This window comes from Flavobacterium esculini (genome assembly GCF_048284325.1).
Lineage (GTDB): Bacteria > Bacteroidota > Bacteroidia > Flavobacteriales > Flavobacteriaceae > Flavobacterium.
In genome coordinates this window covers 1-57671 of sequence record NZ_JBLVPI010000005.1, presented here as the reverse complement: position 1 = coordinate 57671, position 57671 = coordinate 1, and the positions used below count along the sequence as shown (strand labels likewise).

The 57671-nt window shown below is 33.6% G+C and carries 46 protein-coding genes, 2 tRNA genes and 1 rRNA gene (1 of these 49 running past the window's edge); 18 read left to right on the top strand and 31 right to left on the bottom strand.

Annotation, left to right across the window (positions count from 1 at the left end):
• The 3 genes from ACNQGG_RS06000 to ACNQGG_RS05990 all read left to right on the top strand — a co-directional run.
• Positions 1-670: the 3' portion of an endonuclease MutS2 gene (locus tag ACNQGG_RS06000; protein WP_417962129.1), read on the top strand. It extends 1496 nt beyond the left edge of the window; only the last 670 of its 2166 coding nucleotides appear in the window; the start codon falls outside the window, past its left edge; it ends in the stop codon at positions 668-670.
• Between the two features lie 119 nt (positions 671-789).
• Positions 790-1206, top strand: a complete 417-nt coding sequence (locus ACNQGG_RS05995) for a thiol-disulfide oxidoreductase DCC family protein (RefSeq protein WP_417962127.1) — start codon at positions 790-792, stop codon at positions 1204-1206.
• Between the two features lie 76 nt (positions 1207-1282).
• Positions 1283-1408, top strand: coding sequence for a hypothetical protein (locus tag ACNQGG_RS05990; protein ID WP_291247331.1), 126 nt, complete (start codon positions 1283-1285; stop codon positions 1406-1408).
• A 65-nt stretch (positions 1409-1473) separates the two neighbouring features.
• Here the strand turns inward: ACNQGG_RS05990 and ettA are convergent, their stop codons facing one another.
• The 3 genes from ettA to holA all read right to left on the bottom strand — a co-directional run bounded on the left by ettA (position 1474) and on the right by holA (position 4460).
• Positions 1474-3168 carry an energy-dependent translational throttle protein EttA gene (gene ettA / locus ACNQGG_RS05985; RefSeq protein ID WP_417962125.1) on the bottom strand — a complete coding sequence of 565 codons (1695 nt, stop codon included), beginning with the start codon at positions 3166-3168 and terminating at the stop codon, positions 1474-1476.
• Positions 3169-3211: 43 nt separating this feature from the next.
• The gene (locus ACNQGG_RS05980; RefSeq protein WP_416858481.1) at positions 3212-3394 is read right to left on the bottom strand and encodes a CAL67264 family membrane protein; all 183 of its coding nucleotides are present in this window, start codon (positions 3392-3394) and stop codon (positions 3212-3214) included.
• Positions 3395-3455: 61 nt separating this feature from the next.
• Positions 3456-4460 carry a DNA polymerase III subunit delta gene (gene holA / locus ACNQGG_RS05975; RefSeq protein WP_417962123.1) on the bottom strand — a complete coding sequence of 335 codons (1005 nt, stop codon included), beginning with the start codon at positions 4458-4460 and terminating at the stop codon, positions 3456-3458.
• Between the two features lie 91 nt (positions 4461-4551).
• Here holA and ACNQGG_RS05970 point away from each other — a divergent pair, with 91 nt between their 5' ends.
• From ACNQGG_RS05970 to ACNQGG_RS05960, 3 genes are all read left to right on the top strand, one after another.
• Positions 4552-5001 (top strand): type I restriction enzyme HsdR N-terminal domain-containing protein, encoded by a 450-nt coding sequence (locus ACNQGG_RS05970; RefSeq protein WP_416845502.1) that lies wholly within the window; start codon positions 4552-4554, stop codon positions 4999-5001.
• Positions 5002-5014: 13 nt separating this feature from the next.
• On the top strand, positions 5015-6001 hold the full coding sequence (locus ACNQGG_RS05965) for a glycosyltransferase family 2 protein (protein ID WP_417962120.1): 987 nt from the start codon (positions 5015-5017) through the stop codon (positions 5999-6001).
• Between the two features lie 73 nt (positions 6002-6074).
• On the top strand, positions 6075-6908 hold the full coding sequence (locus ACNQGG_RS05960; RefSeq protein WP_416858477.1) for an OmpA/MotB family protein: 834 nt from the start codon (positions 6075-6077) through the stop codon (positions 6906-6908).
• 236 nt (positions 6909-7144) lie between these two features.
• On the opposite strand, the gene ACNQGG_RS05955 is transcribed toward ACNQGG_RS05960, so the two are convergent.
• The 4 genes from ACNQGG_RS05955 to ACNQGG_RS05940 form a co-directional block, all read right to left on the bottom strand.
• Positions 7145-8182 carry a carboxypeptidase-like regulatory domain-containing protein gene (locus ACNQGG_RS05955; RefSeq protein ID WP_417962118.1) on the bottom strand — a complete coding sequence of 346 codons (1038 nt, stop codon included), beginning with the start codon at positions 8180-8182 and terminating at the stop codon, positions 7145-7147.
• Between the two features lie 81 nt (positions 8183-8263).
• Positions 8264-8884 carry an L-threonylcarbamoyladenylate synthase gene (locus ACNQGG_RS05950; RefSeq protein ID WP_417962116.1) on the bottom strand — a complete coding sequence of 207 codons (621 nt, stop codon included), beginning with the start codon at positions 8882-8884 and terminating at the stop codon, positions 8264-8266.
• Between the two features lie 113 nt (positions 8885-8997).
• The gene (locus tag ACNQGG_RS05945; RefSeq protein ID WP_417962114.1) at positions 8998-11334 is read right to left on the bottom strand and encodes an ATP-dependent helicase; all 2337 of its coding nucleotides are present in this window, start codon (positions 11332-11334) and stop codon (positions 8998-9000) included.
• A gap of 118 nt (positions 11335-11452) precedes the next feature.
• Positions 11453-12220: a sulfite exporter TauE/SafE family protein gene (locus ACNQGG_RS05940; RefSeq protein ID WP_417962112.1), complete on the bottom strand. Its 768-nt coding sequence runs from the start codon at positions 12218-12220 to the stop codon at positions 11453-11455.
• 133 nt (positions 12221-12353) lie between these two features.
• Here ACNQGG_RS05940 and ACNQGG_RS05935 point away from each other — a divergent pair, with 133 nt between their 5' ends.
• Positions 12354-12875 carry a DUF7935 family protein gene (locus ACNQGG_RS05935; protein WP_417962110.1) on the top strand — a complete coding sequence of 174 codons (522 nt, stop codon included), beginning with the start codon at positions 12354-12356 and terminating at the stop codon, positions 12873-12875.
• A gap of 119 nt (positions 12876-12994) precedes the next feature.
• Here the strand turns inward: ACNQGG_RS05935 and ACNQGG_RS05930 are convergent, their stop codons facing one another.
• On the bottom strand, positions 12995-15058 hold the full coding sequence (locus ACNQGG_RS05930; protein WP_417962108.1) for a M1 family metallopeptidase: 2064 nt from the start codon (positions 15056-15058) through the stop codon (positions 12995-12997).
• Positions 15055-15696 carry a transposase gene (locus tag ACNQGG_RS05925; RefSeq protein ID WP_417962106.1) on the bottom strand — a complete coding sequence of 214 codons (642 nt, stop codon included), beginning with the start codon at positions 15694-15696 and terminating at the stop codon, positions 15055-15057. Before ACNQGG_RS05925 ends, ACNQGG_RS05930 begins: the two co-directional genes overlap by 4 nt.
• Positions 15697-15794: 98 nt before the next feature.
• Between ACNQGG_RS05925 and ACNQGG_RS05920 the strand changes: the two genes are divergently transcribed.
• The gene (locus tag ACNQGG_RS05920; RefSeq protein WP_417962414.1) at positions 15795-16532 is read left to right on the top strand and encodes a Dph6-related ATP pyrophosphatase; all 738 of its coding nucleotides are present in this window, start codon (positions 15795-15797) and stop codon (positions 16530-16532) included.
• 61 nt (positions 16533-16593) lie between these two features.
• Here ACNQGG_RS05920 and ACNQGG_RS05915 read toward each other — a convergent pair whose 3' ends face one another.
• The 5 genes from ACNQGG_RS05915 to ACNQGG_RS05895 all read right to left on the bottom strand — a co-directional run bounded on the left by ACNQGG_RS05915 (position 16594) and on the right by ACNQGG_RS05895 (position 20679).
• Entirely contained in the window at positions 16594-18078 is a 1485-nt protein-coding gene (locus tag ACNQGG_RS05915; RefSeq protein WP_417962104.1) for an aminopeptidase P N-terminal domain-containing protein, read from the bottom strand.
• A 248-nt stretch (positions 18079-18326) separates the two neighbouring features.
• Positions 18327-18749: a hypothetical protein gene (locus tag ACNQGG_RS05910; protein WP_417962102.1), complete on the bottom strand. Its 423-nt coding sequence runs from the start codon at positions 18747-18749 to the stop codon at positions 18327-18329.
• 138 nt (positions 18750-18887) lie between these two features.
• A complete protein-coding gene (locus ACNQGG_RS05905) occupies positions 18888-19433 on the bottom strand; it encodes a DUF1697 domain-containing protein (RefSeq protein ID WP_417962100.1) in 546 nt (181 codons plus the stop codon).
• Between the two features lie 240 nt (positions 19434-19673).
• Positions 19674-20120: a NanQ anomerase/TabA/YiaL family protein gene (locus tag ACNQGG_RS05900; protein WP_417962098.1), complete on the bottom strand. Its 447-nt coding sequence runs from the start codon at positions 20118-20120 to the stop codon at positions 19674-19676.
• A 115-nt stretch (positions 20121-20235) separates the two neighbouring features.
• Positions 20236-20679 carry a DUF2059 domain-containing protein gene (locus ACNQGG_RS05895; protein ID WP_417962096.1) on the bottom strand — a complete coding sequence of 148 codons (444 nt, stop codon included), beginning with the start codon at positions 20677-20679 and terminating at the stop codon, positions 20236-20238.
• A 149-nt stretch (positions 20680-20828) separates the two neighbouring features.
• Here ACNQGG_RS05895 and recG point away from each other — a divergent pair, with 149 nt between their 5' ends.
• The 6 genes from recG (at position 20829) to ACNQGG_RS05865 (ending at position 31231) form a co-directional block, all read left to right on the top strand.
• The gene (gene recG / locus ACNQGG_RS05890) at positions 20829-22964 is read left to right on the top strand and encodes an ATP-dependent DNA helicase RecG (protein ID WP_417962095.1); all 2136 of its coding nucleotides are present in this window, start codon (positions 20829-20831) and stop codon (positions 22962-22964) included.
• Positions 22965-23449: 485 nt separating this feature from the next.
• Positions 23450-24508: an efflux RND transporter periplasmic adaptor subunit gene (locus tag ACNQGG_RS05885; RefSeq protein ID WP_417962093.1), complete on the top strand. Its 1059-nt coding sequence runs from the start codon at positions 23450-23452 to the stop codon at positions 24506-24508.
• Positions 24509-24764: 256 nt separating this feature from the next.
• Entirely contained in the window at positions 24765-27860 is a 3096-nt protein-coding gene (locus ACNQGG_RS05880) for an efflux RND transporter permease subunit (protein WP_417962091.1), read from the top strand.
• A 168-nt stretch (positions 27861-28028) separates the two neighbouring features.
• Complete coding sequence (locus tag ACNQGG_RS05875; protein ID WP_417962412.1) at positions 28029-29339, top strand: TolC family protein; 1311 nt, start codon at positions 28029-28031, stop codon at positions 29337-29339.
• Between the two features lie 28 nt (positions 29340-29367).
• A complete protein-coding gene (locus tag ACNQGG_RS05870) occupies positions 29368-30231 on the top strand; it encodes a bestrophin family protein (RefSeq protein WP_416858460.1) in 864 nt (287 codons plus the stop codon).
• Between the two features lie 73 nt (positions 30232-30304).
• On the top strand, positions 30305-31231 hold the full coding sequence (locus ACNQGG_RS05865) for an AraC family transcriptional regulator (protein WP_417962088.1): 927 nt from the start codon (positions 30305-30307) through the stop codon (positions 31229-31231).
• A gap of 2 nt (positions 31232-31233) precedes the next feature.
• Here ACNQGG_RS05865 and ACNQGG_RS05860 read toward each other — a convergent pair whose 3' ends face one another.
• Together ACNQGG_RS05860 and ACNQGG_RS05855 are read right to left on the bottom strand one after the other, a co-directional pair.
• The gene (locus ACNQGG_RS05860) at positions 31234-31608 is read right to left on the bottom strand and encodes a DUF779 domain-containing protein (RefSeq protein WP_417962087.1); all 375 of its coding nucleotides are present in this window, start codon (positions 31606-31608) and stop codon (positions 31234-31236) included.
• A gap of 76 nt (positions 31609-31684) precedes the next feature.
• Positions 31685-33190 carry an aldehyde dehydrogenase family protein gene (locus tag ACNQGG_RS05855; RefSeq protein ID WP_417962086.1) on the bottom strand — a complete coding sequence of 502 codons (1506 nt, stop codon included), beginning with the start codon at positions 33188-33190 and terminating at the stop codon, positions 31685-31687.
• Between the two features lie 294 nt (positions 33191-33484).
• On the opposite strand from ACNQGG_RS05855, the gene pheT reads away from it, so the two are divergent.
• Positions 33485-35905 (top strand): phenylalanine--tRNA ligase subunit beta, encoded by a 2421-nt coding sequence (gene pheT / locus ACNQGG_RS05850; RefSeq protein ID WP_417962085.1) that lies wholly within the window; start codon positions 33485-33487, stop codon positions 35903-35905.
• 125 nt (positions 35906-36030) lie between these two features.
• Here pheT and ACNQGG_RS05845 read toward each other — a convergent pair whose 3' ends face one another.
• From ACNQGG_RS05845 to ACNQGG_RS05790, 12 genes are all read right to left on the bottom strand, one after another.
• A complete protein-coding gene (locus tag ACNQGG_RS05845; RefSeq protein ID WP_417962084.1) occupies positions 36031-36585 on the bottom strand; it encodes a fasciclin domain-containing protein in 555 nt (184 codons plus the stop codon).
• A gap of 346 nt (positions 36586-36931) precedes the next feature.
• Positions 36932-38716, bottom strand: a complete 1785-nt coding sequence (gene rpsA / locus ACNQGG_RS05840) for a 30S ribosomal protein S1 (RefSeq protein WP_417962083.1) — start codon at positions 38714-38716, stop codon at positions 36932-36934.
• Between the two features lie 359 nt (positions 38717-39075).
• Positions 39076-40332, bottom strand: coding sequence for a nucleoside permease (locus tag ACNQGG_RS05835; protein WP_417962082.1), 1257 nt, complete (start codon positions 40330-40332; stop codon positions 39076-39078).
• A gap of 73 nt (positions 40333-40405) precedes the next feature.
• Positions 40406-41101 (bottom strand): (d)CMP kinase, encoded by a 696-nt coding sequence (cmk, locus tag ACNQGG_RS05830; RefSeq protein ID WP_417962081.1) that lies wholly within the window; start codon positions 41099-41101, stop codon positions 40406-40408.
• Positions 41102-41108: 7 nt separating this feature from the next.
• On the bottom strand, positions 41109-42128 hold the full coding sequence (gene porQ, locus ACNQGG_RS05825; protein WP_417962080.1) for a type IX secretion system protein PorQ: 1020 nt from the start codon (positions 42126-42128) through the stop codon (positions 41109-41111).
• Positions 42129-42295: 167 nt separating this feature from the next.
• Positions 42296-44749 carry an endopeptidase La gene (lon, locus tag ACNQGG_RS05820; protein ID WP_417962079.1) on the bottom strand — a complete coding sequence of 818 codons (2454 nt, stop codon included), beginning with the start codon at positions 44747-44749 and terminating at the stop codon, positions 42296-42298.
• A gap of 261 nt (positions 44750-45010) precedes the next feature.
• The gene (locus tag ACNQGG_RS05815; protein WP_417962078.1) at positions 45011-46336 is read right to left on the bottom strand and encodes an MFS transporter; all 1326 of its coding nucleotides are present in this window, start codon (positions 46334-46336) and stop codon (positions 45011-45013) included.
• A gap of 207 nt (positions 46337-46543) precedes the next feature.
• Positions 46544-47359, bottom strand: coding sequence for a M48 family metallopeptidase (locus ACNQGG_RS05810; RefSeq protein WP_417962077.1), 816 nt, complete (start codon positions 47357-47359; stop codon positions 46544-46546).
• A 90-nt stretch (positions 47360-47449) separates the two neighbouring features.
• Positions 47450-49846: a glycoside hydrolase family 31 protein gene (locus ACNQGG_RS05805; protein WP_417962076.1), complete on the bottom strand. Its 2397-nt coding sequence runs from the start codon at positions 49844-49846 to the stop codon at positions 47450-47452.
• Positions 49847-50046: 200 nt separating this feature from the next.
• On the bottom strand, positions 50047-51954 hold the full coding sequence (gene glgB / locus ACNQGG_RS05800) for a 1,4-alpha-glucan branching protein GlgB (RefSeq protein WP_417962075.1): 1908 nt from the start codon (positions 51952-51954) through the stop codon (positions 50047-50049).
• A gap of 70 nt (positions 51955-52024) precedes the next feature.
• Positions 52025-53305 carry a glucose-1-phosphate adenylyltransferase gene (locus ACNQGG_RS05795; protein WP_416858445.1) on the bottom strand — a complete coding sequence of 427 codons (1281 nt, stop codon included), beginning with the start codon at positions 53303-53305 and terminating at the stop codon, positions 52025-52027.
• Positions 53302-54723: a glycogen synthase gene (locus ACNQGG_RS05790; protein WP_417962074.1), complete on the bottom strand. Its 1422-nt coding sequence runs from the start codon at positions 54721-54723 to the stop codon at positions 53302-53304. Before ACNQGG_RS05790 ends, ACNQGG_RS05795 begins: the two co-directional genes overlap by 4 nt.
• A 189-nt stretch (positions 54724-54912) precedes the next feature.
• On the opposite strand from ACNQGG_RS05790, the gene ACNQGG_RS05785 reads away from it, so the two are divergent.
• Genes ACNQGG_RS05785 through ACNQGG_RS05775 form a run of 3 tightly spaced genes read left to right on the top strand, consistent with a single transcriptional unit; the run spans position 54913 to position 56860 of the window.
• Positions 54913-55779 (top strand): alpha/beta hydrolase, encoded by an 867-nt coding sequence (locus tag ACNQGG_RS05785; protein ID WP_417962073.1) that lies wholly within the window; start codon positions 54913-54915, stop codon positions 55777-55779.
• Positions 55780-55821: 42 nt separating this feature from the next.
• Positions 55822-56211, top strand: coding sequence for a peptide-methionine (R)-S-oxide reductase MsrB (msrB, locus tag ACNQGG_RS05780; protein WP_417962072.1), 390 nt, complete (start codon positions 55822-55824; stop codon positions 56209-56211).
• A 4-nt stretch (positions 56212-56215) separates the two neighbouring features.
• Positions 56216-56860 (top strand): endonuclease III domain-containing protein, encoded by a 645-nt coding sequence (locus ACNQGG_RS05775; RefSeq protein ID WP_417962071.1) that lies wholly within the window; start codon positions 56216-56218, stop codon positions 56858-56860.
• Positions 56861-57330: 470 nt separating this feature from the next.
• Here ACNQGG_RS05775 and ACNQGG_RS05770 read toward each other — a convergent pair.
• The 3 genes from ACNQGG_RS05770 to rrf form a co-directional block, all read right to left on the bottom strand.
• Positions 57331-57416: transfer RNA gene (locus ACNQGG_RS05770), tRNA-Leu, on the bottom strand.
• Between the two features lie 5 nt (positions 57417-57421).
• Positions 57422-57494, bottom strand: a tRNA-Phe gene (locus tag ACNQGG_RS05765).
• A gap of 65 nt (positions 57495-57559) precedes the next feature.
• Positions 57560-57669: ribosomal RNA gene (gene rrf / locus ACNQGG_RS05760) — 5S ribosomal RNA — on the bottom strand.
• Positions 57670-57671: the final 2 nt, after the last annotated feature.

Below are 57671 nucleotides of genomic sequence, written 5' to 3'. Positions count from 1 at the left end.
TGAAGTCGCTTTAAAAAACGGAATTCCATTTAGTTTAATAAATCGGGCGAAAAAGAAGATTGAAGTGGGGAAAGTGCGTTTTGATAAAACGATTGCTACACTTCAGAAAGAGCGCTCTAAGATGGAAAAAACGTCACAAACGCTAAAAGAAGAGGAAACGAAAGCGCGTGAAGAAGGCAAGAAAATGGAAACCATCAATGTGAAAATCAAGCAAAAACTGGAAAGCTATCAGGAATTGTATGACAGCAATCAGAAAACGATTTACATTGGTCAAAAAATAGAAGATATAGCCGAGAAATATTTCAATAATAAAAACAAAAAAGATCTTATTGGGGAGTTTTTGAAAATTATTGAAATAGAAAATTCAAAACGCAAGAAAGCCACACCTAAAGAGGCGAAAGCTATTATCGAAAAGAAAAAAGAAGTTATAGAAGAAATCACTGTTCATGTAGAAGAAATTCGCCAGGAAAAGAAAGAGAAGAAATTAAAACCCGTAATTGTAAAACCAAAAGCCATTCTTAAAGTAGGTGATCGTGTCCGAATGCTCGACGGAAAATCAGTGGGAAGTATTGATAAAATTGAAAAGAACAAAGCAGTGGTTAATTACGGCGTGTTTACTTCGAAAGTAAGTTTAGAGGAATTGGAATTGGTTGAGGCGGTTAAAAAATAACCCGTAATAGCTTTCAGAGGGTTTGTCAGTCGAGAACAGTCGAGATCCTTTACAGCATCTCGACTGCGCTCGAACTGACAAAAAAATTTCTAATATCCATATAATTACACTCCAAAAAAATGAAAAACCTTCCTAAAGATAAAAAAATAATCCTCTTTGATGGCGTTTGTAATCTTTGCGATTCAGCGGTACAATTCATCATTAAACATGATAAAAAAGATGTATTTCGGTTTGTGGCACTACAATCTGATTTAGGTCAGGAAATCATTAAACACATTGGAATCGATACTAAAAACATTGATAGTATAATTCTCTACCAGCCCGGAATCGCTTATTACTACAAATCAGAAGCTGCAGTAGAAATTTCTAAAAGTTTAGGCGGAATTTATTATTTTGGAACTTTATTTTCTATTTTGCCTATTTCCTTTACTAATTACATTTACGATTACATTGCTAAAAATCGGTATAAATGGTATGGGAAAAAGGAAAGTTGCATCATTCCCACAAAGGAACTTCAAGCTAAGTTTTTAGAATAAAATTATTAATTATGATAATTATCATGTATCACTTTTAACAGTAATTCTATATTTGACCAACCTTAAAATTTGAATTATGAAAGACACATCACTTTTTTCTTGGGATAACGGTTCATTTATAATGATTGTCGTATTCGGTTTGGTAATAATAGGATTAGTTGCCGCTGTTTTAATTATGATGAATTCTGATAAAAAGAAATAATAGCACAAAAAAAGAGGATGCCTTTATGGGACATCCTTTTGATGATATTAACGATATTCGGAAGTTTAGCTTCTGATTAATTTTCTGTATTTCAATCGTTTCGGAGTTAAATCACCTCCCAAACGTTTCTTCTTGTTCTCTTCGTATTCAGAGAAGCCTCCTTCAAAATAATATACTTCAGAGTTTCCTTCGAAAGCTAAAATATGTGTACAAATTCTGTCCAAGAACCATCTGTCGTGAGAAATCACTACCGCACAACCTGCAAAATTTTCCAAACCTTCTTCTAATGCACGAAGCGTATTAATGTCCAAATCATTCGTAGGCTCATCCAGTAAAAGGACATTACCTTCTTCTTTCAAAGTCATCGCAAGATGCAAACGGTTGCGTTCTCCTCCTGAAAGTGTTGATACTTTTTTGTTTTGATCGCTTCCTCCAAAATTAAATCGGCTTAAATAAGCTCTTGAATTCACCTGTCTTCCACCCATCATAATTAATTCCTGACCATCACAAAAGTTTTCCCAAATGGATTTATCAGGATTAATATTAGAATGCGCTTGATCGACATATGCGATTTTCACTGTTTCTCCAATGGCAAACTCCCCTGCATCAGGTTTTTCTTCACCCATAATCATTCTGAAAATCGTTGATTTACCAGCTCCGTTTGGCCCGATAATACCAACAATCCCAGCTTGAGGCAATGTAAAGTTCAAATTATCATATAATAATTTATCCTCATAGGCTTTTGCAACACCTTTCGCTTCAATTACATTGGTTCCTAAACGAGGTCCGTTTGGAATATAAATTTCTAGATTTTCATCTAATGCTTTTTGATCTTCATTTAGCAGTTTATCATAATTCTGTAAACGTGCTTTTTGTTTTGTTTGACGCCCTTTGGCTCCTTGACGAACCCAGTCCAACTCCCTTTCTAAGTTTTTTCTACGTTTAGAAGCTACTTTTTCTTCTAACGCCATTCTGCTTGATTTTTGATCTAACCAAGAAGAGTAGTTTCCTTTCCAAGGAATTCCTTCTCCTCTGTCTAACTCTAAGATCCAGCCTGCAACATTATCCAAGAAATATCTATCGTGAGTTACAGCGATTACTGTTCCAGCATATTGAGCTAAATGCTGTTCCAACCAAAGAACACTTTCGGCATCCAAGTGATTTGTAGGCTCATCCAAAAGCAAAACGTCAGGTTGTTGTAACAACAAACGGCACAAGGCCACACGGCGACGTTCACCACCGGAAAGATTTTTAATTGGAGTATCAGCATCCGGAGTACGTAACGCATCCATTGCTATTTCTAGTTTAGTATCGATTTCCCAAGCTCCAAGCGCATCAATTTTATCTTGCAATAACGCTTGACGGTCCATCAATTTTTCCATTTTATCGGCATCTTCGTAAACCTCCGGAAGACCAAAACTATCGTTGATTTTATTGAATTCGTCTAATACCGCCATTGTTTCAGCAACTCCTTCTCTTACAATTTCAATAACTGTTTTACTATCATCTAAAATAGGTTCTTGCTCTAAATAACCAACCGTATAACCCGGTGCAAACACTACATCACCTTGGTAGTTTTTATCTACACCTGCAATAATTTTTAATAAAGAAGATTTTCCTGAACCATTTAAACCCAAAATACCAATTTTAGCTCCATAAAAGAAACTCAAATAGATGTTTTTAAGTACTGGTTTATCTGCTCCTTGATAGGTTTTACTCAATTTTGACATTGAGAATATTACTTTCTTATCGTCTGCCATTTTTTTTAATTTAAAATTTAAAATTCAACATTTAAAATAACTATTAAAGTCTGCCCTTAAGCGAACTAAAAACCCATGCATTAGCCAAAAAGCCAACACCTACGGCTGCAAATCCCCAACCGGCTACATCATCATATCTGAAAGCGCCCAAAGCTATAAGCAACAAACCCATTATAATCATTATTAAAGTAGCCCAACCTAAGATAGTATTTTTATTCATTCCCATATTTAGGTAAATTATATTTTATCCCGAAGTTTCGGAGTGCAAATATCGGTAATTTTAGTCGCTAATTAAATATTTTATAAAGCATTTCTCTTAATAAATCCGATTGTGACAATGCATTAGCACCAACACCTTTACTTTTTACATCAATATCTCTTAAAGCCCCTACAATTTGACTCACTTTTTTCATGGGATAATTCTTCAAAGCCACATCATACTCTTTCAAAAAGAACGGATTTACGCCTAATACCGCAGCAACATTTTTAGGGTTTCTGTCTTTTAACCCATGGTATTTGAGTAATTGAATAAAAAAACCAAAAACCAAACTCGTAGTAACCACTATGGGATTATCTTTTGGATTTTGGGCAAAATTTTCGGCAATGGTATAGGCTTTTAGTTGGTTGCGTTCTCCAAGTGCTTTTCGCAATTCAAAAACATTAAAATCTTTACTGAAACCTATATTTTCCTCAATATCCTTTGGAGTAATTGTACTTCCAACGGGCAGGATAATCTGTAACTTTTCGAGTTCATTATTAATTTTGCTTAAATCCGTCCCTAAAAACTCCACTAGCATCGCATTTGCTTTAGGTTCAATCGAATATTTTTTCCCAGCCAAAACGCGTTTAATCCACTCGCCTACTTGGTTTTCATACAATTTTTTACTCTCATAAACGACACCATGCTTCGCTAATAGTTTTGTTAGTTTTTTTCGTTTATCCAACGTTTTATATTTGTAACAAAAAACCAAAACCGTTGATGACATTGGGTTTTCAGCATAACTTTCCAGTTTATCAATCGTCCGAATCAAATCTTGCGCTTCTTTTACAATCACAACTTGGCGCTCTGCCATCATTGGATAACGCTTTGCTGTCGAAACAATATCTTCAATTGAAACATCTCTTCCATACAAAACGGTTTGATTAAAGCCTTTTTCCTCTTCGGTTAATACTTTTTCTTCTATATAATCAGATAATTTGTCAATATAATAGGGCTCTTCTCCCATCAAAAAATAGATGGGTTTGATGTTGCCGCTTTTTATATCATTTACAATTTTTACAACCTCGTCCATTTCTTTTTGTTTAAAGTTTGAAGTTTAAAGTTTGTTGCTTCGAATGAAACTTTAAACTTTAAATTTTAAACTTATTTAATACTTTTGCTTTATGCAAAAACTAAATTTTCAACTTTATAACTTTCGGTTCAAAAATAGCGAAAATAAAGTCTCCATTTTTGATGAAATAAGGAAAAAGTTTATCATTCTTACTCCCGAAGAATGGGTTCGTCAGCATGTAGTTCAGTTTTTATTAGAAGAAAAAAAATACCCTAAATCATTGATAAATGTAGAAAAAGTTCTAAAAGTCAATGGCTTGCGCAAAAGATACGATGTCGTAGTTTTTAATCCTGATGGTTCTATTTTCATTTTAATCGAATGTAAAGCGCCTGAAATAAAAATTGCACAAGCGACTTTCGACCAAATTGCCCGTTATAATATGACGATGCAAGCCCAATTTTTGATGGTGACTAATGGATTGAATCATTACTTTTGCCAAATGGATTTTGAAAACGAGAAATATCAATTTTTACCTGAATTACCAATGTATGAAATCCAATAATCAAATAATTTAAATGGAAATAGCTGTTGTCATACTCAATTGGAACGGAGTACAATTATTAGAACAATTTTTACCTTCGATAGTACAATATTCACCCGAAGCTACTATATATATAGCCGATAATGCTTCAACAGATGATTCCATTTCATTTGTATTGGCTAATTTTCCTTCTGTCAAAATTGTAAAAAACGATAGTAATTTAGGTTTTGCAGGCGGTTATAATGAAGCATTGAAACATATTGATGCCGAAATTTACGCTTTAGTCAATTCCGACGTTGAAGTCACAGAAAATTGGCTGCAGCCTATTCTTAAAACTTTCGAAAACGAACCCGAAACGGTCATTATCCAACCTAAAATATTAGATTTCAAACGCAAAGAATACTTTGAGTATGCTGGTGCTGCAGGAGGTTTTATAGATCAGTATGGTTATCCTTATTGTCGAGGGCGCATTTTTGAAGCTTTAGAAAAAGATAACGGACAATACAATGATAACTCTGAAATATTCTGGGCTTCAGGAGCGTGCTTTTTTATACGAAGCTCAGTTTATAAGGAATTAAAAGGTTTTGATGCCGATTTTTTTGCCCATCAGGAAGAAATTGATTTATGTTGGCGTGCTATCAATAAAAAACACATCATAAAATACAATTCAGAATCTGTTGTTTTTCATGTTGGCGGAGCCACTTTGCAACAAGGAAATCCAAAGAAAACCTATTTAAATTTCAGAAATTCTTTATTAATGTTGACGAAAAATTTACCTAAAAATAAATTATACTGGATTCTGTTTTGTAGAATGATTTTGGACGGAGTTGCTGGATTGCATTTTCTTTCACAAGGCAAATTCAGTCATTTTATAGCGATTTTAAAGGCACATGGTTCATTTCACAGCTTGTTTTTGAGTAATTTACACAAAAGAGATAAATTCCAAACTGAAAAATACTATAATGCGAAAAGCATCGTTTTTTCGTATTACATCAACAATGGCAAGGTTTTTGCAAAATAATTTTAACATTAATTTATGTATAACTTCTAACATTTAAAAACTAAATTTACAATCAAATCTTAAAAAAAAAATTATGAGAAAAATAGTAATTGCTTTATCAGTATTGGCTGTTTTAACTTCTTGTGTTTCTAAAAAGAAATACGCCGACTTAGAAGCCCGAAACAAAGAAACCCAAGATTTATTGAATTCTGCTACTGTAAAATTGAATTCTTGTTTAGAAGAAAAAGCGGGACTTTCTGCAACTGTAGCCGGTTTAAAAGAACACAATCAAACACTGATCAGTACGTCTAAAGATATGACGGTATTGACCACTAAAGGGGCTGAAAATATTGAGAAAGCTTTAGAATCTATCAAAGAAAAAGATTTGAAAATCAGTAGAATGCAAGATGCATTAACTAAGAAAGACAGTGTTACACTTGCTGTTGTTACTAGTTTAAAAAGTGCTGTTGGAATTTCTGATCCAGATATCGAAATAAATGTTGAAAAAGGAGTTGTATTCATCTCTATTGCAGACAAATTGTTGTTTAAAACTGGAAGTTATGATGTAACTGATAAAGCAAAAGCAGTATTGGCTAAGGTAGCTAAGGTTGTTAATGACAAACCAGATTTTGAATGTATGGTTGAAGGACATACTGATAGCGTTCCTTATATTGGAAACGGTGTTTTACTTGACAACTGGGATTTAAGTGTAAAACGTTCTACTTCTATAATTCGTGTATTAACGAATCAATTAGGTGTTAAACCAGAGCAATTAATTGCTGCGGGAAGAAGTTCTTACGTTCCTTTAGTTGCTAATGATTCAGCTGAAAACAGAGCTCGTAACAGAAGAACTCGTATCGTTGTATTGCCTAAAATTGATCAATTCTATGAAATGATTGAAAAAGAAATGAAAAAACAACAAAAGTAATTTAAGGTTTTAAATACTTTATTAAATAGAAAAAGCAGGTCAATTGACCTGCTTTTTTATATCCCTAACTTTTTTTAATAACTAGTTAAATATAAATTAAGAACAGTATTATATTCAACTAACTAAATTATAACTAATTTAAAATTAGATATTTATGTTTAACTTTTATATGATTTAAGTTTTTTCACAAATAGTCCGTATTATCTGTTGCTCAATAGCATTATAAAATAAAAAAATTACTTTATACCATAATTAAGCGGCAACATATCACCTACTTTCTTTTCCGAAATTTTACCTGAAAATAATATACTTTCTATATTAGAATTATTTCCGTACTTATAAATATAAAAACTATCTGTCTGAAAAGTAATCTTAGATTCTTCGATTCTATTAAAAGCTATGTTGTAAGAAGCTACGATATCTTTAATATTTTCATTTTGAATTTCACCTTTTGGTTGTGGTAAAATTTCAACTTTTACAAAATCTTCTTTTTCAATAATTCTAAAACATTTAAGCGGATCCATATTGTTATCGCCATAAAACAATAAAAATTTATTTTTCCCCCAATCTTTTTTAGCAAAATTTCTAAAAAACTGAATTTGAGATCCCTGATACGTTTTTTCTCTTCTTTCCAGAACAGCGACTGAATTATCAATATCTTCAAATCTGCTTACACCTCCATAAAAGTTTTTTATAACGTGATTAGAATTAATGCTTAATTTATTAAAAGTAACTTCAAAAACTACTAATTCAAAATCAATTTTATATCCTAAAGAAGTATTTACGACCGTCAAAGGTTTATCTGATGAAGCTGTAAAAATTAGTTTCTCTTTATCATATTTAAAACGAAGATCCGATTCATTTTTTATAATAGTCGATTTTGTATTATTTGTTTTACCTAAAAAATATTCTCTAAATATTTTTAATTTATGCTTTCTGGTAAACAATTCATTTGTGGTGATTACAACTTCTTTAAGTTCGTTTTTCGAAACCGACATAGTAACATTTAATGGTTTAGCAGTGTCCAGACCTGTAAGATATTCGGTTTGATATCCCATCGAGCTTATTACTAAAATATTATTAGCATTAGGCTCATACTTAATAGTAAAATTTCCATTCGAATCAGAAATCGTGGAAATTGTAGTTCCATCAAAATAAATATTTACACCTTCTAGCGGAATATTATCTTTACACGAAATTTTTCCTTTTAAGGTGTTTTGTGAGAATGTAGCAATAGAAGAAAATAAGAATAATAAAAGAATATTTATTTTCATAAAATAAAAAATGGTTTGGTTAAATTATATACTAATTAACCAAACCATTTTCTATAATCCTAAATAATTTAAGATTTATTCTTACAAAATATCCAAACTTCCTTTTCCCTCCCTTACCACAATAGGTTCATCTCCGGACAAATCAATGATAGTAGAACCCATATTGTCACCATAACCGCCATCGATTACCAAGTCAACCAGGTTTTGCCATTTCTCGAAAATAAGCTCTGGATCTGTAGTGTATTCTATCACGTCATCATCATCGTGGATTGAAGTGGAAACAATTGGATTGCCTAATTGACGTACAATTTCCAATGCAATTGAATTATCAGGAACCCGAATTCCGACTGTCGTTTTCTTTTTAAATTCTTTAGGCAAGTTATTATTCCCCGGTAAAATAAAGGTATACGGTCCTGGTAAAGCTCTTTTTAATAGTTTAAAAGTAGCGGTATCAATTTGCTTCACATAATCCGATAAATTGCTTAAATCGTGACAAACGAAGGAAAAATTAGCTTTATCCAGTTTAATTCCTTTTATCTTAGCAATGCGTTCCAACGCTTTGGTATTCGTAATATCACATCCCAATCCGTAAACGGTATCCGTTGGATAAATCACTAATCCGCCATCTTTTAAAACCTTAACTACTTTGGCAATCGCCGCTTCATTTGGTTTGTCTGCGTATATTTTTATAAATTGAGCCATGAGATTGTAGATTTTTGATTAACGATTTTTGATTTCTTGATTTAAAATTTTAGACATCTAGTTCTAGATTTACTCCAACTGTCATTAAACACTGAAAAACTGACGACTGAATACTATCCTATAATATCCAATTTTGCAAATCGTAACAATAATTTCTTGATTCCGCCGATTTCAAACTTTATTTCGGCTTTTTTATCAGCGCCAACACCTTCTAAGTTGATGACTTGTCCTTTTCCAAAACGCTCGTGCATAACCACATTTCCTGCAACCAGTTTGTTATCAAATAGATTTGCACTTCCAGAAGAAGCGGCATTACTGGAAACAGGTTTTAGTTTCCTAACATTTATATCCAATTTAGGTTCGGTATCGGTAACCTGTTTTGGCGGTGTACTTCCTATTGGTTTTGCCAAACGCAATTTAGATTTATCTACATCACCAAAAATATCACTGTCAATCATTGGTTTATAACGGTAATTATTTTCGGGTGGCGTAATATATTCTAAATACTGACTGTCAATTTCCTCAATAAAACGAGATGGCTCGCTATCAGTTAATTTTCCCCAACGGTAACGAGATTGTGCGTAAGTCAAATAGGCTTGATGTTCCGCTCTTGTCAAAGCCACATAAAATAAGCGCCGTTCTTCTTCCAGTTCGCTTCTCGTACTCATACTCATCGCACTTGGAAACAAATCCTCTTCCATTCCTACCACAAAAACATGAGGAAATTCCAATCCTTTGGCTAAGTGAATCGTCATTAAAGCTACACGGTCTTCATCACTGGTATCTTTATCTAAATCCGTTGCCAAAGCCACATCCTCCATGAACTCAGATAATGCCCCTCTAGCTCCATCAACTTCTTTTTGACCTTCGGTAAAATCCTTGATACCGTTTAATAATTCCTCAATATTCTGGATTTTAGCCATTCCTTCCGGAGTCGCATCTTTCTTTAATTCTTGAACCAATCCCGTTTTTTTAGCAACATGATCAGCAAGATAAAAAGCATCCTGATTTTCATTTATGGCTTGAAAACTTTGAATCATAGTGACAAAATCAAGTAGTTTTTGTTTCGTTCCCGAATTCAGTTTTAAGTCAATTCGCTCAATATTTTGCATCACTTCAAAAATGGAACGCTTGTAATGATTGGCCGCAATAGTTAATTTTTCGATAGTTGTGTTCCCAATTCCACGAGCCGGATAATTGATTACTCGAACCAATGCTTCCTCATCTTTTGGATTGATAACCAATCGCAAATAACACAATACATCCTTCACTTCTTTCCTTTGATAAAAGGAAAGACCTCCATAAATTCGGTATGGAATATCTCTTTTTCTCAACGCATCTTCCATAGCACGTGATTGTGCATTGGTACGATACAAAATGGCGAAAGCTCCATTAGGCAATTGGTTTTGCATTTTTTGCTCCCAAATGGTACTGGCTACAAATCGGCCTTCCTCGTTATCGGTTAAACTGCGGTGCACTTTTATTTTTGGACCAAAATCATTGGCTGTCCAAACTATTTTATCCAGTTTGACTTTATTTTTATCGATGATGGTGTTGGCCGCTTCCACAATATTTTTTGTCGAACGGTAATTTTGTTCCAATCGAAAGGTTTTCACCCCTTCATAATCTTTCTGGAAATTCAGGATATTATTGATGTTTGCCCCACGAAAGGCATAGATACTTTGTGCATCGTCACCTACCACACAGATGTTTTGAAATTTATCAGATAATGCCCGAACAATCAAGTATTGAGAGTGATTCGTATCTTGGTACTCATCCACCAATATGTAACGGAAACGGTTTTGATATTTGGCCAAAACTTCTGGAAAACGAGTCAACAGCTCATTAGTTTTCAATAGTAAATCATCAAAATCCATTGCTCCTGCTTTGAAACATCGGTCTACATAATTCTGATAAATTTCCCCCATTCGAGGTTTTTTAGACATGGCATCGGCTTCTTGCAAATCAGGATCATTGAAATAGGCTTTTACCGTAATCAAACTATTTTTGAAATTGGAAATCCTGCTCAAAACCTGTTTTGGTTTGTATACGTCTCTGTCCAATTGCATTTCTTTGATAATTCCAGAAATGGCACGTAATGAATCTTGGGAATCATATATAGTAAAATTCGAAGGATAACCCAAATGTTCCGCTTCTGAACGAAGAATTCGAGCAAAAACAGAGTGAAAGGTTCCCATCCAAAGATTTTTGGCCTCACCAGCACCTACAATATCAGAGATACGTTTTTTCATTTCTCGAGCTGCTTTGTTGGTAAAAGTCAGAGATAGAATGCTAAACGCATCAACTCCCTGATTCATCAAATAAGCAATTCTTATGGTCAACACCCGCGTTTTACCAGAACCTGCTCCTGCAATAATTATCATAGGACCGTCTTTTTGTAAAACGGGTTCGCGTTGCGCTTCGTTAAGTTGATCGATATATTTATGCATGGAAATTTTTAAATTATATTATGCAAAAATAGCGATTTTGAATGAGGTTTTAAGTACCAAAAAACAACAATTGGCTAATTCATTTTGCTATTCATTTTAATAAGACATTCTGTATTTATTATTTGAAAAACACATCGTAGGCAAATCGAATTAATGTACCGATAACAACCACCAAAAAGAAAATTCGAATGAAACTATTTCCTTTATTTATGGCTAGTTTCGCTCCAATCCATCCGCCAAAAGCATTACTGGCAGCCATCGGTATGGCTATTGCCCAAATAATTTTACCTTTCAAAATGAACAAACAAATGGAACCAAAGTTAGTCGACAGATTCACCATTTTAGCATTTGCGGAAGCATGCAAAAAATCAAATCCCATGATAGCGATAAATGCCACGACCAGAAAACTACCTGTTCCAGGACCAATAAACCCATCATACAAACCCACTACAAAACTGATTGCAATAGCATTTAATATTTGTGTTCTGGGCGAATGCATTTTTTCAATATGTTGCCCAAAATTCTTCTTTGCATAAGTATAAACCACTAAAAATGAAAGAACAACCAATAATAATGGCTTCATAAAATCATTACTCACATACGTCAATAATGTAGAACCTAAAAATGCCGAAGGAAAAGCCAACAACATCATAATTCCAAGCAATTTCCAGTTCATGTCGACCTTTTTAAGATATTGATAGGCCGCAAAAGAGGTGCCGCTGAAAGCAGGAACTTTTAAGGTCCCAATAACTGTTGAAACGGGTAAACTAGGTAATAATATCAACCCCATAGGCGTTTGTATCAGTCCGCCACCGCCTACAATCGCATCTATAAATCCTGCGGCAAATGCAGCTAAACAAAGCAAAACCAATACGTACGTTTCCATGCTAATAATCGAGATTAAATATTCAGGGCAATAAATGGTAAAAATACTACTCGAAATGATTTATTGCTAATAAAATGAAGTTGATTTATAATGAAAAAAGTATATTTTTGCTTTTATAAACCGTACAAATAAAATGGAATCAATACCAATCATAGCATTATTAAGTTATACTTTACCGGCAGTTGTTACAGGACTTGTGGCCTATTATTTTTTTGATCTCCATACCAAAAACGAAGAAGGAAGACGCCGTTATTTGTTACACAAAGAAGCTCAGAAAAACGCTTTACCCTTACGCTTACAAGCATTTGAGCGCATGACGTTGTATTTGGAACGTATCAATCCTACAAAATTATTGATTCGAATTGCTCCTCTTTCGCAAGATAAAAATGATTATGAAAATTTTATAATTGCACAAATCGAACAGGAATTTGAACATAATTTGACACAACAAATTTATATGTCTGATGAATGTTGGACCATTATGGTGACAGCCAAAAATACTACCATTCAAATGATTCGAAAAGCCAACATGAGTGATCGTGTGGATAGTGCTGATAAATTGCGTGAAGTCCTTTTGAATGATTTAATGGAAAAACAATCTCCAAGTAATGCGGCTTTGGCGTATATCAAAAACGAAGTGGGACAATTGTGGTAGAATATTAACACCATTTCTTAAATGAACTTATATTCCTTACATGGTTATAAATGCTAACCATGTAAGGAATATAAGTTCATTTAAGTTAAAAAAAATCTATGCTTAATTGATATAAACCGTTATTCTTTCAATAACCGATTCAATTGAAACTGCTCCGTTTCATTTAAATTCGGTAGAATTCTTTCGAAAGAAACTCTTATTGTCGCATTCTTCAGTAATCTTCTAATATTGTCTCTTCCAAATTTCGAAAATTGCCACATGTGATGTGTTGTTGCTTTTACCAAATTTTTCAATACTTCATCATTGATTATATTAAAAGCAAGTAGCTTCTCTAAAGCATCTTGACGAATGGTTGCTTCATAATTAGACGATGAATAATTAATTAATTCATCTATCAATGGTTCTTTATTTGTTGAATAATTGTGTGTCGACAATGCTAATGACAACCATAAAGTTCGCAGATTATAATCACTAAAACCAATCCATTCTTTTGATTTATCCAAATATCGAGCGCGTTGTTCCGGAAAATTATTCCATAAATTATACAACACTATTTCTTGTGTTTGATAGGATTTATCATCGAGTAAAGTCTCATATTGCGCTCTAAAATTTTCAGGAATTTCATTTAATGTTGCCGCAATCGCTTGACGAACGTGTATGTTTTTAGTTTCCAAAGCCAAGCTTAAAAGCACGACTTTGTCTTCAAATTTCACTTCTTTTAATTGATTGACTATTGCTTCTTTAACCGTGAAATAAACATCAGATTGTAATGTTTCAGCAAAAAAATCTTCTTTCTCAAACAACGGTTTATTTCTTAATTTTTCTACTTCAAATAATATTTGAATTGCCTTATTTTTATTTAATAACGCATTAGCTTGTTGTGTATTAAAAACAGTTGTTTCAAGCCATACTTTACTAAAACTATTCAAGTCATAATGTGACAATTTTTTAATTTCAGCAAAGAAATCTTGTGTATTTACCGTTTGAAACGAATGTTTTTTCAAATAACATTTTACTGCTTTTTTAAAAGCCTTTTTGCCTATCGCTTCGTGCAAAACAAACAATGCCCAAGCGCCTTTTTGGTAGAAAGTCAATGAACTGGCTTTGGCATTCAAAACAGGAATTGTATCGGTTCTGGAAGCAAACTTTAATTGTTTTGCCGATTCATATAATTTGGAATAAAAATAATCTTCGCCGTAAATTTCCTTTTCAGCCAATAATGCATAATAGGTTGCGAAACCTTCCTGAAGCCAATGTTGCTTGCTACTTCCGGCAGTGACTAAATTACCAAACCATTGGTGCGCCAATTCATGTGCATTTACATTCGTATAGCTTCGGTCTTCAAAACCTGTAGCATCCACTACATAACGAGTGGAAAATAAAGTTGCCGCGGTATTTTCCATTCCGGCATACAAAAAATCACGAACGGGAGCTTGTTTGTATATTTCCCAAGGATACTTCACTCCTATTTCTTTTTCCAAAAAATCAAATAACTGCTTTGAATACCGATAGGTTGGTTCAAATTTAGATTTGTCTTTGGATTCATAGTACATTTCTAAAGGAATTCCCGAATTTGATCTTTGTGTTTGTTTTTCAAATTTTCCGATGGCGAGCATCAATAAATAAGAACTCATCGGTTTTTGCATATTGAATCTCCAATTCGTCATCGAATTGTTATTCACTTTGCTTTTTAAGATTCCGTTAGAAATCACTTGGTATTTAGAATCAACAACAACTTCTAAATTAAAAATCACTTTCTCTTTCACATCATCAAAACTTGGAAACCAATTACTGGTATTTTTTCCTTGTCCCTGCGTCCAAATTTGCACATTATCATTCTCTTCAGAACCAACGAAATACAAGGCTTGCTTTGGCTTGGCAACATAATTAAAACTAATATTATTTGTTCCTTTTTTGAAGGAGGAAATAAGTAAAATTTGCTTTCCATTAGTAGTAAATTGAATTTCTTTCTGATTCAATTCTACATCGGAAAAATCCATATTTTGGGCGTCAATTTTAATGGTATCCGTGGCTTTTAAAACATCAAACCAATAACTGACTGCTCCTCTAACAGATTTATCTTTAGGATTAATTGTTATTTGCCCATTAACCAGTTTAAAATCAACAAATTGGATTTGCTGAGCAAATATTAGTGTGGATTGTAAGAGGAAAAGGTATTTCATTCTAAATTTGAATTTATGGAATCTGTATTCCAATTTTTTGGATTATTTTTTATGTAATGATATATTGTATCGAATGAATTATAATTTCGGACAATATGATCGTGATAATTCGTTTGCCAAATTGTGTTTATGATTGGTTGTTCCGGTTCTTTGGTAGAGACGCACTGCAGTGCGTCTCTACATTGTGCGTCTCTACATTGCGTACCATAATTGTCAATTAATATATTAATTTGTTTGGTAGTAACCAATTTAAAAATCGCAACAAAGGACGAAATGGAATTCGGTTTTCGGGATAATTTAGGTGGTCCCGATTTCGATCGTAGAGACGCACCGCAGTGCGTCTCTACATCGTGCGTCTCTACGGATGACGAAACAATTTCAATCAACAAATGAATATGATTGGGCATAATAACCCAATTATGAAAAAACCAACGTTCTCTTATTGCTATTGATCTCAACAATTCCGTTTCAATCATTTTTCCGTTATCATTTAATACCATATTGTCATCATCAATGGTTCCAAAAATACATTTTCTATTTTGGGTAACTAACGTAATGAAATAGATTGCTTCACTTGAATAATCCCAATTTTTCAATCTATTCGATTCGGTTTGATATTTATTTTTAAATAATGGCATTTAAAATGATTGGTGCGATTTTCAAAGTTACAAAGGTTTACCAAACTAATAGTACAAATTTTGTAAGTTTACCCACAGAAAACCACAAGAAAATCCCATTGAAAAAGAAAGCCCTATTTAATTGGAGCAGCGGAAAAGATTCTGCGCTTGCTTTATACAAAACATTACAAAATTCAGAATTCGAAATTAGCTGTTTGCTTACCAGCGTAAACCAACAATTCCAACGTATTTCCATGCATGGTGTTCGAGCAGAATTATTGGAACAACAAGCCCAAAGCATTGGATTACCGCTTGAAATCATGCAAATTCCAGAAATGCCCACGATGGAAGTCTATGAAAAAGTTATGCAGGAAACATTGGCCAAATTAAAAGACCAAGGCGTTACGCATTCTATTTTTGGAGATATATTTCTGGAAGATTTACGAAAATATCGTGAAGACAAATTAGCAGAAATAGGTTTTGAAGGTGTTTTCCCGCTTTGGAAAATCCCAACCCACGACTTGATTCAGGAATTTATAAGTTTAGGATTTAAAACGATTGTCGTTTGTGTAAACGAACGGTTTCTTGACAAAAGCTTTATAGGTCGTGTTATCGATCAGGATTTCATCAACGATTTACCAGAAAACGTAGATATTTGCGGTGAAAATGGCGAATTTCACACCTTTACTTTTGACGGTCCTATTTTCTCCAAACCCATAGATTTCGAAATTGGCGAAATCGTTTATAGAAAATACGAAAAGCCAAAAGAACAAGATTCATCGAATACCGCTTGCGACACGAGTGCTTCCGATGCGTTTGATTTCGGGTTTTGGTATTGTGATTTAGTAGCTAAGTAATTTTCTATAAAAAACTCCGAAGTCATGAGACAACGGAGTTTTTTAGGGAAAATAGAATTTTTTAATCCAATTTTGGTAAAGAAAAACTATCAAAAACACTTTTTTCTTTCATAAGCGCTTCAATTTCATTTGATTTTCTAGGTGCTTCCGCAGATAAATTAACCGGACCATTAGCAGTAATTAAAATATCATCTTCGATTCGTACGGCAATTCCCCACCATTTTTTATCACAATCGCTTCCTTTCGGAATATAAATTCCAGGTTCGACTGTGACCACCATATTTTCCTCAAAATTATTGTACAATCCTGGATCATGGACATCTAACCCTATGTGATGCGAAGTCCCATGAGGAAAATATTTTCGAGATTCATCTGCCGTTTTAGTAATTCCTAATTTCAACAAACCATCACTGATTGTTTTGCGTGCCGCAATATCCGGAGCACTAAAGCTATTTCCTGTTTTTGCGGTAGCAATTCCTGCTTCTTGAGCATCATAAACCAAATCATAAATTAGCTTTTGCTCGGTGGAGAATTTTCCGTTTGCAGGAATAGTTCGGGTAACATCGGCGGTGTAACCGTGATATTCAGCACCTAAATCCATTAGAACCAAATCATTTTCTACTTTCATTTTGCTGTTTTCAATATAATGCAATACACAACCATTATTGCCGGCTCCCACGATTGACGGATAGCCTTCAAACTCACTGCCATACTTTTTATACACAAACTCATGAACACCTTGGATTTCAGTTTCAGACATTCCAGAATGCATGGCTTTCATGATTTCACGTTGTCCCATTGCCGAAATCCGAACCGCTTTGGTAAGCAAAACCATTTCTTCTTTGGATTTTTTCTCCCGCAAACTCGCCATGTAGGTTGCAATCGATTTGGTATCTGTAGTTGCTTTTTTTGCAGTAATACTTTTTTTAGTATTAATTTCATTTTGCAAATTAGAATCTATTTGCTTTTCTGCTTTTACATCATAGCCAATTTGAGTTTTAAAAGCTTCAATCAATTTATACAAATCGGCTTTATCTCGTTTTGAATTTCTGGTGTCATTTTCAAATTCCTTAAATAGTACATTGTTAAAACTCATATAATCAATTCCGGAGTTCAGAAACGCTGCCCCATTTAGCGCCATTTCAAAACCTAAATCCTTTTTAGCACCTTCGGTCCCCAGACGTATTCCAGTCCACTGCTCCGCTTTTGGATTTTTTTCCTGTACATAAAGAATTTCGTTATAGTTTTTTCCGCCTTTATCCGTTTGATTATTCGAAAAAATGACCAAAACACAATTGGGTTCTTTGTATCCTGTTAAGTAATAAAAATCAGGATCTTGATGGTACACATAATCAACATCATTGGCTCGATTCCGAACAGGATTTCCAAAAAATACTGCAACGCTATTATTTGGCATTTTTTTACGCAAAGCTTCTCTTCGTTCTTTGTGAAATTGAGCCGACAAGTAGTCGTTTGGAGTTCCATTTTGTGCTATCGAAGTACAAACAAATAGTACAGTGAGGATAAAAGAAAGTCTAAAAATCATCTATTTAAAGGTTAGGGTTTTAAATGCTACAGAAAACACTTGTTCATTGTTAATCAGGAGTAAATATAAATAATTTCATGTTTAATATATAACTTTTCCGCGTACAATTGTTTATAATTTTAGTATAAGCATAAAAAAAGAGCACATAAAAGTTAAAAACTTCGAGTACTCTTTTCAGAAGTGCCATATAATTCTAGAATTAACCCTAACCAAATGGTAAGAAAAATGTTGCAACCTACACTTATAATTTACTTTTTGTATTCTAATCCAGGCCCATCACAGCTTTTCCAAGTACTTGATAAATTGTTCTTATCGGTAAAATAAAGTTCCTCCTTTAGGTTTCCGTAACAGTTTCCTATAATCTCGCTGTCATTGGGATATGTCAATTCTAAATACATGCCGTCCGAATGATTTGTAGCAGAATATGTTCCTGAAATGATTGTTTTAATCATATTTCTTTCTCTGGATTTTGTAAATGTTCCATTAGAGTTGAACAAATAAAATTCTTGCCATTCCATTGCTGAACCTGTAGTTTCGGAATTAGCAATAGAACCCGACATTTTTACCAAATTCCATTTACCGTAATAACCGGTATTATCTGTTATTAAAGCATCTTTTGAGCAGGAATTAAAAATAGAAAGAAAAGCAACAAGAATAGTAAAATGTTTCATATGTCAGTTTTTACAGCTACTATATAGATGATGCCAATTATAAAAGGTTGCGTCAAATTATAATTATTTACTTTTTTAAATACCAAAATAAATTAGTCCAAATTAGTGTCATTCACAGCTAACTTTTTTAGTATCCTTTTATCTTTCTTCGTACATTTTCAACAAGTGTGTGACCGTATTCCAATTTCGGATTGTGGCAGTAACATTCAGTTTTTTCTCGATGTATTTTTGATCAAAACGTGTTTTTCCAGCACCAACGGCGTATTTAATGAAAATTCTACTGCCATCAATACTAGCTTCATCCGGTTTAAACTGACTAATTTTCAAATCATTTATACTGTTGCTTTGCAAAGCGGTAGAAATAAACGCCACGTATAACTTCTTAGTATCAATATCTTTTTCTTTCAAAAAAGGATTATTCTTGAGACAGGCTTCTAAATCCGCAGGACCTATAACCACAATAGGCACCTCATGTCCAAAAACTTTGAAAATTTCCTGCTTGATTTGAAAACCAACTTTGGAAGCATTTTCCTCTTCCGTATCCACAAAAACATTTCCTGATTGTATGTAGGTTACCACATTTTGAAAACCTATAGCTTCCAAAGTAGTTTTCAGCGCCTCCATTTTTATCATGTTGTGACCGGAAACATTGATACCACGAAGTAATGCGAGATGAGTTGTCATTTTTAATACTTTTTAAGTGTTCAAAGATATTGCGTTTGAAACGGAATTCACAATTTAATTGATTGGAATCATTGCATAAAAATTCTGAAATGAGAAAACGTAGAAGAAATATTTTGATTGTTTAGAATTTCTTTTAAAGGCAATTTTATAAAAAAAGAACCTCGCTAAAGAAGACTCAAACGAGGTATTTTATAGTTTTTTTCTTTAATCTTTAGGAGGGGAACACAATTGATAGTATTATCAAATTCGCACCTTTACAACAACTTTTTTTACTTTAGAAATTTGTTCCGCTTTTACACAAGGTCTATGAAGATCATCTGGAAAAAACAAGGTAAACATTCCTTCTTCTACTCTAATTAAAGAGGTTTCTCCTTCAAAAAATGAATAATCTTTTTCTTCATCAGTAAAAATCATTTTTTGATTTTTTTTTGTCGTAACTCCCATCAATTCAACACCTTTTATAACATATTGTATATCGATATACTTAGTATGTCCTTCTAATTTACAATCTTCTACTTCCTTTGTATTATATTCCTGCACAATTGCAAAAACAGTATCATTGTCAATTTGATATTTACCCGACTCTAATTCGACTAAATCAGTTTTGTTAATAAATTCAAATCCTTTAGCTATTCTTTCGCTTAGGTTCTCATACAGTTTATAATTTTCAATTTTATCTAGTATCATTTTATATTTTTAATGGTCATCCAAATCAATTCAGCTTTCCTGAATATGGGAGCTAAAGTAAGAATACTTTTTTAGGTTATTCTACTCTTTATTGATCACGATTCAACAGCTGTATTTACTCTTTTTTCACAAACCCTTTTTCCTCTAGATTGTTATAAACTTTTTCTCCAATCTCTTTCCCCCAAGTTTGTCCAGCTTGCATTGATTCTTGGAGTACTAAAGGCATTATTGCTATTAATTTCTTCCCCAAAGAGGACTGATAAAATTCAGTTAGTTGCTTTATTTCCGATTCAGTATAATATTTATCATAAATTGGAATAATCAAATTTATTAGAGTATCAGAATTGATCTCTTTTAAAAAATTATCCCAAAATTCTACCGGTACATTAGGATAGCTTTTTTTGAAGCTAATAATCATATTTTCTCCCACTTGAACACCTAATTTTCCCGAGCCTGTTAATTCAAGAAGGTTTTTAATATTATCCGTTTTTGATATAGATTGTGAAAAACCGCTTGTGAGAAGCCCACATAAAAAGAGTGTAATTGAAAATCGTTTCATTTAATTATAATTAGTGGATAAGTACTATGTTTAAATATAAAACATGTCGAATGAATACTATAATTCATTTTCCAAATATACCAATTTTCTTACACTAATTTCAATTTTTCCTATTTCCAAATTTCCAAACAAAAAACTATCTTCGCAGCATGCAGCAAAACCTCCTACTCACTCCCATAGAATACCTCAAAGGCGTTGGTCCCAATCGGGGCGAATTGCTGCGTAAGGAATTGGGAATTTATAAGTACGTGGATTTGGTTAATTTTTTTCCGAACAGATACATTGACCGAACGCGGTATTACAAAATTAACGAACTACAAAATAATAGTGCCGAAGTTCAAATAATCGGTAAAATAATCAACATCAAAACCGTTGAATTTGGCAGAAACCAAAAACGATTGGTGGCGACTTTTGTGGATGATACAGGCCAAATGGAACTCGTTTGGTTTCAAGGTCACAAATGGATTCGGGAAAGTTTAAAGCTTAATGAAATTTGTGTAATTTTCGGGAAATGCACGTCTTTTGGAAATGCTTTCAATATGGCGCATCCGGAAATTGAATTGATGAGCGAACACGAACAAAGTCTGCGTTCGGCAATGCAACCTGTTTATCCTTCGACAGAAACCTTAACGAATCGCGGGATTTCGAACCGAGTGATTAATAAACTAATGCAACAATTGTTTCTGGAAACGCAAGCGTTGTTCACGGAAACCTTGCCGGATTATTTGATTAACGAATTGAAACTGATTCCTAAAAAAGCAGCTTTATTCAACATTCATTTTCCAAAAAGCGCTGATGTTTTGGCGAAAGCCAAATTCCGATTAATTTTCGAAGAATTATTCTTTATCCAATTGCAATTAATCACGAAGAATCTCATTCGAAAACATAAAATAAAAGGACATCCGTTTACTACTGTGGGCGAATATTTCAATGATTTTTATCAGAATCATTTGCCTTTTCAATTAACCAACGCCCAAAAGAGAGTAATCAAAGAAATACGAACTGATATGGGCAGCAACGCCCAAATGAACCGATTACTGCAAGGTGATGTAGGTTCTGGAAAAACCATTGTCGCTTTTATGAGCATGCTTTTGGCACTTGATAATGGTTTCCAAGCGTGCTTGATGGCACCCACTGAAATCCTCGCCAATCAGCATTTCATTGGTTTATCAGAATTGGCAGCAACTTTAAATATCAACATTAGAATACTAACCGGATCCACCAAAATAGCACAGCGAAGAATTATCCATGAAGAACTGGAAAACGGCACGTTACATATTCTCATCGGAACGCATGCTTTACTGGAAGACAAAGTGAAATTTAAGAATTTAGGACTGGCCGTGATTGATGAACAACACCGTTTTGGCGTAGAACAACGCTCTAAACTGTGGAGAAAATCCACCCCTGACCCCTCCAAAGGAGGGGAAATAATCCCGCCACACGTTTTGGTGATGACCGCCACGCCTATTCCCAGAACTTTGGCGATGAGTTTGTATGGCGATTTAGATATTTCAGTAATTGACGAATTGCCTCCGGGACGAAAACCGATTCAAACCGTACACCGTTTTGACAGCAACCGATTAAAAGTTTGGAAATTCCTGCGGGACGAAATCGCTTTGGGCCGCCAAATCTATATTGTCTATCCGCTGATTCAGGAATCCGAAAAAATGGATTTTAAGGATTTAATGGATGGTTACGAAAGCATTTCGAGAGATTTTCCGCTGCCACACTATTCGATTTCAATCCTGCATGGAAAAATGAAACCTGCGGATAAAGATGCTGAAATGAAACGCTTTTCGGAAGGAAAAACCAATATTATGGTAGCCACAACGGTAATTGAAGTCGGCGTAAATGTTCCTAATGCGAGTGTAATGATTATTGAAAGTTCGGAACGGTTTGGATTATCGCAACTGCATCAGCTTCGCGGTCGCGTGGGTCGTGGTGCGGAACAAAGTTATTGCATCCTGATGACGAGCCATAAATTAAGTTCCGACAGTAAAACCCGAATGGAAACGATGGTGCAAACCAATGATGGTTTCGAAATTGCTGAAGTAGATTTGAAGCTTCGCGGTCCTGGCGATTTAATGGGAACCCAACAAAGTGGCGTGCTCAACCTTCAAATTGCCGATTTAGTTAGAGACAGGGATACTTTGGCATTAGCCAGAAACTATGCATTGAAATTGCTAAAGGAAGATGCAGGAATGCAAAAACCCGAGCATGCTGCTTTAAGAGCTGTTTTTATCGAGATGACCAAAAAGAAAAACATTTGGAATTATATTAGTTAAATCAAAATAGGACAAACATTTTTTTTAACAGAGTAAGAAATGTAAGTTTATCTAAGAAAATGGTCATTCTAATCCCAACACTTATTTATTACTTTAAATGGGAATTAAGCCCCTATTTATCAATACTTTGTTTTGTCTATTCGTTTTTAAATTACAAATACTAGGATCTTATAATGCTCGTAAAAACTTAGATGTCTTTACATTTCGTATTTGTTTAAATCCCTTTATAAATTCCACCCTTTGAAGTAAATTCTACAAAAAATATTTCTTTTATAGAATTATTGGTTAAACCATTCCCATTTTTTAGAGTCAAATTAGGAACTAAATGAAGAAATATTATGCCCTTTGTCATTCTAAATTTCATTAATATTTGTATGTACAAACGTTAAATAAAAATTAACAAAACAAATATTCCCAATAGTAAACCCTAATTTTGTTAAATCAATCTTAAATAGTTTTCTTTAACGCAATATTACTCTTATCCCATGAAAATAAAATACTTAGTTTACGCCTTATTAACCATCGGAATTATTGGGTTTATAGGTTACCGAATCAATGCAAACAAAAGTGAAAATGAAGGAGGAAATGATAAAGGAGGAAAAGACAAACCTATTAATGTAACAGGAATCGTTGTCCACCCGGAAACTTTTGATAATAACCTGTCGCTTTCCGGTTCCATCGAAGCAAATGAGCAAGTAGAAATCAGAAGTGAAGTTTCTGGTATTGTAGAAGGTATTTATTTTCAGGAAGGCAGTAATGTCAGCAAAGGACAAGTGCTTTTTAAAGTAAATGATATTGAACTGAGAGCTCAATTGAGACAAATGACCACCAAAGAAGGTTTAGCATCCGAAAACGAAAGAAGAGCTAAATTATTATTACAAAAAGAGGCTATCAGCCAAGAAGAATATGATGTTGCCAGAGCAGATTTAAAATCGGCACAATCTCAAAGTCAACTGATAAAAGCACAAATATCAAAAACATCCGTTAGAGCACCATTTTCAGGAAAAATAGGACTTCGTTCCATTTCTCCGGGAACGTATATTACACCAACACTTCTAGTGGCAAAATTAGTTAATATTGGTAAACTAAAAATTACTTTTTCGATTCCTGAAAAATATGCAACCCAGGTAAAAACAAATACACAATTAACTTTTACTGTTGCAGGTTCAACTGATAAATATGCTGCTAAAGTTTATGCTATCGAGCCAGGAGTTGAAGTAGCAACAAGGACATTACAAGTTCGAGCAATTGCAGAAAACAGAAACGGCAAATTATTACCAGGAACATTTGCTAATGTTGAATTGCCTTTGGAAATCATTAAAGATGCCATTGAAGTTCCTTCAGAAGCTATTATTCCGGTACAAAACGGAAAAAAAGTTTTCATCTCAAGAAATGGGAAAGCTAAAGAAGTAATGATTGAAACCGCAACAAGAACTGATGCTTCAATTCTGGTTCTTTCAGGCTTAAAAGCTGGAGATACCGTTTTGACAAGTGCTGTAATGTCATTAAAAGATGAAATTCCTGTTAAGGTGAAAATAAAATAGATTTTTGATTGAAGATTAACGATTTTTGATTTCAGATTTTAAAAACTCATCGTAGAATTTCTGTAATTTTAAAAACAAAAATTAGCTCTCTTAAATAAAAAAGCACAGCAATAAATACAACTCTCTTGAGTAATTATAGTACGCTAAGGCATATAAAACTTAATTTACTTAAATGCTTAAAGTTTTAAAAAATCCTGATAAAGATTGGCTACGAAATCTAAAATCAGAAATCAAGAATCAGAAATATAAAATCTAAATGAGTTTATCTACTACAAGTATAAGAAGGCCCGTATTTACCATTGTTATTAATTTAGCAATTGTATTGTTCGGTATTATTGGGTACAGTTTTCTGGGAGTACGAGAATTCCCTTCTATTGACCCGGCCCAAATTTCGATTCGGACAAACTATGCCGGAGCTAATTCAGATATCATTGAATCCCAAATTACTGAACCGCTCGAAAAAGCCATTAACTCAATTGACGGAATCAGAAACGTTACTTCATCAAGTGCCCAGGGAAGTAGTAATATCACAATCGAATTTAATTTAGATAAAAATCTGGAAGAAGCTGCCAATGATGTACGTGATAAAGTGTCACAAGCAGTAAGAAACTTACCACAAGATATTGATGCTCCTCCAGTTGTTTCTAAGGCTGATGCCAATGGAGATGCCATTATTTCAATGACGGTACAAAGTGATACCCGAAATGCATTGGAACTTAGTGATTATGCCGAAAATGTAATTTCACAACGATTAGAAACAATTCCAGGGGTAAGTGGTGTTCAAATTTGGGGACAAAAAAGATACGCGATGCGTTTGTGGATTGACCCAGTGAAATTAGCGTCTTATGGTTGTACGATTTCGGATGTTCGTGATGCGTTGAATAAACAAAATGTGGAACTCCCTTCAGGAAAACTGACCGGAAAAAACACTGAACTTACCGTTAAAACGGTTGGAAATCTGTCCAAGCCTGAAGAATTCAACAACATCATTATCCGTTCAGTTGGTGAAAAAGTAATTCGTTTAAGCGACATTGGAACAGCAAGTTTAGGTCCTGAAAATACCGAAACTCAAATGACACAATCAGGCACGCCTTTAGTTGGTGTGGCTATTGTACCACTTCCCGGTGCTAATTATTTAGATATTTCAACTGCTTTTTATAAAGAATTCGAAAAATTAAAAAAAGACTTACCTAAAGATATTAAGTTAAATATTGCCATCGACAATACCATATTTGTAAAAAAATCAGTGATTGAAGTAGCCGAAACTTTAGGGATTTCTATCATTTTGGTAATTTTGATTATCTATTTATTTTTTAGAGATTGGGCTATTGCTTTCAGACCTTTAATTGATATTCCCGTTTCGTTGATTGCAACATTCTTTATTATGTGGCTTTTTGGATTTTCGATAAATGTATTGACTTTATTAGCGATTGTTCTTGCTACTGGTCTTGTGGTCGATGATGGAATTGTTGTAACTGAAAATATTTTCAAGAAAGTAGAAGAAGGCATGACGCCTATTGAAGCAGCAATAAAAGGATCTAATGAAATATTTTTTGCAGTAATTTCGATTTCGATAACCTTAGCCGCTGTATTTTTACCTGTAATTTTCCTCGAAGGATTTGTTGGGCGGTTGTTTAGGGAATTCGGTGTGGTTATTGGTGCTGCAGTACTAATTTCAGCATTTGTATCATTGACCTTAACCCCTATGTTGAATGCTTATTTGATGAAAGGTGGCGAACAAAAAAAATCAAAATTCTACATTCGTACAGAACCGTATTTTGAAAAACTAAACAGTAGTTACGCTAGTGCTTTACAGCGTTTCATGAAAAGGAAATGGTTGAGTTTTCCTATTTTGATTGCTTGTTTTGGACTGATTTATTTGTTTTTTAATATTTTGCAAAAAGAAACTGCCCCATATGACGACCGCAGTGGGTTTGTAATGCGTATGTCAACTCCTGAAGGATCTACTTACGAATATACTGATCGTTTCATGCAGGAAATGTCAAAATTAGTAGACGATTCCATTCCTGGAAAAAAAGTGAGTTTAGTGATTACTTCTCCTGGATTTGGGTCTTCGTCTGTGAATAGTGGCTTCATTCGGGTTTCTTTGGTAGAACCTAACGAAAGGAAAGATTCCCAAAAAGAGATTGCACAAAAATTGACTAAATGGTCCAAACAATATCCTAATGCAAAAACCTCGGTAATTGAACAACCTACAATCGCTGTAAACAGACGTGGAGGCCTACCGATTCAATACATTATTCAAGCTCCAAACTTTGAGAAATTAAGAGAAAAAATTCCAGTTTTTATGGATGAAGTGGGTAAAAATCCAACTTTTGCTGTAAGTGATGTAAATTTAAAATTCAACAAGCCAGAAATCAATGTTAGTATCAACAGAGAAAAAGCGGAGAGTTTGGGAATATCAGTAATTGATATTGCACAAACTCTGCAACTTTCTTTAAGTGGTCAACGTTTTGGTTATTTCATGAGAAATGGAAAGCAATATCAAGTAATTGGACAGTTTAATCAAGAAGACCGTTCAAAACCATTGGATTTAACCTCCATGTATGTCAAAAACAATAAAGGGGAATTAATTCAAATGGACAATGTGGTAACCATTGAAGAGAAAAGTAATCCTCCACAATTGTATCATAATAACCGATACATGTCGGCTACGGTTTCTGCTGGTCTTGCTCCAGGCAAAAGTATAAGCGATGGAATTGATGCGATGAATGAGATAAAAGCCAAAGTTTTAGACGACACATTCACAACCGATTTAGGTGGAGAATCCAGAGATTATGTAGAAAGCAGCTCGAATACTTCTTTCGCCTTTGGATTAGCTTTGCTACTTATATTTTTGATTTTAGCAGCACAATTTGAAAGTTTCATTGATCCTTTCATTATCATTTTGACGGTGCCAATGGCAGTTGCCGGAGCGCTATTTTCGTTATGGCTTTTTGGTCAAACCTGGAATATTTTTAGCCAAATTGGTACCGTAATGCTTATTGGTCTAGTTACCAAGAACGGAATTCTGATTGTCGAATTTGCGAATCAGTTACGAGAGCAAGGAAAATCAAAAATTGATGCGATACTAGAAGCATCTGAAGCGAGATTGCGACCTATTTTAATGACGAGTTTAGCCATTTCATTAGGAGCATTACCTATTGCATTGTCGCTTGGAGCTGCTTCAACCAGTAGAATTGGAATGGGAGTTGTGATTGTAGGTGGAACTATTTTCTCTTTGGTTTTAACTTTATTTGTTATTCCTGCGATGTATTTGATGTGGTCAAAAGCAAGAAAACATTACCCTGAATTTGATCATATTGAAGAATATGAAAAAGCAGTAAAATAACATATTTCCTTTTTCATTTATATCAAAAAACTTAAATGAACTTAAACATGTTATATAAAAACATATAAGATCTTTAAGTTCATTTAAAAAAATAAATACTTTTTTAACTCTTTCAAATAATTTTTTGTTTGCAAGAATTTAATGATTTTAAAAAGACATTGAATTATGATGAATACTAAATTACTATTTAGAAGTTTAATTGTGATACTCTTTTGTATTGTCAAAACCAATGCTCAAGAAGTATTAACTGTTGAAGATGCCATAAAAATTGCATTAGAAAATAATTATGAAATCAAAATTGCGTCAAACAATTTATTAATCGACAAAACTAACGTAAGTCCAGGAAATGCAACTATGTTGCCTAAAGTTACTGCTACAATTGTGGACAATAATAGTGTTCAAAACAGTTCGCAAACACGCCAGGACGGAACAGAAACAGAATTAGACAATGCTAAAAACAACAGTTTAAGTTATGGGATTGGATTGGATTGGACAATTTTTGACGGACTGCGTATGTTTGCCAGACTAGATCAACTAAAAGAGTTACAAAAATTAGGAGAAGCCCAGTTAAAACTAACCATAATTACAAAAATCAGTGATGTCAATGCAACTTATTTTGATTTGGTACAACAACAACAGCAATTAGCTGCTTTAGACTCCACAATCGTTATTTCTAATCAGCGATTGACTTTGGCACAAAACCGATTTACTATTGGAAAGGCATCAAAACTGGAAGTTTTAAATGCACAAGTGGATTTAAATACAGATAAAGTTACGCTGTTGAGGCAAAAAGAATTGTTTGTAAATACTAAAATTCTATTGAATCAAATACTTGCCAGAGATGTTAATATTGATTTCAAAGTGGTTGAAAAAATTGTAGTTGACAACCAATTATTGCTTCCGGAATTAAGCGCTTTAGCAGAGAAACAAAACCCGCAATTAGAAACCCAAATCATTAATAAAAGAGTTTCTGAATTACAGTTAAAACAAATAAAATCAGGGCGTTATCCTAACATAAAAATAAATACAGGCTACAATTTTTCTGAAAGTCAATCCAGTCTTGGATTTGTATCACAATCGGCATCCAAAGGATTGAATTACGGTTTTAGCGCTTCCTTGAATTTATTTGATGGATTTGCACAAAACAGAAACGAGAAAATCGCCAAAATTCAGATTGAGAATTCTAAAATAACAATCGAACAGCAAAATTTGGCCTTGCATTCACAATTATCTATTTCTTATCAAACCTATTTGACCAATTTGGAATTGATTGCTTTAGAAGAAAAAAATGAAGCAATTGCTAAGCAGAATTTAAATATTACATTAGATAAATTTAGAATTGGAACTATTACCACTTTAGAATTCAGAGCAGCACAATTGAATTATGTCAATGCGAAGGTGCGTTACAGCAATGCTCAATTTCAAGCTAAATTATCTGAAATTGCACTAAAAGAATTGGCGGGTAATCTCAGTTTTTAATTTAAATTTGTAAAAAATTTAGCCTAAAATGATTTCATACAATACAAAAGACTGGTTTACTTTTATCTTTCGTTTCCATAAAGCAGATACTTTTAGAACCTTATTTCCAATAATGATGGCCATTGGCGCTTATTCGGGAATTATTGGGTACTTAGAAGTCGAATATTGGCAATTAGCAGACAATAGCTATGTGAAGAATATTACCATCATGCACGGGATGTTGGGGTTTGTAATTTCATTATTATTAGTTTTCAGAACCAATACTGCTTATGACCGTTGGTGGGAAGGACGTAAAATGTGGGGAAGTTTAGTCAACAACAGCCGGAATTTTGCTATCAAATTATCGGTGATCTTGGAGGATGAAAAAGACCGCAATTATTTTAGAAAAATGATTCCGAGTTATGCATCTATTTTACATAAACATTTGAATGATGCTGATACCAGTAAGCAATTATTTGATGATGTTGATTTAGAAATTGACCATCACAAACACAAACCCAATCAGGTAGCAAAAATGCTATTTCAAAAAATCAATGATTTATATATTTCAAAAAAAATAACAGGTGATCAATTAATCATTTTAAATGCCGAAGTATTATCCTTTACTGAAATTTGTGGTGCTTGCGAAAGAATTAAAAACACGCCTATTCCCTATTCTTATAGTGCTTTTATCAAAAAATTCATCTTTTTTTATGTGATGACTTTACCCTTTGGTTATTCTTTCAGCCTTGGTTATTATGTGGCGCCGGTTGTCGTTTTTATTTTTTATGTTTTGGCCAGTTTAGAGTTAATTGCCGAGGAAATAGAAGACCCATTTGGAACTGATGAAAATGATTTGCCAACACATAAAATTGCCCTAAACATAAAAAAACATGTGGAGGAATTAATTTAAAATTTGTTAAACAGTGTTACAGTTCTAATTATTTTCATTAAATTTAAACTTTGCCTTCTTTAAGTTTAAAACTATGAATAACAATCGTGCTTTTATAAATCCCCCGCACTTATCCAACGAAAAATCATTAAAAACATTAGTTGAAAACAGAACTGTTTACTCATTAAATCATTGTGAACTTAATCTTTTCGAAACCTATGAATCTTCTGCGTTAGTTCCTTTGAAGTTTAATGATTTGGTCGTAACAAGCATGCTAAGAGGCAAAAAAATAATGCATCTTTTTGATGACCCAAGCTTTGATTATTTGCCAGGTGAAACAGTTGTTATTCCTTCGAATGTGGAAATGAAAATCGATTTTCCTGAGGCTACAAAAAGTAATCCTACGCAGTGTTTGGCTTTAGCGATAGACCAAACTAAAATTACCGATACCTTGCAATTTTTAAACGAACGGTATCCAAAAGAAGGCAATTCACAATTCTGGCAATTGAATTATCAGAATTATTTTTTTTACAACAATGTAGAACTGGCGACAACCATAAACAAATTGATAAAGGAATGCATGAGCACTTTGATTACCAAAGATGCTTTGGCCGACTTGACTTTGCAGGAATTATTAATCCGAATTATTCAAACACAAACTGCAAAAGCAATTGATGACGGTTTGTTTACAGATCCAAAAAATCCTATTACTCAAGTAGTAGAATTCATTCGATTAAATTTAAAGGAAAATATAAGCATGAAACATTTGAGCGAAAAAGCATGTATGAGCACCACTTCTTTTTACAGGCTTTTCAAAAGAGAATTAGGTATGAGTCCGATAGAATTTGTAATAAACGAGAAAATAAGATGTGCCAAACAATTGCTAAAAAATCCAACAATACAAATCAATGAAGTTTGTTACTTATCTGGATTTGAAGATTCGAATTACTTTATTCGTTTGTTTAAAAAATACGAAGGAATTACGCCAAAACAGTATCAATTGTTATATGTGATAAACTAGATTTATTCAATATATTTCAAAGACTCAAGAGATAGTTCTTCTTCTGGTGTAAAAATCCGGTATTCAATTTTGAATGTTTTTTTTAATGGTGTTTCCAAAGAAAATCCTCCTACCCCAAAAGCATCAATTACATCCAAAGTAAAATGAGCATGTTTCCAATATTCGAATAAATCCTTATCCACCCAGAATTCAGTATTTTCGATTATTCCGATACAAACATCTCCCATTCTTTGGTAGAAACCACCTTTTTCAAAACATTGTGGCTGGGTTCCTTCACAACAACCTCCCGCTTGATAAAACATCAAATCTCCATGTTTTTCCTGCAATATTTTAATTAATTCTATTGCTTTTTCTGTAGCGTCAATTCTTTTTTTCATCTTTTTTCATTTAAAATAAAACCTGACAAATTATACAATCTGTCAGGTTTACGATTAACCAATAATCTGCAATCTATTAAAAGAAACCTAATTTCTTTTTATCATAAGAAATCAACATATTTTTTGTTTGACGATAATGTCCAAGCATCATTTTATGATTTTCACGACCAATTCCTGATTGTTTGTACCCTCCAAAAGGTGCGCCAGCAGGGTAAGAATGGTATTGATTAATCCAAACACGACCAGACTGAATGGCTCTTGGAACCTGATAAATTTCGTGTGCATCCCGTGTCCAAACTCCAGCCCCTAAACCATACATCGAATCATTTGCAATGGCAATCGCTTCTTCTGTTGTTTTGAAAGTGGTGACAGCCAAAACAGGCCCGAAGATTTCTTCCTGAAAAATACGCATTTTATTATTCCCTTTGAAAAGAGTTGGTTTAATATAATAACCTCCGGTTAAATTTCCTTCCAAATGATTCTCTTCACCACCAATTAACAATTCGGCACCTTCTTCTTTTCCTAATTTTATATAACTAAGAATTTTCTCTTTTTGAACTAATGAAGTCTGTGCCCCCATCATAGTGGTTCTGTCCAATGGATTTCCTAATTTGATAGCTGCTGTTCTTTCAATAACTCGGGCAATAAATTTTTCATAAATATCCTCATGGACTAATAATCTGGAAGGACACGTACAAATTTCTCCTTGATTTAAAGCAAACATTACTGCGCCTTCAATCGCTTTATCAAAGAAATCATCGTCAGCATCTCCTACAGATTTCATAAAAATATTTGGGGATTTTCCACCTAATTCTAATGTTACCGGAATAATATTTTCAGTAGCATATTGCATAACTAAACGACCTGTCGGTGTAGAACCCGTAAATGCGGCTTTTGATACTTTTTTGTTAGTTACCAAAGCTCTTCCAAGCTCAGCTCCAAAACCATTCACAATATTTACAACTCCTGGAGGAAGAATATCGCCTATCAATTGCATTAAAACTAAAATAGAAATTGGCGTGCTTTCCGCTGGTTTTAAAACTACGGTATTCCCTGCGGCCAATGCCGGCGCTAATTTCCAAACTGCCATTAAAATTGGAAAATTCCAAGGAATAATTTGTGCAATTACACCCAAAGGTTCACTCAAAGCAATAGAAACTGTTTGTGAATCCAGCTCAGCAATCGAACTTTCCTCAGCACGAATTACACCAGCAAAATATCTGAAATGGTCTATCGCCAAAGGAATATCTGCAGCTAAAGTTTCTCGGATTGCTTTTCCGTTATCTATGGTTTCAACAGTGGCAATATATTCTAGATTATCTTCAATAACTTGTGCAATTTTATTCAATAAATTACTGCGCTCTGTAACGGATGTTTTTCCCCATGTTTGAAAAGCTTCATGTGCTTTATCTACAGCTAAATCAATATCAACTTTAGTCGAATGTGCAGCTCTTGTAAATACTTTTCCATCAATAGGAGAAACAACATCAAAATATTGGCCACCGATTGGTGCAACAAATTTTCCTCCTATATAATTATCGTACGTTGCCTTGAATTCAGGTCTTTTTACTATATTATCCATGTTGTTATATATTTTATTTTATCAAAAATAGTCTGCTATTCATCATTAGAATAGCACAATTCATTCAACTAGTAGCATTAAATTTTCATATCTGTTTTTTTAACCTTATTTTATTATTTTATTCTTATATATTTATGCCTAATACTATTAAATCATTATTTCAACTACTCCTGAAGGGTGACAAATCAGTTATAAAAAACCAAAAAAATTGTTTCTTACTCCAACCTGCAATCCTTATATTTGCACCCAAGACCGAAGGTCGAACTGACGAAGTAATCGCATTAAAATTGACAGATGAAAATATCTTACAACTGGTTAAAACAATTCATTAAAATAGACTGGAAATCCGAAGAAACAGCAGCATTGCTAACAGATTTAGGTCTGGAAGTAGAAATTGTTGAGAAATACCAATCGGTAAAAGGCGGATTAGAAGGCATTGTTGTAGGACATGTACTTACGTGTACTCAACATCCTGATGCTGATAGACTAAAAATAACCACTGTAGATTTAGGTAACGGTATTCCTGTGCAAATTGTTTGTGGTGCCAGTAATGTCGCTGCGGGACAAAAAGTTCCAGTTGCTACTATAGGCACTACATTATACGATAAGGAAGGCGTTGCTTTTTCGATAAAAAAAGGAAAAATACGCGGTCAGGAAAGTCATGGAATGATTTGCGCTGAAGACGAATTAGGTCTTGGCGAAAGCCATGATGGGATTATGATATTGGACGATGCTTTATTACCGGGAACTTCAGCTGCAACGGTTTTTAAAATTGAAAATGACGAAGTTTTCGAAATTGGATTGACTCCTAATCGTGCCGATGCCATGAGCCATCTGGGAACAGCCCGTGATTTGAGAGCGGGAATGTTGCAAAGTGGCGTTAATGTAGAATTAATTACACCATCAGTTAGTAATTTTAGAGTAGATAAAAGAATACTGAAGATTGATATTGATGTAAAAGAAGCAAAACTTGCTCCTAGATATTGTGGTGTTACTATTTCTGGAATTACTGTAAAAGCATCACCCGCTTGGTTGCAAAACCGATTGAAAGCCATTGGAATAAATCCAAAAAACAATATTGTCGATGTAACCAATTATGTTTTACATGAATTAGGTCAGCCACTTCATGCTTTTGATGCTTCAAAAATCAATGGAAAAATAATTGTAAAAACACTTGCCGCCGGAACTAAATTCATAACTCTTGATGATGTTGAAAGAACGTTACACGAGGAAGATTTAATGATTTGTGATGAAAAAGGACCATTGTGCATTGCAGGCGTTTTTGGTGGAAAAAAATCGGGAGTTTCAGAAAACACAAATTCAATTTTCTTAGAAAGTGCTTACTTTAATCCTGTAAGTATTCGTAAAACAGCCAAAAGACATCAATTAAATACCGATGCTTCTTTTAGATTTGAAAGAGGAATCGATCCAACTATTACTGAATATGCATTGAAGCGAGCCGCTTTATTGATACAAGAAGTGGCTGGTGGAGAAATAACTTCGGATGTCATTAATGTATATCCAAAGAAAATAGAAGATTTTACCGTGTTTTTAAACTTTAGTAAAGTGGCCAAAATTATTGGTCAGGAATTACCAAAAGACACTATTAAGAAAATATTAGTTTCATTAGACATTAAAGTAAACAGCGTTTCTGATGCTGGATTGGGATTAACAATTCCTGCATATAGAGTTGATGTACAAAGAGAAATTGATGTTATTGAAGAAATTTTGAGAGTTTATGGATACAACAACATTAACTTTTCAAAAAAACTAAATGCTACAGTTTCTAATTCTCCAAGAAACGAGGATTATAAAATACAAAATACGATTGCCACACAATTAAATTCTCAAGGATTTAATGAAATGATGGCTAATTCATTGACTACGGCATCTTATGTAGCACTTTCTGATGTTTTAAATTCAGAGCATAACGTAACAATGTTAAATCCTTTGAGCAATGATTTAGCAACAATGCGTCAATCTTTATTATTCTCTGGATTAGAAGCGATTTCCTATAATATCAATCGTAAAAATGCAGATTTAAAATTATTTGAATTTGGAAAATCATACCATAATTTTCCTTCAGGTTATGAAGAACACAAACATTTAACTTTATTCCTTTCTGGAAACAGAAACAAAGAAAATTGGGCTAGTGCTCAAAAACCAACCGATTTCTTTTTATTCAAAGGATATGTAAACGGTATACTTTCTAGATTAGGTATTCAAAAAACACAAAATTTACCGGTGACTTCCGATGTCTTTTCTGAAGGAATTGCAATTGGATTTGGTTCAGATATTATCGTAGAATTGGGTGTGGTTAAAAAATCAATATTGAAAAGTTTTGGAATAAAACAAGAAGTGTTTTTTGCAGATTTTAATTGGGCATTAATTTTGAAATTGATTGCTACCAAAATAAAATATACAGAGATTCCTAAATACCCAGAAGTTCGAAGAGATTTAGCTTTGCTAATTGACCAAAACATAACTTACGATAATATTTACAATATTGCACGCCAAACAGAGAAATCACTATTGAAAGATATTAATTTATTTGATGTTTACGAAGGTAATAATCTTCCCGAAGGTAAAAAATCATACGCTTTAAGCTTTACCATTCAAGACAATTCAAAAACGTTAACTGATGCTCAAATTGATAAAATCATGGGTAAATTGCAAAATAATTTTGAAACAGAGCTTGGAGCAAGCCTTAGATAAAATCTATTTTATTCTGTTAAAAATCCCAATTCTAAATCTAGAATTGGGATTTTTTTTTCACAAAAAAGTCCTGTAATTTTACAGGACTTTTTCAATAAACAACTTTCAACCTCTAATCAAAAAAATTATTGTTTTGGCAATACAACTGCATCAATTACATGAATCACACCATTTGATTGGTTCACATCGGCAATTGTAACTTTAGCAGAATTACCATTTTCGTCAGTAATGTATACATTTTTTCCTTTCATCCAAGCGGTCAAATTTCCACCGCTAACAGTTTTCAAAGTTGCTTTTCCTTTACCCATTTTAATTGCTTTAGCAATATCTGAGGCATTCATTTTTCCAGCTACTACGTGGTAGGTAAGAATTGTTTGCAACATTTTTAAATTTTCAGGTTTCAATAATGTTTCAACTGTACCTTTTGGTAATTTATCAAACGCAGCATTTGTTGGGGCAAAAACGGTGAATGGACCTTTACTTTGTAAAGTTTCTACTAGACCTGCAGCTTTAACTGCTGCAACTAGTGTAGTATGATCTTTAGAGTTTACTGCATTTTCAATAATATTTTTAGATGGGTACATCGCTGCTCCACCAACCATAACAGTTTTTTGAGCGAAAGAAGTTGCTCCAAATACTAATGCAAAAAATGTAATCGATAAAAATTTTCTAGTTTTCATAAAATTTATTTTATTAAGTTATATAAATACATTTACGCGGTTAGTTTGCTTTTGGTTTTAAAAAAATGAAATTATTTCATAAACAACTAGTTTTAAAATAGATATATTTAATTTTGAATAGAAGTTAATACCACAGAAGTTCTAATTAGCCCCGATGGTAGCAAGTATCCTTTTTATTGTGCTATGAAAAAGTTGATTTTGAAAATAGGTTCTCTGTACAATAACAAGATACTGCGAACAACGGAAGGATTATGGATTGTGAATTCAACTACTCTACTCTAAAAAAATAAGCATAAAAAAAGCCCCGCAATTTGCGGGGCTTTCTATATTCAAAAAGTTTCAAGAATTATTTTTTCTCTGACTTTTCCATTTTAGCTTTTAATGCTGCTAATACATCATTGTTGTCTCCTAAAGTTGCAGCTGGTGCATTTGTAGACGAATTTGATGAAGTAGAAGTATTTTCAGTAGCTGTTTTTACATTTTTCTCTTCTTCTTCACGGAAGATAGCAGTGTGAGATGCAACTACTCTTTTGAATTCTTTGTTGAATTCGATTACTTTGAAATCAGCTGATTCTCCTTTTTTCAATTTCTTACCGTCTTCTTTTTCAAGGTGACGAGTAGGAATGAAAGCAACGATATCATCTCCAAATTCTACAGTAGCTCCTTTGTCAACAATTTCAGAAATTTCACCTGTGTGGATAGTTCCAACTGCGAAAGAATCTTCGTATTGATCCCAAGGATTAGCAGTAGTTTGTTTGTGACCTAAAGATAATTTACGTCCGTCAACATCTAATTCTAATACTACTACGTCTAATTTTTCACCAACGTTTACAAATTCAGATGGGTGTTTGATTTTCTTAGTCCAAGATAAGTCAGAGATGTAAATTAATCCATCAATTCCTTCTTCTAATTCTACGAAAATTCCAAAGTTTGTAAAGTTTCTAACGATACCTGTATGTTTAGAACCTACTGGGTATTTAGAAGTGATATCAGTCCAAGGATCTTGAGACAATTGTTTGATACCTAATGACATTTTACGGTCATCTCTATCTAAAGTTAAGATAACAGCTTCAACAATATCACCTACTTTTACGAAATCTTGAGCAGAACGTAAATGAGTAGACCAAGACATTTCAGAAACGTGGATTAAACCTTCAACACCTTCAGCAACTTCGATGAAAGCACCGTAATCAGCGATTACAACTACTTTACCTTTTACTTTGTCTCCAATTGCTAATTTAGCATCAAGAGCATCCCAAGGGTGCGCGTTCAATTGTTTCAATCCTAATTGAATTCTTGTTTTCTCATCATCGAAATCAAGGATTACAACATTTAATTTTTGGTCTAATTCCAATACTTCAGATGGGTGGTTGATTCTTGACCAAGAAAGGTCAGTAATGTGAATCAATCCATCAACTCCACCTAAGTCAATAAAGACACCATAAGAAGTAATGTTTTTAACAACACCTTCTAATACTTGTCCTTTTTGTAATTGACCGATGATTTCTTTTTTCTGAATTTCGATATCCGCTTCAATAAGCGCTTTATGAGAAACAACAACATTTTTGAATTCGTGGTTGATTTTTACCACTTTGAATTCCATCATTTTGTTTACATATACATCGTAGTCTCTAATTGGTTTAACATCAATTTGAGATCCTGGCAAGAAAGCTTCAATTCCGAAAACGTCAACGATCATACCACCTTTAGTTCTGCATTTTACAAAACCATTAACGATTTCTCCTGTTTCGTTAGCCGAAATAACTCTATCCCATGATTTGATAGTACGTGCTTTTCTGTGAGATAATACCAATTGACCTGTTTTATCCTCACGGATATCAATTAATACTTCAACAGTATCACCTACTTTTAAGGCTGGGTTGTAACGGAATTCGTTCAATGAAATAACACCTTCCGATTTTGCATTGATATCAACGATAACGTCTCTATCTGTAATTCTAACAACTACACCATCTACAACTTCTTCTTGATCAGTAGCGATAAATGTTTTTGAAACTAGTTCTTCGAATTCTAATAAGTTTTTCTCATCAACAGCATCAATACCTTCTTCGAAATTGTGCCAGTTAAAATTTGCTAAAAACTCTTCTTGTGATTTTACTTGTTCAGACATGCTGATTAAAAATTTGTATTCTGCATTCTCTCGAGTTTCTTAATGTGCTAGAAAACAACAGAAGTTGTTTGTATAATTAGTTGAACCCTAAAGGAAACTCTTATTCACCAAAAGGACTGCAAAAGTAACACATTTATCTTAAACCGCAAAATTTTACAGACAAGATAATCGATTGAGAATCAGGAGCGAATTAATTGGCGTTTTTGCAGGCAAAGTTCCCGCTCTCGCCTTTATCTCTCCGCTGCGCTACGAGGATATCGGCTCCATCGGGGCTAGTTAGGTTTTATAGTGATTTTTCAGCAATAAAAAACCCGATAACTTTTAAGGTTATCGGGTTACATTTATGAGAAAATAAGGGTTTAATGATTAATTTCTCCTGAAACTTTAGGTCCAAATTTATCTTTAAAAACAAAAGGAAAAATTATGGCAAGAACTAAAGCATACGATGCAAAAGTGATCCAGATATGAAACCAGTCTTTACTTCCATCTTCTAGCGTAAAATATTTTTGGATAATATAACCACTCGCAAAACTTCCTATTAATGCTCCAAAGCCATTTACCATCATCATAAACATCCCTTGCGCACTTCCTCTGATTTTTGAATCCGTTTGTGTTTCCACAAACAAAGAACCCGAGATATTAAAAAAGTCAAACGCCATTCCGTAAACGATGCAAGACATGATTATCATCCATAACCCGTCTGTTGGGTTTCCATAAGCAAATAATCCAAAACGCATAACCCAAGCCAGCATACTAAACAACATCACGTATTTAATACCAAATTTTCTAAGAAAAAAAGGAATAGCCAATATAAAAAGTGTTTCTGAAACTTGTGAAATCGACATGATTATTGCAGGGTATTTTACTGCAATAGTATTTTTATAAGCATCAACAGTAGCAAAATCGTGAATATAAGTATCTCCATACGCATTAGTCAATTGCAAAGCAGCTCCCAATAACATAGAGAATATAAAGAAAATGGCGAATTTCTGTTGTTTAAACAATTCAAAAGCATTCAATCCCAAAGCTTGCGTAAAAGAAACCCCTCTTTCTCCTTTACACATTGGAGGACATTTAGGAAGTGTAAATGCATAAATTCCTAATAATACAGAAACGATACCTGCAATATAAAATTGATTTGCAGAAGTTTCATTATGCGTTAAACTAACCACCCAAAGTGCAATAATAAAACCTATTGTTCCCCAGATTCTAATAGGAGGATAATCTTTTACGACATCCATATCTTTTGCAATTAATGCATTATAAGCTACCGTTATTGACAAGGAAATGGTAGGCATGTAGAAAAACATATTCACTAACATGACCCAGAAAAAAGTAGTAGGATTATCTACTTGAGGTAAGTAAAATAAAGCTGCTGCACCCAAAAAATGAAGTAAGCCATATAATTTTTCAGCATTTATAAATCGATCTGAAATAATTCCTGTTAAAGCGGGCATAAAAACCGAAGAAATCCCCATCGTTGAAAATATGATTCCAAACTCAGTTCCTGACCAATGTTTATTATTAAACCAATATGCACCAATAGTAAGTAACCAAGAACCCCAAATAAAAAATTGAAGGAAATTCATTAATACCAACCTATTTTTAATTCCCATACAATGAATTGTTTTTTAATTTAAAAAAGTAACAAAGCGTAAATCTAATATTTAAAAAGAGATCTGCAAAAGATTAAAGTGTTTTAACAACTTCATCCACTAAATCCAAAACAACTTTAAATTGTTCTTCACGAGTAAGGTAAGAATTATCGATTTCAATAGCATCGTCAGCCATTACTAAAGGCGAATCCTTTCGGTGCGTGTCAATATAATCGCGTTCTTCTACATTTTTCAATACTTCCTCATACGCAACTGAATCTCCTTTTTCTTGTAATTCATCAAAACGTCTTTGCGCTCGGGTATCTGCACCAGCCGTCATAAAAATTTTAAGTTCGGCATCGGGAAAAACGACAGTCCCAATATCTCTGCCATCCATAACAATTCCTTTATTCTTACCCATTTCTTTCTGCTGCTCCACTAATTTGGCTCGCACTTCAGATATTTCAGCCACTTTACTCACAAAATTAGAAACTTCGATAGTTCTTATTTCCTTTTCAACATTGACATCATTCAAATGCATTTCAGCAAAACCTAAATCAGAATTGAATTTGAATTGTAATTTTATGCTTGGCAATCTGTTAATCAATGTTTCTTTATCAAAAGAATCAGCATTTATATATCCGTTTTGCATTGCAAAAAAAGTAACGGCGCGATACATTGCTCCTGTATCTACATATACATATCCCAAGTGATTAGCCAATTGTTTTGCTAAAGTACTTTTTCCTGTGGATGAAAATCCATCTATTGCTATTGTAATTTTTTTATCCAAAATAATATTATTGTAGGTTAATAGTCAATCCAAATAAACTCGTATTTCCCGCTAATGTATATCGGGAATACGAATAATTGAATTTTAATTTATTCATTTTTAATCCAAAACCTAAAGAGATTCCCGAAAAATTACGTTGCTCCAAAAGTCGTAATTCTTCTGCTCTTCGAAAATTATATCCTACGCGAAGATTAAACGCTTTTTTAGGGAAAAGTTCTACTCCCATAATTACGTGACGCAACGCATTATTTATAACCGATACTTTTTCGTCTGTTGCACTTCCATCCAGTGAAGATTCGGCTCTTTCAGGATTAGAAAAAGCAATATTCCATTGCTGTAAATTCTCCAATGTAAGATGCCAACGAATGGGTACATTTTCTAATTCTTGTGAAACGCCCGCAATAATCTCTAATGGCAGTTTTTCGTTTGTACCATTATAGGTTGTAATTTGAGTTCCAATATTTCGTATTGCCAATCCCCAATTCACATCATTTCTTTCATCTATAAAAAGAGCACCTATATCAATCGCCCCTCCCAAAGAACTGTAGCTTTCTAAAGTCGACGAAATCAATTTAGCATTCGCACCTAAATGAATAGTAGTGTTGGGAATATTGTACGCATAACCAAGGGAAAGAGAAATTTCACTTCCTGTAAATGAGGCTGTTGGCTGCCCATTTTCATCGTAACCATCAAAATTACCATAATTTACATAATTGATACCAGCCTGGAAAGTTTGCAAATGGCGGTCATAGGTATACGCATAAGAAGCTGTTCCGAAAGTCACTTCTTTGAAATAACTTCCATAATTTAATGCCAAATGGTTATCCATATCCGCATTCAATGTTGCCGGATTAAAATTGACCTGATTCACATCATCGTCATAAATGGTTACCGTTTTACCGCCTAAAGCTGCTTGTCTTGGCGAAGTGACCAAGTTCAAAAACTGATAGGTGTACTTCCCTCCTATTTGACCGTAAAATACAGTGCAAATAAAAACTAAGGAGTATGATAAAAATTTTTTTAACATGCTTTAAATCGCGATTTATGTAAGGTAAAACGCAAATGCGAAGATAAAATTATAAATACAATAAACAGCAACTTTCAAACTCGTAATTATAAATAAAAATTCCAAATCCCAAGCACTGCAGAACAGGTTTTGAAATTTGGAATTCAGATCTTATTGCTTGTTATCTGTTATTTCAGATCTTTTGCATTTTTTACTTTTTGATCTGTCAAAGCATATTTAAGTACTTCGCTCATTTCTTTAACATAATGAAAAGTCAAACCTTCAAGATATTCTGGTTTTATTTCATCAATATCACTTTTGTTTTCATGACACAAAATAATTTCTTTGATATTGGCTCTTTTGGCTGCTAAAATCTTTTCTTTTATTCCTCCTACTGGTAAAACTTTTCCACGCAGGGTGATTTCACCTGTCATTGCCAAGTTTTTCTTAACTCGTTTTTGTGTAAACAACGAAACTAATGAAGTCAACATTGCAATTCCGGCACTAGGACCATCTTTGGGTGTAGCTCCTTCAGGAACGTGTAAATGAATATTATATTTAGAAAGTATCTCTGAATCTAATCCTAAAAATTTAGCATTTGCCTTGATATATTCTAAAGCAATCGTTGCTGATTCCTTCATTACTGTACCTAAGTTCCCCGTAATTGTCATGGTTCCTTTTCCTGGAGAAAGTAGAGATTCTATGAAAAGAATATCACCACCTACAGAAGTCCAAGCCAAACCAGTTACCACACCGGCAACATCATTGTTCTCGTACTTATCTCTTTCTAATCTTGGAACGCCAAGTGTTTTTATAATATCTCCGTCAGTCACTTTCTTGTTATACTGCTCTTCCATTGCAACAGATTTAGCTGCATTACGAATTACTTGAGCAATCTTAGCTTCTAAACCACGAACTCCCGATTCACGCGTATATCCCTCCACGATTTTCTCCAATTGTTTTTTTCCAATAGTTAGATCTTTCGTTGTTAAACCATGTTCTTTCAATTGTCTTGGAAACAAATGCTGACGTGCAATTTCTACCTTTTCTTCAATCGTATAACCTGACATTTTAATGATTTCCATTCTGTCTTTCAAAGCAGGTTGAATCGCAGCCATATTATTTGAGGTAGCGATAAACATCACTTTCGATAAATCATATCCCATTTCTAGGAAATTATCATAAAAGGAATTGTTTTGTTCCGGATCCAAAACTTCCAGTAAGGCCGAAGAGGGATCTCCTTGATTGCTATTTGATAATTTATCAATTTCATCCAAAACAAATACCGGATTTGATGTTCCCGCTTTTTTCAAACTTTGAATGATTCTTCCTGGCATAGCACCAATGTAGGTTTTTCTATGTCCACGAATCTCCGCTTCATCACGCAACCCACCAAGAGAAATTCTAACATATTTTCTTCCTAATGCTTCTGCGATAGATCGACCAATAGAGGTTTTTCCAACTCCCGGAGGTCCTGTCAAACAAATAATTGGAGACTTCATATCATTTCGCAATTTTAAAACTGCCAAATGTTCTATCATTCTTTTCTTAACGTCTTCTAATCCAAAATGGTCTCTATCAAGAATTTTTTGTGCTTTCTTTAAATCGAAATCATCTTTAGAATATTCATCCCAAGGCAATTCTAGAAATAACTCTAAATAATTTCTTTGAATACCAAAATCTGGCGCTTGAGGATTCATGCGACGCATTTTTGACAATTCTTTTTCGAAGTGTTTTTTAGTTTTTTCATCCCATTTCTTGGTCAAAGACTTTTGCAACATTTCGTCCATTTCTTCTTCCTGTGAAACACCACCCAATTCTTCTTGGATCGTTTTCATTTGTTGATGAAGGAAATATTCGCGTTGTTGTTGGTCTAAATCGAAACGAACTTTGGATTGAATATCATTTTTTAATTCCAATTTTTGCAACTCAATATTCATATAACGCAAAGTTTCTAAAGCCCTTATTTTTAACTCGTTAATAGCTAATAAGTCTTGCTTTTCTTTAACCGTTAAATTCATATTAGAAGTCACAAAATTGATCAAAAATGATTGGCTTTCAATATTTTTAATCGCAAAAGTAGCTTCACTAGGAATATTTGGACTTTCTTTTATAATTTGAATTGCTAATTCCTTGACAGAATCGAGAATCGCTATAAATTCCGTATCCTGTTTTTTCGGTCTTTTTTCAGAAACTTCTTTAACTTTTGCTGTTATATAGGGGCTTTCAGCAACTATAGAATCAATTTCAAATCTTTTTTTCCCTTGAAGTATAACCGTAACATTCCCATCAGGCATTTTTAAAACCCTTAAAATTCTAGCTACAGTACCAATATTATGAATGTCTTCCGGAGTTGGATCCTCGTCTTCCTCGTTTTTCTGAGCTACAACACCAATGATTTTACCAACTGCGTTGGCATCATTGATTAATTTAATTGATTTATCACGACCGGCAGTAATTGGAATAACAACTCCTGGAAATAAAACCATGTTACGCAATGGTAAAATAGGCAAAGAATCTGGCAATGCTTCATTATTCATTTCCTCCTCGTCTTCGCGAGTCAATAAAGGGATTAAATCAGCTTCAGAATCAAATTCTTGAAGTGACAGATTGTCAATAGTAAGTATTTTATGATTTGACATATATTATTTAAGTCTTTTTGTCATTAAAAATTTTAATTTGTCAAGCAAATATAAAGTATCATAGTACTAATTTTAAATAAAACGATATATGACAGGATTAATTGGCTTGACACTAAAATAGTCAATCATTATGCCAAAGTATAAGTAAAATCGATTACATCTTCTTACAAATAAAGAAAAAATAAATAAATTATAATTAATAAAATAGCTATTTTTTAAAGTGTCAAAAAATAAAAAAGGAAAGTTGTATTTTGCATTTTATTAATCTAAAGCACTATTTTTAGGAACTCTTTTCAATAAAACAACACCAATTATAAAAAAAACACCTAAGAAAACTATCGCAAATCGAGGACTTCCTGTAATTTGGTCAATAATTCCATAAACTAACATTCCGATAACAATTCCAATTTTTTCTGAAACATCAAAAAAACTAAAAAAGGAAGCCGTATCTTCTGTTTCTGGCAATAATTTAGAATAAGTAGAACGTGATAAAGCCTGAATTCCTCCCATTACAAGTCCTACTAAACCGGCCATGATATAAAAATGTATTGGCAAAGTTATAAAATAAGCTGCTGCACATAATAAAACCCAAAAGCAATTGATTGCTATCAGCGTAGGAATATTACCAAATTTCTGGGAAGCTTTTGAGGTTAAAACCGCACCAACAATGGCTACTAACTGAATTAATAAAATACAAATAATTAAACCTGTTGTACTTTCACTTTTCGATGCCCAAGTAATTTCTTGCGCTCCAAAATAAGTGGCAATAAGCATAACGGTCTGAACAGCCATACTATACACAAAAAAACTAACGAGATATTTTTTTAAAGCACTATTTTCTTCCAATAAATGCCATACTTTTTTTAATTCTTTAAATCCATTAAAAACTAGAGCTTTACTCACTTTTCGTTCAGTATTTCTGCTTCCTTTTGGCAAGTAATAATATGTATATTGACTAAAGACAATCCACCAGATTCCTACCATTATAAAGGAATAACGCATGGCTTTCATCGCAGCTTCTCCTTTAGTTCCGCTAATTCCAAAAATATCAGGCATCATAATCATCGCTAAATTGACGATTAGTAAAATTACACTTCCTGCATAACCATAAGAATATCCTTTGGCACTGGTTTTATCTTGTTGTTCAACAAAAGCAATATCAGGCAAATAAGAATTGTAAAACACTAAACTTCCCCAAAATCCTATTAAACCTAAAAAATAAAAGAGCAAACTGATATAAATATTTTCTAAACTAAACCAATACAATCCCACACAGGATAAAGCTCCTAAATAACAAAAAAACTTCATGAACGCTTTTTTGTTACCTACATAATCGGAGATTCCTGATAACAAAGGAGAAATTAGCGCCACTACTAAAAAGGCAAATGCAGTAACAAAACTAATCAACGCAGAGTTTTTAACACTAAAGCCAAAAGCATCAATATAATGATTCCTGTCTGAGAATAACGCTTCATAAAAAATAGGGAAAACAGCTGAAGAAATCACTAGTGGATAAACTGAATTCGCCCAATCATAAAAGGCCCAAGCGTTTAGTAATTTTTTACTCCCTTTCGGTAAATCTGCCATGTTTTTTATTTTAAGCTGCGAATTTATTTATTTTTTATTTAGGATGATTCAAAAAAGTAAATAATTTGACATTAACAAATCGTTATTAACTCATAATCAAATCTATAACATTGCAGTTAAAATAAAAAAATAGGCTATTCTCGTTAGAGGAGAATAGCCTATTTAAATCTTCGTTAAAATAAATGAATATACATTAACAATACATTTTTATCTGTAAATAACTCCAACTTTAGCAGCTAATGCTTTCGCTTCCGGAATCAATGCTTTTAAATTTGCAATTCTAGTAGCATCAGATGGGTGTGTACTCATAAATTCCGGTGGTGCTTGTCCAGCAGATTGCGCTGCCATTCTTTGCCAAAACATTACCGAATCATCTGGATTATAACCTGCAATTGCCATAAGTGTAAGTCCAATTTTATCGGCTTCACTTTCATGACTTCTGCTAAATGGAAGCATTACTCCTACTTGAGAACCTAATCCATAATATTGTTGCCACATTTGTTGTCTTTCGGCACTTTGACTTCCCGTCGCAACTGCAACTCCTACAGCTCCCAATTGTTGCAATTGAGCAGCGCTCATTCTTTGTGCACCGTGATTTGCCAATGCATGAGAAACTTCATGTCCCATTACGGTAGCTAAACCCGCATCATCTTTAGTTATTGGTAATATCCCTGAATAAACAACGATTTTTCCTCCTGGCATACACCAAGCATTTACTTCTTTGCTATCAATTAATTTATATTCCCAACGGTAATCATTCAAATATTGTGATTGTCCTAAGTAGGTCAAATATTTTTCTGCAGCTGCTTTAATTCGCATACCAACTGTCTCTACTCTTCTAGCATCAGCTGTTCCTGTAATAACTTTATTTTCCTTCAAAAAAGTTCCATATTGTTGAAAAGATGATGGAAACAACTCACTGTTAGAAACAAAATTCAGGCTTTTTTTCCCTGTAAGAGGATTTGTAGCACAAGAATAAAGTAATCCCACTGCAAAAATTCCTAGTAATAAGTTCTTTTTCATGATTTTATGTTTTAATTTTATACAAAAATACAACTATTTATGAATTTTTTATTTATATAATTAAATCAAAATGTATCAATTTTTTTGTTATTACCCAATTATATGCAATTCTGTAAAACCTTTATAAACAACCAAATAACCTTCATTTCCAAAACTTTTTTCATCAAATAAAACTTTCTCATTGTCAATTTCAATTTCTTTAACTTTAAATGGCAATCCAACTAGATTTATTTTATACTTTGAATAATTGGTGTCATATTTTCCTTCTTTATGCAACTGAATGATGAGTTCTTTTTCCTTACCGATGGTTTGAAATGATAGAAAACTGTATCTTCCTTTTTTATAATCATATCCATCTTGAGCATCCTCATAAACTACTGACTTTTCTTTCCCTTTTTTGTAATAGATATCTAATGTTAACTCGTCAAATTCCAATTCTCCAACGTATTGTTGAACAGGATATTTTGGAATAACTGCACCTGCTTTTACAAAAAGTGGAATTTGGTCGAATTTAGTATCTACCCAAATTTCTTTTCCTCCTTTAACTTCTTCATTGGTCCAATAATTATACCAATGGCCGCGAGGGACATACATTCTTCTACCTAAAGAATTAGGTTCTAAAATAGGGCAAACTAAAATTTGATTTCCAAAAACAAATTCGTCATTTCTATAATGTGTTTGAATATCTTCTTGATCATAATACACCAATGGCTTCAACATAGGAATTCCTTCTTCAATATATTGCCAAAACATGGTGTACAAATAAGGCAATAATTGATAGCGTAAGCTGACAAACTTTCTAGTGATATCAATCACTTCTTCATCAAATGCCCAAGGTTCTTGATCGCCGTGATCCCCAGAAGAGTGGGTTCTGCAAAAAGGATGAAAAACCCCTAATTGAATCCAGCGTGCGTACAATTCTCCCGAAGGCTGCTCTGCAAACCCTCCAATATCTGATCCGGTAAAACCCATTCCTGAAATAGACATGCGTTGCACTTGAATGTTTGCAATCCATAAATGCTCCCAAGTGGCAACATTATCACCAGTCCAAGATGACGTGTATCGTTGTGCTCCTGCATATGCTGATCTTGTAATAACAAAAGGTCTTTTGGGGTACGCAAATCTTTTTACACCATGATATGTTGCTCTTGCCATTTGTGTACCGTAAATATTGTGTGCCTTTCTATGGCTGCATGGATTTCCATCATAATCATGACGCACATCCATAGGGAATGTTTTATTAGGAACCTCCATAACGGCAGGCTCGTTCATATCATTCCACACTCCTTTTACACCTATTTCTGAAATTAATTCTTTGAATAATCCTGCCCACCATTCTCTCACTGCGGGATTTGTATAATCAGGGAAATTGCATTCTCCAGGCCATACTTTTCCTTTCATATAAGGACCGTCGGCTCTTTTGCAGAAATAATCATTTTTTAAGGCCTCTTTATATATGGAGTATTCTTTGTCAATTTTTATTCCCGGATCAATGATTACAACGGTTTTAAAACCATTCTCGGCTAATTCTGCTACCATTCTTTTTGGATCCGGAAAATATTCTTTATTCCAAGTAAAACATCTAAAACCTTCCATATAATCAATATCTAAATACAGCGCATCGCATGGAATTTTCAATTCCCTGAATTTAGCTGCAACTTCTTTTAGATTACTTTCCGGATAATAACTCCATTTGCATTGGTGATATCCAAGTGCCCAAAGTGGGGGTAATTCCGGTTTACCAGTCAAATCAGTAAATGTGGTTACAACATCCTGCATTTGTGGTCCATAAATAAAATAATAATTCATTTCTCCACCTTCAGCCCAGTAACTGGCTACATTTCTTCTTTCGTGGCAAAAATCAAAATAAGTTCTGAAAGTATTGTCGAAGAAAATTCCATACGATTTCTTGTTATGTAATCCAATGTAAAACGGAACCACTTTGTATAATGGCTCTTGGTCTTTTTGAAAAGCATATTGATCTGTAGCAAAATTCTCCAGCCTTTTTCCTTTCAAATTCAATTGAGTTGCTTTGTCTCCAAGCCCGTAAAAGCATTCTCCATCTTTGGAAGACTTACTCATTTTTACGATATTACCGCCATATTCATAACTTTCTTCCCAGTGAAAACCCAATTCATCTTCTAAAATTAGATTATCTTCCAAATCAAAAATAGATAATCGCATATCTGTTTTTTGAATTCGACATTGTACTTTACTGGTTTTAATCTGATAATAATCTTCCACTTCAGAAACCTCAAGAAAATTATATCCATGAGAATGACTTTTGTCAATAGCATACGAAAAATCGTTACTAAAATATCCCTTTGTGGTAAATCTAAAACGGATTAAACTATCTCTTAATACAGTTACTTTTAATATTACACTATTATCGGTATGAAAACATACAGAATCTACTTCATGTTCAAAAGCAACTATTTTAGTGGGATATAAATCCCCTTTATATTCTAATTCTGTATTTGTAATCATATCCTGTGGTATTTATTTTGCTACATCTTTGCAACTCAAACTTACAAAAATACTTTGTAAACAGCTCCATATCTTGGGTTTATTCACGAAAACGTTATAATTTTTTCAGGCATAGTAATACCAAATCACACCACTAATTATTTCCATATTAAATGGAACTAATTAGTAATACAATTTGATACTAGAAGTAAAAACTTTATTTATGAAATTTTAAAAACAGTTACACTTAAAGGAGGCAAAAGTAATTCTGTAGAATAATCCCTTCCATCATAAGGCATCGCTTCAATTGTTAATTTTTTAGGATTGGAAAGACCACTTCCTCCATAATTTGCGGCGTCACTATTAAAAATCTCTGTTAATTTACCTTTCCTCGGTAAACCAATGCGATAATTAGGACGAACTATTTGGGTATAATTGCAAACTACAATTACATCGTCTTTTTGGTTATTTCCTTTTCGAATGAAAGACATTACTGCATTTTGATGATCTGAATAATTAATCCACTCGAATCCTTCCGGGCTAAATTGTTTTTCATGCAAAGCAGGTTGCGTTTTATACAATTTATTCAAATCAGTAATCAATTTTTTTATCCCTTCATGAAACGGATATTGCAATAAATGCCAATCTAAACTTCCTTCAAAATTCCATTCGCTGCTTTGTCCAAATTCACTTCCCATAAACAATAATTTGGTTCCGGGATGCATGAACATATAACCATACAACAATCTTAAATTCGCAAATTTCTGCCATTCATCGCCTGGCATTCTTCCTGCAATTGATTTTTTTCCATAAACTACCTCGTCATGGGAAAGCGGCAGCATAAAATTTTCGGAAAAAGTATAGGTCATCGAAAAAGTCAAATCGTTTTGATGGTATTTTCTATACACAGTATCTTTTTGGAAATATTCCAAAGTATCGTGCATCCATCCCATCATCCATTTCATTCCAAAACCTAAACCACCAACTGATGTTGGTCTTGAAACCATAGGAAAAGAAGTACTTTCCTCGGCAATAGTTTGAACTCCTTCATAATTGAGATAAACGGCTTCATTAAATTCCTTTAAGAAACTTATGGTATCAAGGTTTTCTCTGCCACCGTAAACATTAGGTTCCCATTCTCCATCATTTCTGGAATAATCCAAATATAACATCGATGCAACAGCATCAACACGCAAGGCATCGGCATGATAATGTTGTAACCAGAATAACGCATTACTAATCAAGAAGGAACGAACTTCATTTCGACCATAATTAAAAACCAGACTTTTCCAATCCGGATGATACCCTTTTCTACGGTCAGGATGTTCAAAAAGGTTTGATCCATCAAAAAAACCTAAACCATGCGCATCATCTGGAAAATGAGAAGGTACCCAGTCCAGAATTACTCCAATTCCTGCCTCGTGCAATTTATCGACCAAGACCATAAAATCTTGTGGTTTTCCAAAACGAGAAGTGGGAGCAAAATAACCAACTAATTGGTAGCCCCAAGAAGGATCGTAAGGATACTCCATTATAGGCATAAACTCCACATGAGTAAAGCCTGTTTCTTTTACATAATTTACTAAATCCTCTGCAAATTCGAGATACGTCAAAAAACGGTTCTCCTCAGCATGACGCTTCCATGAACCTAAATGTACTTCATATACTGAATAGGGTTTGTCCAAACCATTATGATTTTGACGCGTTTCCATCCAGTTATTATCGTTCCATTTATAATCTAAATCCCAAACTACTGAGGCAGTATGTGGTGGTTTTTCACAGTAAAAAGCAAAAGGATCTGCTTTTTCAGTTACAATTCCTCCGTTATTGGATTCTATTTTATATTTATAGGTTGCTCCTTTTTTAATATTTGGAATAAACCCTTCCCAAATACCTGATGAATCCCAACGTACATGCAACAAATGTTCGCCTTGTGTCCAAAAATTGAAATCACCAACAACAGATACCGAATGAGCTGTAGGAGCCCAAACGGCAAAATAAACACCTTCTACTCCATCAACTGTTATTAGATGTGCACCTAGTTTTTCGTAGAGTCGGAAATGTTTCCCAGCTTTAAATAAATCGACATCAAAATCTGTAAAAAGGGAATGCGAGATAACTTTACTCATATAACAATTGTATAATTCTATTTTTATAAAATGAACAGAATATTATTTTAAGAAAAAACAGTTTTTAAATTTACTTTATGATATAATTATCCGGTATAACTGCTCCTTTTTTAATAACAACAATTCCGTCTTTAATAGCATATAATTCATTAGAAAAATCTTCTAAATGACTGCCTCCATTGATGTAAACATCATTACCAATTCTGCAGTTCTTGTCCACGAGAGCATTGTTTATAAAACATCTTTCTCCAATACCTATTAATTGTTTATTATTTTTGAGATCCTCATTCATATCACAAATATTCTGATAGAAATCATTACCCATTACATAACAATTTTGGATTATAGTTCCCTCACCTATTCTGGATCTAATACCAATCACGGAATGATTTATCTCTTTAGCATTCAATATACATCCTTCGGAAATTAAGGATTTGTCAACTGTTGTTTTTTGGAATTTAGATGGTGGTAATAATCTTGGTCTTGTGTAAATTTTATTATCGTTATCAAATAAATTAAATTTAGGCAAGTCTTCTGTTAATCCAATATTAGCTTCAAAAAAAGAATCTATATTACCAATGTCAGTCCAATACCCTTCATATTGGTAACTTAATATCTTTTTATGACCTACCGCTTGTGGAATAATTTCTTTACCAAAATCTTTAGTTTCCTTATTGGACATTATGTCTACCAACAATTTTTTGTTGAATATATAGATTCCCATCGAAGCCAAATAGTGTTTTCCTTCACTCTTCATTTGCTCGCTCACATCCGATTCCCAATCTGGCAACAATTCTTTTGCAGGTTTTTCAATGAAAGATTCAATACAGCTTTCGGAGTTTGTTTTTAATATTCCAAATTCAGGAGCATCTTTTGCATTTACCGGTAAGGTAGCAATCGTAATATCAGCTTCTTTTCTAATATGCTCCTCCAACATATCATTAAAATCCATTTGATACAACTGGTCTCCGGAAAGTATTAATGCATAATCAAAATCATGGTTTAAGAAATGAGGCATACATTGTCTTACAGCATCTGCAGTACCTTGAAACCAAGTAGGATTATCAGGAGTTTGTTCTGCAGCAAGAATATCAACAAAGGCATGACTAAAAATACTAAAGTTATACGTATTTTTAATGTGTGCATTTAAAGAAGCCGAGTTAAATTGCGTCAAAACAAACATTCTATAAATATCCGAATTCATACAATTTGAAATAGGAATATCCACCAATCTATATTTCCCTCCTATCGGCACAGCTGGTTTAGATCTTGTTTCTGTCAATGGGTATAATCTGGATCCTTGCCCTCCTCCTAAAATAATTGCAATAACATTTTTCTTTTTAGCTTTCATTTCTTCTTAATTATTAAATTGTACATTTCTATATATTCCTGACAGACTCTTTCCCAAGAATGATCCGTGCTCATTCCTATTTTTCTGATTTTATTTAAATGTTTCTTATCGTCATATAAATCGACTGCTCTTTGAATCGAATAACAAACATCCCCCACTGTTGCCTGATCATGACAAATTCCATTTCCATCATCTCCAAAATCAACAACCGTATCTTTTAACCCTCCTGTCCGTCGCACAATAGGAATTGTTCCATATCGCAACGAATACATTTGATTTAAGCCACATGGTTCCACTCTTGAAGGCATTAATAGAAAATCAGAGCCCGCGTAAATTAAATGTGCTAATTCTTCATTATACCCTATAAAAGTATTGTAATTACCTTTATAATCCGCCAATAAACTATTCAGTTGATTTTCAATAATTGGATTTCCAGATCCTAGAATTAAAATATTAATTTGGTTGTAATTTTCAGATAATGCAAGTGCTGCGGCATGCGGTAATAAATCTCCCCCTTTTTCTTCTAATAATCTTCCAATAAAACTAAAAAGTGGTTTTGTCGGATCTAAATTAAAGAGTTTGCATAATTTCTCTTTATTTTCTCGTTTGCCTTTTTCAAAATTTTGAATTGAATAGTTTTTCTCCAACATCGCATCTTGGGCCGGATCCCAAACTTCGATATCAATTCCGTTTAGAATTCCTCGGGATTTATACCTTACCAAATTAAATAAGGATTCCAATCCATTAGCCGAATAATTTATTTCATTTAAATAATTTGGAGAAACCGTCGTCACCGCCCAAGCACATTTAATTCCTACAGCGAGTGAATTGATACATTTATCCCATTCTAAAACATTCACATGAGCCAAATCAAACTCTGGTATGTAATGCAATTTGTCAAATCCAAACTGTCCTTGATACAAACCATTATGAATGGTAATCATAGAAGGTGTATTTCGCAGTTTTTCATATTTATGACAATACAACATCATAAAAGGAACCAAACCAGTGTGATGATCATGACAATTGATAACATCCGGAATTTCATTTCTTCCCATTATCCAATCTAGAGAGGCAATTTGAAATGATAAAAATCGTTCAATATCATCTTCATAACCATAGACATCTTTTCTGTCAAATAATTCTGCTATTTCTACTAAATACAATTCAAATCCTAGCTTATCTGTTTTTTCTTTAAGAACGCTAAAAGGAAAATTGAAACTCCCCAATTTTACATGACTCCAATGTACACATTCAAATTCATTTTCGTTTCTGAACTTTGAATCATAACAAGGGATTACAACTCTTACAAGATGCCCGGCATTATTTTGATATTTTGGTAATGCACCAACAACATCGGCTAAACCGCCAACTTTTGCTACTGGGTAACACTCTGCACTGATATGAAATATTTCCATTTATGAAATTTTGTTGTTTTTCAGTTAATTCTAATGTTATTCAGGTATTTTTTTAAACAATTCTAAATATTTATTATTTCCGTCTTTTATGTTAATCCCAATAAAAACTTTGTAAAAAAAACTACTTTTATGTTTTCTAAATTTAGTAAAAAAAAATTAACATAATAACTCGCATGAAAATTTATTGAAATGACAAAAAAAACTTCTATTCATACACAATCCTTGAAAATTCCTAAGATTATCTTATTAACTAGTAAATTAATCTCTTTTATTTCGCCAAAACTAATTACATTATTTGCTGCTAAACTGTTTACTAGGCCTATAAAACATAAAATTCCAAAAAGAGAATTGGAAATGGATCGTAATAGTATCCAACAGCTAATCAACATTCCCGCATTTGATAAAGAGGTAATGGTATATAATTATGGAAAAAGTGAAAAGAAAATTTTATTAGTTCACGGATGGTCTGGACGCGGAACACAATTATTTAAAATAGCTGACGAATTACTGAAAGCTGGATTTTCCACAATTAGTTTTGACGCACCCGCACATGGAAAATCACCTGGAAAAAATACTATTATGGTTGATTTTATTGCTGCAATTTTAGAGATTGATAATCAATTTGGCCCTTTCGAAGCTGCAATCGGGCATTCTTTAGGAGGAATGTCTGTTTTAAATGCCATAAAAAAAGGATTAAAAGTTAATCATGCCGTTGTTATCGGCAGTGGTGATGTCGTACAAGATATCATGGATGATTTTGTAGCAAAATTAAAATTGAAATCCAGTATAAGCACTCTTTTACGTTTACATTTCGAAAAGAAATATAAAGAAGACATGAATAGTTATTCTGCCTATTTAGCTGCAAAAAAAACTACGATTCCGGTCTTAGTTATCCATGACAATAATGATCCCGAAGTTCCGGTAAAAGCAGGAATACACATTCATAAATACCTGAAAAACGGAGAGCTATTTTTAACCGACGGATTAGGGCATAGAAAAATTCTTGGTAGTCCCAAAGTAATTGAAAAAATAGTTCAATTTATCCAAAATAAATAGCTGTTTTACAACATCATACATAAAAATAAAATAAAAAAGATCATGAAATATCCTATCGAAAAAACAGAACAAGAATGGAAAGAACAATTGGGTGAGGAACGCTACCGAATTCTTCGTCAAAAAGGAACTGAATATCCACACACAGGAACGTATAACTTACATTACGAAAAGGGAACGTATTGCTGTGGAGCCTGTGGTGAAGCATTGTTTGAAAGCAATTCTAAATTTGATGCGCATTGCGGTTGGCCTTCTTTTGATGAATCAATTCCTGGTAAAGTACAATACATTTCGGATGTCACACATGGTATGAAACGTACTGAAATCCTTTGTAGCAATTGCGGCAGCCACCTCGGACATGTCTTTGATGACGGACCAACCAAAACGGGACAACGCTATTGTGTAAATTCCTTATCAGTAGACTTTAAAGAATAATATCATGGATTTATTTGGGAACTCAACTGATTGGCCTAAAAAATTAGACCCCATTCTAACAAAATACAAAGGAAGAAAACATCCGCTAGACCATCATAATTTATACCAGCTTTTGGTTATGGTTGTTTTATCAGCACAAGATTCTGATGCTCATATCAATAAAATTGCTCCCGCTTTGTTTGAAGCATACCCAAATATGAAAAGTTTGTCTGTTTCAAATAGAGACGCATTAATAACACATATCTCCAGTGTCAGAAACTTTGGTACCAAAGCCAACTGGTTGCTGGAGATAGCGCAAACCATCCAAAAAGATGAAAATATTCCGCTTACTATGGAGGGTTTAGTAGCCCTAAAAGGTATCGGACGAAAATCCGCCAATGTTATTATGCGTGAAGCAAAAGTACCTGCGGAAGGAATTATAGCTGATTTACATGTTATTCGCGTTGCCCCCAGAATTGGAATAATTACAGAAACCAAAGACGGAATTAAAGCCGAAAAACAACTCATGCAAGTACTCCCGAATGAAATATGGGGCGAAATTGGAATGGCAATTTCATTCCTAGGGAGAGAAATTTGCCGTCCGACACCCAAATGCCCCGAATGTCCTATTAATTCGATATGTAAGTATTATAAAGAGCATTATCAATAGTTTTTTGGGTTCATACTGAAGGTGTTTCTGGGCGTGACCTTCCCGAAAAAGTCAGGTCGGGCTATCCGTTTCAAGTCCTCGTCCCGTTGAGTTTGAGACTCAACGAGACTGTGGGCTTTTCACTGCTATCCCTCACGCAAAAAAGATATCTTTCTAACAGATATTTATACGAAGAATTATTTGCAAAACACTTATTAAACAGGTTTCTAAAAAATAAAATTCTAAATTCTGATGCTTTGAGTAACCATAATTTTTCATAAAAATATCAATCCTCAATAAATACTTTTATAAAATATCATTCTATAGAGTTATAATACAAAAATCCTTGCCAAATAATGACAAGGATTCTTTAAATAAAGTTGATAAGCATACTCTAATTTAAATTCAGATTGCTTTAATAATAAAAAGAGAATTCTTATATAACCGTAAAATAAAAAACTTCAGCCAGCGTTAGCCAACTGAAGTTCTTGTACTCAGAGCGGGACTTGAACCCGCACGAACATTGCTGTTCACTGGATTTTAAGTCCAGCGTGTCTACCAATTTCACCATCCGAGCATTTGTGGTACCTCCAGGGATCGAACCAGGGACACATGGATTTTCAGTCCATTGCTCTACCATCTGAGCTAAGGTACCAATATACTTTCCTTATAATGAAAGTATGAATAAAAAACCCCGTTCGTTAGAACAGGGTTTTCAAAGAAAGGCGACGACATACTCTCCCACATAACTGCAGTACCATCTGCGCAGGCGGGCTTAACTACTCTGTTCGGGATGGGAAGAGGTGAGCCCCGCCGCAATAACCACCTTAAG

Bases quoted from the DNA above. Each gene is read 5' to 3' on its own strand.
- ACNQGG_RS05995 (WP_417962127.1), top strand. From the start codon at position 790: ATGAAAAACCTTCCTAAAGATAAAAAAATAATCCTCTTTGATGGCGTT.
- ACNQGG_RS05990 (WP_291247331.1), top strand. From the start codon at position 1,283: ATGAAAGACACATCACTTTTTTCTTGGGATAACGGTTCATTTATAATG.
- ettA (WP_417962125.1), bottom strand. From the start codon at position 3,168: ATGGCAGACGATAAGAAAGTAATATTCTCAATGTCAAAATTGAGTAAA.
- ACNQGG_RS05980 (WP_416858481.1), bottom strand. From the start codon at position 3,394: ATGGGAATGAATAAAAATACTATCTTAGGTTGGGCTACTTTAATAATG.
- holA (WP_417962123.1), bottom strand. From the start codon at position 4,460: ATGGACGAGGTTGTAAAAATTGTAAATGATATAAAAAGCGGCAACATC.
- ACNQGG_RS05970 (WP_416845502.1), top strand. From the start codon at position 4,552: ATGCAAAAACTAAATTTTCAACTTTATAACTTTCGGTTCAAAAATAGC.
- ACNQGG_RS05965 (WP_417962120.1), top strand. From the start codon at position 5,015: ATGGAAATAGCTGTTGTCATACTCAATTGGAACGGAGTACAATTATTA.
- ACNQGG_RS05960 (WP_416858477.1), top strand. From the start codon at position 6,075: ATGAGAAAAATAGTAATTGCTTTATCAGTATTGGCTGTTTTAACTTCT.
- ACNQGG_RS05955 (WP_417962118.1), bottom strand. From the start codon at position 8,182: ATGAAAATAAATATTCTTTTATTATTCTTATTTTCTTCTATTGCTACA.
- ACNQGG_RS05950 (WP_417962116.1), bottom strand. From the start codon at position 8,884: ATGGCTCAATTTATAAAAATATACGCAGACAAACCAAATGAAGCGGCG.
- ACNQGG_RS05945 (WP_417962114.1), bottom strand. From the start codon at position 11,334: ATGCATAAATATATCGATCAACTTAACGAAGCGCAACGCGAACCCGTT.
- ACNQGG_RS05940 (WP_417962112.1), bottom strand. From the start codon at position 12,220: ATGGAAACGTACGTATTGGTTTTGCTTTGTTTAGCTGCATTTGCCGCA.
- ACNQGG_RS05935 (WP_417962110.1), top strand. From the start codon at position 12,354: ATGGAATCAATACCAATCATAGCATTATTAAGTTATACTTTACCGGCA.
- ACNQGG_RS05930 (WP_417962108.1), bottom strand. From the start codon at position 15,058: ATGAAATACCTTTTCCTCTTACAATCCACACTAATATTTGCTCAGCAA.
- ACNQGG_RS05925 (WP_417962106.1), bottom strand. From the start codon at position 15,696: ATGCCATTATTTAAAAATAAATATCAAACCGAATCGAATAGATTGAAA.
- ACNQGG_RS05915 (WP_417962104.1), bottom strand. From the start codon at position 18,078: ATGATTTTTAGACTTTCTTTTATCCTCACTGTACTATTTGTTTGTACT.
- ACNQGG_RS05910 (WP_417962102.1), bottom strand. From the start codon at position 18,749: ATGAAACATTTTACTATTCTTGTTGCTTTTCTTTCTATTTTTAATTCC.
- ACNQGG_RS05905 (WP_417962100.1), bottom strand. From the start codon at position 19,433: ATGACAACTCATCTCGCATTACTTCGTGGTATCAATGTTTCCGGTCAC.
- ACNQGG_RS05900 (WP_417962098.1), bottom strand. From the start codon at position 20,120: ATGATACTAGATAAAATTGAAAATTATAAACTGTATGAGAACCTAAGC.
- ACNQGG_RS05895 (WP_417962096.1), bottom strand. From the start codon at position 20,679: ATGAAACGATTTTCAATTACACTCTTTTTATGTGGGCTTCTCACAAGC.
- recG (WP_417962095.1), top strand. From the start codon at position 20,829: ATGCAGCAAAACCTCCTACTCACTCCCATAGAATACCTCAAAGGCGTT.
- ACNQGG_RS05885 (WP_417962093.1), top strand. From the start codon at position 23,450: ATGAAAATAAAATACTTAGTTTACGCCTTATTAACCATCGGAATTATT.
- ACNQGG_RS05880 (WP_417962091.1), top strand. From the start codon at position 24,765: ATGAGTTTATCTACTACAAGTATAAGAAGGCCCGTATTTACCATTGTT.
- ACNQGG_RS05875 (WP_417962412.1), top strand. From the start codon at position 28,029: ATGAATACTAAATTACTATTTAGAAGTTTAATTGTGATACTCTTTTGT.
- ACNQGG_RS05870 (WP_416858460.1), top strand. From the start codon at position 29,368: ATGATTTCATACAATACAAAAGACTGGTTTACTTTTATCTTTCGTTTC.
- ACNQGG_RS05865 (WP_417962088.1), top strand. From the start codon at position 30,305: ATGAATAACAATCGTGCTTTTATAAATCCCCCGCACTTATCCAACGAA.
- ACNQGG_RS05860 (WP_417962087.1), bottom strand. From the start codon at position 31,608: ATGAAAAAAAGAATTGACGCTACAGAAAAAGCAATAGAATTAATTAAA.
- ACNQGG_RS05855 (WP_417962086.1), bottom strand. From the start codon at position 33,190: ATGGATAATATAGTAAAAAGACCTGAATTCAAGGCAACGTACGATAAT.
- pheT (WP_417962085.1), top strand. From the start codon at position 33,485: ATGAAAATATCTTACAACTGGTTAAAACAATTCATTAAAATAGACTGG.
- ACNQGG_RS05845 (WP_417962084.1), bottom strand. From the start codon at position 36,585: ATGAAAACTAGAAAATTTTTATCGATTACATTTTTTGCATTAGTATTT.
- rpsA (WP_417962083.1), bottom strand. From the start codon at position 38,716: ATGTCTGAACAAGTAAAATCACAAGAAGAGTTTTTAGCAAATTTTAAC.
- ACNQGG_RS05835 (WP_417962082.1), bottom strand. From the start codon at position 40,332: ATGGGAATTAAAAATAGGTTGGTATTAATGAATTTCCTTCAATTTTTT.
- porQ (WP_417962080.1), bottom strand. From the start codon at position 42,128: ATGTTAAAAAAATTTTTATCATACTCCTTAGTTTTTATTTGCACTGTA.
- lon (WP_417962079.1), bottom strand. From the start codon at position 44,749: ATGTCAAATCATAAAATACTTACTATTGACAATCTGTCACTTCAAGAA.
- ACNQGG_RS05815 (WP_417962078.1), bottom strand. From the start codon at position 46,336: ATGGCAGATTTACCGAAAGGGAGTAAAAAATTACTAAACGCTTGGGCC.
- ACNQGG_RS05810 (WP_417962077.1), bottom strand. From the start codon at position 47,359: ATGAAAAAGAACTTATTACTAGGAATTTTTGCAGTGGGATTACTTTAT.
- ACNQGG_RS05805 (WP_417962076.1), bottom strand. From the start codon at position 49,846: ATGATTACAAATACAGAATTAGAATATAAAGGGGATTTATATCCCACT.
- glgB (WP_417962075.1), bottom strand. From the start codon at position 51,954: ATGAGTAAAGTTATCTCGCATTCCCTTTTTACAGATTTTGATGTCGAT.
- ACNQGG_RS05795 (WP_416858445.1), bottom strand. From the start codon at position 53,305: ATGAAAGCTAAAAAGAAAAATGTTATTGCAATTATTTTAGGAGGAGGG.
- ACNQGG_RS05790 (WP_417962074.1), bottom strand. From the start codon at position 54,723: ATGGAAATATTTCATATCAGTGCAGAGTGTTACCCAGTAGCAAAAGTT.
- ACNQGG_RS05785 (WP_417962073.1), top strand. From the start codon at position 54,913: ATGACAAAAAAAACTTCTATTCATACACAATCCTTGAAAATTCCTAAG.
- msrB (WP_417962072.1), top strand. From the start codon at position 55,822: ATGAAATATCCTATCGAAAAAACAGAACAAGAATGGAAAGAACAATTG.
- ACNQGG_RS05775 (WP_417962071.1), top strand. From the start codon at position 56,216: ATGGATTTATTTGGGAACTCAACTGATTGGCCTAAAAAATTAGACCCC.